The sequence below is a fragment of the Streptomyces sp. NBC_00691 genome (assembly GCF_036226665.1).
Taxonomy (GTDB): domain Bacteria; phylum Actinomycetota; class Actinomycetes; order Streptomycetales; family Streptomycetaceae; genus Streptomyces.
In genome coordinates, this window is record NZ_CP109007.1 from 1962501 (window position 1) to 2016950 (window position 54450).

Genomic DNA, 54450 nt, shown 5'->3' on the forward strand with positions numbered 1-54450 from the left:
CGCGGCAGAAGCTGCCCTTCTACCAGGAGATCGAGTTCTTCGCGCCGCAGCAGTACCGGGGTCTGAACCAGGTCGAGGTCAGCTTCGTCGCGGACGACCGCGAGATGGACGTCGTCCTGGAGATGGACAAGAAGCCGGGTCTGTTCGGTGAGGGCAGCGACTCGTTCCGTGCGTTCAAGGTGGGTCTGCACGACTTCCACACCACCGACTGGGCGGCTTACCTGAACCAGTGGCTCGCCGAGGTCGGCGGCCGTCGCAACTGGCTCTAGGCTCGGGCCCGTAAAGGCTGCTGAGGCAGTACGGGCGATACGGAGGTTCGACGTGTCCGAGGGCAAGAGGGCGCCGCTCCCGCATGACTTCCATCCGCCGGTGCCGGCGTTCACCGTGGTGAGCGACGACATCGCGCCGGGCGGGGTCCTGAAGGACGCGCAGGTGTACGCGGCGGGGAACACCTCGCCGCAGCTGCGCTGGGAGGGGTTCCCGGCGGAGACGAAGAGCTTCGCCGTCACCTGCTTCGACCCGGACGCCCCGACGGGCAGCGGGTTCTGGCACTGGGTGCTGTTCGACATCCCGGTGTCGGTGACCGAGCTGCCCGCCGGTGCCGGGTCGGGGTCGTTCGAGGGGTTGCCGGCCGGGGCCGTGCACGTCCGGAACGACTACGGTTCGAAGGACTTCGGCGGCGCCGCTCCCCCGGCGGGCGAAGAGCACCGCTACGTGTTCACGGTGTACGCGGTGGACAGCGAGAAGCTCGGTCCGGACGCCGACGTGTCGCCCGCGGTGGTCGGGTTCAACCTGCGGTTCCACACACTGGGACGTGCCCAGTTGGTCGGTGCGTACGCGGCTCCCGCGGCGGTCTGATCGTTCGTTTGTTGTTTGCCCGCTTCTGGTCTTGGAGAGATCAGAAGCGGGCATCTTTTGTTGCGCGGGAAATATTGCGTTGTCCGACCCCGGCCGGCCCGGCCATCGTTGATCCAGGCCCCACCGCCCCGCTCCGGGGCCGGGCCTGCACACGGGAGGTGGGCACAATGCGGGACACGCTGGTACTCAACGCGAGCTTCGAGCCGCTGTCGACGGTCTCTCTCAACCGTGCGGTGGTGCTTGTCCTGACGGACAAGGCCGTCGTCGAGCACGCCCATCCCGATCTGCGGGTCCGAGGTGCGGCCGTCGATCTTCCGGTGCCGCGGGTGATCAGGCTCTGCCGCTACGTCCGGGTGCCGTTCCGAAGACAGGCGCCGTGGTCGAGAAGGGGGGTGCTGGTCCGGGACCAGCACCGGTGCGCGTACTGCGGGAGGCGGGCGACGACCGTCGACCACGTGGTGCCGCGTGCCCAGGGGGGTGGGGACAACTGGCTGAACACGGTCGCCTCCTGCGCCGAGGACAACCACCGCAAGGCGGCGAGGACTCCGGAGCAGGCGGGGATGCCGCTGCTGTTCCAGCCGTTCGAGCCGACGCCGGCGGACGCGATGCTGCTGGCGATGCGGGCGAGCGAGCGGTCGGAGCTCCCGGAGTGGCTGGTGAAGGCCGCCGCGTAACCCTGTCTCGTACGGAAGGGCCCGCCTCCCCCGGTGTGGGGAGGCGGGCCCTTCCGTCGTTCCGGCCGACGCGGTTAACGGAGCGTCAGCTGGAGGATGGCGACGACGCCCACGGCGATGATCACTCCGCGCAGGACGGTGGGCGGCAGCTTGCGGCCGACCTTGGCGCCGATCTGGCCGCCGATGGTGGAGCCGACGGCGATGAGCAGGACGGCCGTCCAGTCGAACTCGGCGACGAAGAGGAAGAAGACGGCGGCGACGCCGTTGACGAGGGCGCCGAGGATGTTCTTGACGGCGTTGATCCGCTGCAGGGTGTCGTGGAGCAGCAGGCCCATCAGCGAGAGGTAGAGCACGCCCTGGGCGGCGCCGAAGTATCCGCCGTACATGCTGGCGAAGAGGAGGCCGACGAGGAGGGCGGGGCCGCCGTCGGGGTGGGCCTCGGTGCCCGTCTGTTCGCGGCGGCGCTTGACGGCGGCGGCGATACGGGGCTGGAGGAGGACCAGGACGAGCGCGAGGCCGATGAGGACCGGGACGATCGCGTCGAAGGCGTCGGACGGGAGCGCGAGGAGCAGCATCGCTCCGATGAGGCCGCCGACGAGGGCGGCGGTGCCGAGGCGGATGACGCGGTGCTTCTGGCCCTTGAGTTCGGCCCGGTAGCCGATGGCCCCGCTGATGGAACCGGGGACGAGGCCGAGGGCGTTGGAGACGTTCGCGGTGATCGGGGGGAGTCCGGTCGCGAGAAGGACCGGGAACGTGATGAGCGTTCCCGATCCGACGATGGTGTTGATGGTGCCGGCGCCGATGCCTGCGGCGAAGACCGCCAGGGCTTCCCAGATGGACAACGCCATCTCCTTACATGGTCAGTGAGTCGCCTCCCCGCCCTGACGTCGCCGGGGTCGAGGGGCTCGCACCGATCATGCACGAGGATTACGTGTACGTGTCAGTCAACCGGCGGTTCGTCTCGCCTTTCGGTCCCCGCGGCCTTGGTGTTGAAGCCGGGGACGCTGCCGTCCTTGTTTCCGAAGGCGCCCGAGAGGCCCTTGAGGGCGTCGCCGATCTCGCTGGGCACGATCCAGAGCTTGTTGGCGTCGCCCTCGGCGATCTTCGGGAGCATCTGGAGGTACTGGTACGAGAGCAGCTTCTGGTCCGGGTCGCCGGCGTGGATGGCCTCGAAGACCGTACGGACGGCCTGGGCCTCGCCCTCGGCGCGCAGGGCGGCGGCCTTGGACTCACCCTCGGCGCGCAGGATCGCCGACTGCTTCTCGCCCTCCGCGGTGAGGATGGCGGACTGGCGGGTGCCCTCGGCGGTGAGGATCGCGGCGCGCTTGTCGCGCTCGGCGCGCATCTGCTTCTCCATCGAGTCCTGGATGGAGGTCGGCGGCTCGATCGCCTTGAGCTCGACGCGGTTGACGCGGATGCCCCACTTGCCGGTGGCCTCGTCGAGGACGCCGCGGAGGGCCGCGTTGATCTCCTCGCGGGAGGTCAGGGTCCGCTCCAGGTCCATGCCGCCGATGATGTTGCGCAGGGTGGTGACGGTGAGCTGCTCGATCGCCTGGATGTAGCTGGCGACCTCGTAGGTCGCGGCCCTCGCGTCGGTCACCTGGTAGTAGATGACCGTGTCGATGTTGACGACGAGGTTGTCCTGGGTGATCACCGGCTGCGGCGGGAACGGGACGACCTGCTCGCGCAGGTCGATCCGGTTGCGGATCGAGTCGATGAACGGGACGACGATGTTCAGCCCGGCGTTGAGCGTGCGGGTGTAGCGGCCGAAGCGCTCCACGATCGCCGCGCTCGCCTGCGGAATGACCTGGATCGTCTTGATCAGGGCGATGAAGACGAGCACCACCAGAATGATCAGGACGATGATGACTGCTGACATCGTGTTCCCCGTGCCCTTCGCTGCCGGTCGACTGCCGGGTGGCCTTCGATGATCGAGTTTCGCAGATGACGGAATGTCATGGGCGAGGTTCGGTCACATGACGACGGCGGTGGCCCCGTCGATGTCCACGACGTCGACCTGCTCGCCCGGTTCGAAGGTCTGATCGGAGTCGAGCGCCCGCGCGGACCAGATCTCGCCCGCGAGTTTGATGCGGCCTCCGCCGCCGGCGTCGACCCGTTCCAGGACCACGGCCTGACGCCCCTTCAGGGCGTCGATGCCGGAGGCGTGTTGGGGTCTGTCGTTGCGGTGGCGGGCGGCGATGGGGCGCACCACCGCGATCAGCGCCACCGAGACGACGACGAAGACGAGCACCTGGGCGACGACGTCGAAGCCGAGCGCGGCGGTCACCGCCCCCGCGACCGCTCCGACGGAGAACATGCCGAATTCGGGCATCGCGGTCAGGACCAGCGGAATGCCGAGCCCCACCGCGCCGATCAGCCACCAGACCCATGCGTCGATGTCCACATGGTCATGGTAGGGCGGTGGGGTCCTCCGGGACAGGGCGCGGGCGGCTGTGCGGGACGCCGGCGCTTCGTCCGCTACTTCAGGGGCAGGCCGTGGGCGGTCCAGCGGTCGCCGACGCGCTCGACGACGAGCGGCAGGCCGAAGCAGTGCGAGAGGTTGCGCGAGGTCAGTTCCATCTCCACCGGACCGGCGGCGAGGACCTTGCCCTGACGGATCATCAGGACGTGGGTGAAGCCCGGCGCGATCTCCTCGACGTGGTGGGTCACCATGATCATGGAGGGGGCGTACGGGTCGCGGGCCAGGCGGCCGAGACGGCGGACGAGGTCCTCGCGGCCGCCGAGGTCGAGGCCGGCGGCGGGCTCGTCGAGGAGGAGGAGCTCGGGGTCGGTCATCATCGCGCGGGCGATCAGGGTGCGCTTGCGCTCGCCCTCGGAGAGGGTCCCGAACTTCCGGTCCAGGTAGTCGTTCATGCCGAGGCGGTCGAGGAAGGCCTTGGCGCGCTGCTCGTCGACCGGGTCGTAGTCCTCGTGCCAGGTGGCGGTCATGCCGTACGCGGCGGTGAGGACGGTCTGCAGGACGGTCTGGCGCTTGGGGAGCTTCTCCGCCATGGCGATGCCGGCCATGCCGATGCGGGGACGGAGCTCGAACACGTCGGTGCCGACGCCGCCGAGCCGCTCGCCCAGGATGTGGGTGGTGCCCTTGGTGGGGAAGAGGTAGCTGGAGGCGATGTTCAGAAGGGTGGTCTTGCCGGCGCCGTTGGGTCCGAGGATCACCCAGCGCTCGCCCTCCTTGACCGACCAGGAGACCTCGTCCACCAGAGCCCGTCCGTCGCGGACCACGGATACGTCCACCAGCTCCAGTACATCGCTCATGAGCGCGTTGTCTCCCCTTGCGGTCGAGTCGTGTCGTCGCCTTGCGCCGGTGGGCGCGGCGTCCAGGGGAAAACCTACGTTATCGACGGAGCGGGCCGGTCCCTAGGGCTTCCTTTGAGTCCCCCGGTGCGCCCAGGGCTCCCCCTAGTCTTGGGGGATGCTTTCGGAACCACGCTCAGGACGCCTGGCCGCCTGGGGCAATGCCCTGCTGGCCGGGGCGGTGTCGCCGGACGAGGCGGCGCTGGCCATTGTCGGGGAGGACGCGGTGCACCGCGTGGAGGGGCTGCCGGGTGAGGCGCGGCCGGTGGGGCTGACGCTGGCGCTCGGCCGGCTGCGGCGGCTCGGGGTGACCGGGTGGCGGGTGGCGCTGCCCGCGCCGGGGCATCCGCTGGGGCTGAGCGGGCCGCCGGATTTCAACGCGCGCGCCTTGGAGGCGGAGGAGGCGGTGGTGGGCCACGGAGCGCCGTACGGTCTCGTGCCGGAGGTCTCGGAGGCGGGGCCGGTGGGCGACGTCCATGTGGAGGTGGTCTGGCGCTGTCTCGCGGTGCGGGAGGCGCCGCCGGCGGACGTTCCGTCGCTCGGTGAGGCCGAGCGGGAGCTGGCGGAGGCCCTGCGGGACGCGACGGCGGTCCTGACCCGGCTGGACGTGGCGGCCTCGGGCCCGGCGGCGGACGCGGCGCGGGAGGCGTACCGGGCGCGGGCGGAGGTGGGCCGGGAGGTCCTCGCCCCGGGCTACCCGGCGCGGGCGGTGCGGGTCCTGGAGCTGGCGCAGCGGGTGGGTCTGCTGGTGGACCTGGCGTACGACCACGGGCACGGGGGTGCGGTGAGCGCCTCGGAGATGGCGGCGCGGGGGGAGGCGCTGCGGCCGGTGGAGCGGGTGGCCCGACGGGCCCAGGTCGCCGCGTACAACGCGTACGTGGAGGAACGGGAGCGGGACCGGGGCTTCTGATGTCCTCGGCGCGGGGTCGGCCGGATCGGCTCGGCTCGGCTCGGGCGACGGCGGACGGGGGCTGGTGCGGCTGTCGGACGACGAGAACCGGCCCCCGGGATCTTCCCGGGGGCCGGTGGGTTCGTGCGGCGGTCAGCCGTTGAGGGCGTGGTTGCCGAAGGCCGGGTTGAGCAGGCCGATCACGTTGACCGTGTTGCCGGAGACGTTCACGGGGACGTGGACCGGGACCTGCACCAGGTTGCCGGAGGCGACACCCGGCGAGTTGAGGGCCGCGCCCGTGGCCTCGGCGCCGTGGGCGGAGGCGACACCCGCACCGGCGGCGACGATGCCCCCGGCGACCATGGTGAGGGCAGCGGCCTTCTTGAGGTTCTTCACTTGGTACATCCTCCTGGTCATCGCCGCGGCCGATCGGCCGCGGCACGTCATGGAGAACGCGGCGCGCCCCGCGAGGTTGCGCCGAACGGGGGACATACACACGACGGTATGAAGGACAGAACGGTCGTGCGCCCGGCGCACAGGGGGCGCGCGACCGGGGTGCGGGTCAGTCGGTGAGACCGTTCCGGACCGCCCAGAGGGCCGCCTGGGTACGGTCCGCGAGGTCGAGCTTCATGAGGATGTTCGACACGTGCGTCTTGACCGTCTTCTCGGAGAGGACGAGCGCGCGGGCGATCTCGCGGTTGGACCGGCCGTCCGCGATCAGGCCGAGGACCTCGCGCTCCCGCTCCGTGAGGGCCGAGCCGCGCCCCGTGCCCCCGTGGGAGTCGTCCTGGGTGAGGAGCGCACCCGCGACCTCGGGCTGGAGCAGGATGTGCCCGGCGTGGACGGAGCGGATCGCGCCGGCCAGCGCGTCGGGGTCGATGTCCTTGTAGACGTATCCGGAGGCGCCGGCGCGGAGCGCGGGGACCACCGTCCGCTGCTCGGTGAAGCTGGTGACGACGAGCACCTTCGCGGGGTTGTCGAGCTCACGGAGCCGCTTGAGGGCCTCGATGCCGTCCGTCCCCGGCATCTTCACGTCCATGAGGACCACGTCGGGGCGGAGCTCCTCGGCCCGCGCGACGCCCTCGGCGCCGTCGGAGGCCTCCCCCACCACCTCTATGTCGTCCTGCACCTCCAGAAAGGTCCGCAGGCCTCTGCGGACGACCTGGTGGTCGTCGACCAGCAGGACACGGATCTGCTTGTCAGCCACCGGGAACCTCCATCTCGATCGTGGTGCCCTCGCCGGGGGCCGAGGTCACGGTGAGCGATCCGCCGACGCCGCCCGCCCGGTCCCGCATGGAGACCAGGCCGAGGTGGCGCCCCGCAGTGCGGACCGTACGCGGGTCGAAGCCCTTGCCGTCGTCGGTGACGGTGAGCCGCGCGCCCTGGCCCGCGCGGGCGAGGGAGACGGTGACGAGCGCCGCGTCCGAGTGCCTCAGGGCGTTGTGCAGGGCCTCCTGGGCGACCCTGAGCACCGCTTCCTCCTGTGCGGCGGGCAGCGCGCGCGTCCCGGGGCTCTCGAAGGTGACCCGGGCGGCGTGGGCCCGGTCCAGGACCTGGATGTGGGTACGGAGGGTGTGGACGAGGCCGTCCTCGTCGAGGGCGGCGGGGCGGAGCTCGACGACGGCGGCACGCAGCTCGTCGGCGGCCTCGGCGGCGAGCAGGGCGACCTGCTGCAGCTCTCCCTTGGCACGGGCGGGGTCGCGGTCGACGAGCGCGGCTGCGGCCTGGGCGGTCAGCCGGAGCGAGAAGAGCTTCTGGCTGACCGCGTCGTGCAGCTCGTGGGCGAGGCGGGAGCGCTCCTCGGCGATGGTGAGTTCGCGGCTGCGCTCGTAGAGACGGGCGTTGGTGAGGGCGATGGCCGCGTGCTGGGCCAGGATCCCGAGGAGTTCCTCGTCCTCGGCGGTGAAGCCGCAGCCGCCGTTCTCCTTCGGGCAGCGCTTGTTCGCGAGGAAGAGGGCTCCGAGGATCTCGTCGCCGTCCCTGACGGGGAGGCCGAGGAAGTCGGACATCTCGGGGTGCGCGGCGGGCCAGCCCCCGAAGCGGGGGTCCTGGCGGACGTCGGCGAGCCGCTCGGGCTCGGCCTTGTGGAGCATCGCGGCGAGGATGCCGTGCTGGCGGGGCAGCGGGCCGATGGCCTTCCACTGCTCGTCGCTGACGCCGTCGACGACGAACTGGGCGAAGCCGCCGTGGTCGTCGGGGACGCCCAGGGCCGCGTACTCCGCGTCGAGCAGCTCGCGGGCGGAGGCGACGATCGTCTTGAGGACGTCGCGGACCTCCAGGTGGCGGCTCATGGCCAGGAGGGCGGTGCTCACGGCGGCCAGGCCGGAGCTCGGTCGATGGCTCATGTGTTCACCGTACCGGCGGGCCGTGACGGTCCGTATCCGTCCGGAGACCGCGGCGGAGGGGGACCGGGGACCTAGGTCGTAGTGCCCCCGGGCCCTGTCCTCCTTCAGGAGGAGGGGACTTACTGTGCGCATTGCTCAGGCAACGGCTGGTCAGTTCGTTACGTGCCCGATGTGAGCCCGCGCATAGGACCCAGGTCACTTACGAAGTCCCCTAGTGGACCCCCAGAGGGGTGGTCAGGGTGGGGTGAGCCCGACATAAGGGCGCTTCTGTGGTCCGTGCACGGGCCCCTGATCCACTACCCGGGATCGTACGTCACACCTTTGCCAGGGCATTTTGCGGCCGCTAAGAATTGCCCCCGTCGCCGCCGAGCTGGCGAGACACCGCCCCGGTGGAGCGACCCCCCAGCGATTCGAAGAGGTAGTCCGTTATGTCTGCGAACACCCCTGGCCACAATCGTGGTCTGAAGAAGACCCACAAGGCCACGATCGCCGGCGTCGCCGCCCTGGGCGCCGCGGCGCTCACGCTCTCGCTCATCCCCGGCAACGGCTCGACCGAGACCGAGCCCCAGGCTCTCTCGGGCACGCAGCAGGTGGCCTGGTCGTACAACGCGAACAGCCCGCAGGCGAAGGCCCTGGCCGCCAGCGTGACCGAGCAGCACACCACCGTCGGCCTCAAGGCCAAGCAGGAGGCCGCGGCGAAGGCCAAGGCCGCCGCCCAGGCGAAGGCCACCGCCGCCGCCAAGGCGAAGGCGGACGCGCAGGCCAAGGCCGCCGCGAAGGCGAAGGCGGCCGCCAAGGCGAAGGCCGCGGCGAAGGCGAAGGCCGACGCGAAGAAGCGTGCCGCGGCGAAGACGGCCGCGAGCCGTTCCGTCGCCCGTACCCCCGTCTTCGCGAACAACCTCGACGGCTGGATCCGCGAGGCGCTGTTCATCATGGACAAGCACAACATTCCGGGCAGCTACCACGGCCTGCACAAGAACATCATGCGCGAGTCCAGCGGCAACCCGCGGGCCATCAACAACTGGGACATCAACGCCATCAACGGCATCCCGTCCAAGGGTCTGCTCCAGGTCATCTACCCGACCTTCAAGACCTACCACGTGCCCGGCACCGCGTTCGACCAGTACGACCCGGTCGCCAACATCGTCGCCGCCGCCAACTACGCGGCCGACCGCTACGGCTCGATCGACAACGTCAACAGCGCGTACTGATCGCACTCGGTCCGCTGTCGCACGCCGAAGGGCGGCACCCCCGCACTGGGGTGCCGCCCTTCGGCGTCGTCGCTCAGTCGGTCACTTGCGCATGACCTCGGGCTCGTGGCGGCGCAGCAGCCGCGCCACGGCGACACAGCAGACGGCGGCCATGAAGAGCTGGATCCCGAGGTCGAGGCTCCACTGGCCGACCGTGTGCTCCCACAGCGGGTCGGTGTCGGTGGGGTTCTTCGGGTCCCACGGCGGCATGAGGCGGCCGAGGTCGAGGGTGGTGCCGGCGCCGGCGATGCCCCAGCGGGAGGGCATGAGCCAGGCGAACTGCTCCAGGCCGGGCGAGCTGTACACCTGGAAGAGGATGCCGGTGAAGACGACCTGGATGATCGCGAACATGACCAGCAGCGGCATGGTCTTCTCGGCGGTCTTCACCAGGGCGGAGATGACCAGGCCGAACATCATCGAGGTGAGGCCGAGGGCGATCACCTGGACGCACAGCTCGGCGGCCGGCGGCATGAACAGGCCCTCGGCGGGCAGCTCGCGGGTCGAGAAGCCGATGGCGCAGATGATGACGCCCTGGAAGGCCGTGATCAGGCCGAGCACGATGACCTTGGACATCAGGTACGCCGAGCGGGACAGGCCGGTGGCCCGCTCCCGTTCGTAGATGACCCGTTCCTTGATCAGCTCTCGTACGGAGTTGGCGGCGCCGCTGAAGCACATGCCGACCGCGAGGATCAGCATGATCGTGCCGGCGTCGCCGTTGAAGCGGGACGGCGGCTTCGGCGAGCCGAGGCCGAAGTCCGCCGGGATGACCACCGAGACCGCGCCGAGGACGGCGGGCAGGATGACCATCAGGCCCAGGAAGCCCTTGTCGGAGGCGATCACGGAGACGTAGCGGCGGATCAGCGTCCACAGCTGGGAGCCCCAGCCCTGCGGCTTCGGCGGGCGGGTCATCGAGTGCTGCGGCATCTGGACCGGCTGCGCGGCGACGGCGTCGATGTCCGCGGCGTACAGCTGGTAGTGCTGCGAGCCCTTCCAGCGGCCCGCCCAGTCGTAGTCGCGGTAGTTCTCGAAGGCGGAGAAGACGTCGGCCCAGGTCGAGTAGCCGAAGAAGTTCAGCGCCTCGTCCGGCGGGCCGAAGTACGCCACGGAGCCACCGGGGGCCATGACGAGCAGCTTGTCGCAGAGGCCCAGCTCGGCCACCGAGTGGGTGACGACGAGGACCGTGCGGCCGTCGTCTGCCAGGCCGCGGAGCAGCTGCATGACATCGCGGTCCATGCCCGGGTCGAGGCCGGAGGTCGGCTCGTCCAGGAAGATCAGCGACGGCTTGGTGAGGAGCTCCAGGGCGACGGACACGCGCTTGCGCTGACCACCGGAGAGGGAGGTGACCTTCTTCTCCTTGTGGATGTCGAGCTTGAGCTCGCGCAGCACCTCGCCGATGCGGGCCTCGCGCTCGGACTCGGCGGTGTCGCCGGGGAAGCGGAGCTTGGCGGCGTAACGCAGCGCCTTCTGGACGGTCAGCTCCTTGTGCAGGATGTCGTCCTGCGGGACCAGACCGATGCGCTGGCGCAGCTCGGCGAACTGCTTGTAGAGGCTTCGGTTGTCGTAGAGAACGTCGCCCTCGTTGGCCGGGCGGTAGCCGGTCAGCGCCTTGAGCAGCGTGGACTTTCCGGAGCCGGACGGGCCGATGACACCGATCAGCGACTTCTCCGGGACGCCGAAGGAGACGTCCTTGAGGATCTGCTTGCCGCCGTCGACCGTGACCGTGAGGTGGCGGGCCGAGAAGGAGACGGAGCCGGTGTCGACGAACTCCTCGAGCTGGCCGCCGACGAGCCGGAACGTCGAGTGGCCGACGCCGACGATGTCCTGGGGGCCGAGGAGGGCGGAGCCGCCCTTGGTGATCGGCTGACCGTTGACGTACGTGCCGTTGTGCGAGCCGAGGTCGCGGATCTCGAAGCGGCCGTCGGGCGTCGCGTGGAACTCGGCGTGGTGCCGAGAGACCTGGAGGTCGGAGACGACCAGTTCGTTCTCGAGGGCACGGCCGATGCGCATGACGTGGCCGAGGGCCAGCTGGTGGAACGTGGTGGGGCTGCGGTCGGCGTAGGCCGCCGAGGGCCCGGAGGCGGGACCGCCGTGGCCGGGCACCTTCTGCGCCAACTGCTCGACGGGGCCGCCCTGGCCCTGCTGGTGCGGGACCTGCTGGCGGGCGGCCTGCGGATGCACGGGCGGCGGGCCCTGCTGCTGCCAGTTCTGCGGCGGCACCTGGTGCTGGCCCTGCTGCGGCGGGGCCTGATGCGTGATCCACTCGGCCTGGGCGGCCTGCTCCGCCGCCTGGTGGGCGGGGACCTGGTGGGCCGGGGCCTGGGCCGCGGCCGGCTGCTGGTGGGCCGGGGCCTGCTGGTGGGCCGGGGCGCCGGCGGCGAGATTCAGCCGGGGGCCGTCGGTGGCGTTGCCGAGGTGGACGGCCGAGCCGGGGCCGATCTCCACCTGGTGGATCCGTTGCCCCTGCAGGAACGTGCCGTTGGTCGAGCCGTGGTCCTCGATGACCCAACTCCGGCCGCCCCAGCTGATGGTGGCGTGGCGCCACGAGACCCTGGCGTCGTCGATGACCAGGTCACCCTGCGGGTCGCGGCCCAGGGTGTACGACCTGGACGGATCGAGCGTCCAGGTCCTTCCGTTCAATTCCAGTACGAGTTCTGGCACTCCATGCCCCACTACTTGTCCCCCGATGTACCCCCGTCGCGGGGAGTCCAGGGATGCGAATCATCCTGGGGAACTATTTCAGGCCCGGTCCCCTCTCCGAAAGTCGGGCCGCGTGAAGACCCGGCGCAGGCTCTCCGGGAACGCCCCCGGGGGCAAGGGTGCGACCGCCCGGGTGTCCGCTGGGCGGGACGGGGGGTCGAGTGGCACACGGTGCCCGATACGGTGGAAGCACCATGAGCGCATCGCAGACCTCAGACGTTCCCACCCTTCTCGTCAAGATCTTCGGGAAGGACCGTCCCGGGATCACCGCGGGACTCTTCGACACCCTCGCCGCCTACTCCGTCGACGTCGTGGACATCGAGCAGGTCGTCTCCCGCGGCCGCCTCGTCCTGTGCGCGCTCGTCACCGAGCCGACCGTCGCCTCGCAGGGCGAGCTCCGTGCGACCGTGCACAGCTGGGCCGAGTCGCTGAAACTCCAGGCCGAGATCATCTCGGGTACGGGCGACAACCGTCCCCGAGGTGAGGGGCGCTCGCACGTCACCGTGCTGGGCAACCCGCTGACGGCGGAGCAGACGGCGGCCATAGCGGCCAGGATCGCGGAGGCCGGCGGCAACATCGACCGTGTCTTCCGGCTGGCGAAGTACCCGGTCACGGCCGTCGAGTTCGCCGTCTCCGGCTGTGAGACCGAACCGTTGCGGACCGCCCTCGCCACCCAGGCGCACAGCATCGGGGTCGATGTGGCCGTGGTCTCCGCCGGGCTGCACCGGCGGGCCCAGCGGCTCGTCGTCATGGACGTCGACTCGACGCTGATCCAGGACGAGGTGATCGAGCTCTTCGCGGCGCACGCCGGGTGCGAGGACAAGGTCGCCGAGGTGACGGCCGCGGCGATGCGCGGTGAGCTGGACTTCGAGCAGTCGCTGCACGCGCGCGTGGAGCTGCTCGCCGGGCTCGACGCCTCGGTGGTCGACAAGGTCCGTGCCGAGGTGCGGATGACGCCCGGGGCCCGGACCCTGATCCGTACGCTCAAGCGGCTCGGCTATCAGGTGGGGGTCGTCTCGGGCGGGTTCACGCAGGTCACGGACGATCTGAAGGAGCGGCTCGGGCTCGACTTCGCCTCGGCCAACACCCTGGAGATCGTGGACGGCAAGCTGACCGGGCGGGTGACCGGTGAGATCGTGGACCGGGCGGGCAAGGCGCGGCTGTTGCGCCGGTTCGCGGCGGAGGCCGGTGTGCCGCTGGCGCAGACCGTGGCGATCGGCGACGGGGCGAACGACCTGGACATGCTGAACGCGGCCGGTCTCGGTGTGGCATTCAACGCGAAGCCGGTGGTGCGCGAGGCCGCGCACACGGCGGTGAACGTGCCGTTCCTGGACACCGTGCTGTACCTGCTGGGGATCACCCGCGAAGAGGTCGAGGCCGCGGACGGCGGCGAGGAGGACCTGCAGCACTGAGCCGCGGGTGACCCGTGCGGGAGAGGGCCCGGCCGTCGGATGACGGCCGGGCCCTCTCCCGTACGGATACGGCGGAGGCTCACGGGTCCGGCCGTGGGCCCACGGGTCCGGCGGGGGGCTCACCGGTCAGGCACACGGGTCCCGCCCGGCCCACCTGCCAGGCGTACGGGTCCCGCCCGGCCCACCGGTCAGTCGTGCGGGGTCCAGAAGTCGACGAGGCGGCCGGTGCCGTGCTCCAGGGACTTCCACGAGCCGGTGAAGGTGAGGACGGCGAAGGCGGAGGTCGGGAAGCCGCTGCGGTTCATCCGGGGCAGCGCGTCGCCCTCGGACCCGCCCGCGAGAGCGTCGGCGAGGGTGTGCATGCCGGGGTTGTGGCCGATGACCAGGAGGTCGGACACGTCCTCCGAGGTCTCGTTGAGCAGGGCGATGAGCTCGCCGAGCGAGGCCTCGTACAGCCGCTCCTCGTACACGGTCTTCGGGCGCTCGGGAAGGGCCTGCACGGCCAGCTTCCAGGTCTCGCGGGTCCTGGTGGCGGTGGAGCAGAGGGCCAGGTCGAAGGCGATGCCGGTCTCGGCGAGCCGGCGGCCGGCGACGGGGGCGTCCGCGCGGCCTCGCTCGGCGAGGGGGCGCTCGTGGTCGGACTCCTGGTTCCAGTCCGCCTTCGCGTGTCGGAGCAGCACGATCCTGCGGGGTGTGTCGACGCTCATGGTCCTCAGCTTCGCACGAAACGGCTCCCGCCGACTCAGAGAGAGAGCGTTTGCTGGACCCGCTCCAGGAACCCTCCGACCCCCGGGTCACCGGCCGCCGCGTGGGCCTCACCGGGCCCGCTCATCAGCAGCAGAAGGGCGACGAACGCGATCGCCGGGAGGGCGAGGGCCCACCAGGGCAGCCGGGTGTCGGCACCGGACGCCCCGGGCCGGACGCGGGTGGACGTATGGGCCGACATGACCGCCTCCGTGGGTGAGAGCTCCGCTTTCCCTGTTGTCTCCAACCTAGGGATCGCGGGCCCCTCGGCCCATCCGGTGATCCACCCACTTGACCCTGAGTCCCGCCCCCTAGGGGATGCGGGGGTTACCCCCACCCCCGGACCGGAGGGCGTGTGTCACGGGGAGGCGATCGAGGCGATGACGCCGATGACGACCGTGATGCCGATCATCGCGCCGAAGACGATGAGGAGCTTCTTCTGGCCGTTCGGGGGGTTGGGTTCGAGAACTGGCATGGCGACAGTCTCGCATCTCAGGATTCGTCCTCGAACGTCCGGTCCCTGCCCGCCAGGGTTCCGACGATCATCTGCGGCACCATGAGCCCGCCCATCAGGGCGATCGGCAGTCCCCAGCCGCCACTGTGCTGGTAGAGCACGCCGACGAGGAGCGGACCGGGGATGGAGATGAGGTAGCCGACGCTCTGCGCGAAGGCGGAGAGCCGGACGACTCCGGCACCGGTGCGCGAGCGCATGCCGATCATCGTGAGGGCGAGCGGGAAGGAGCAGTTGGAGACGCCGAGGAGCACGGCCCAGGCCCAGGCGCCCGCGGCGGGGGCGAGGAAGAGGCCGGTGTAGCCGGCGAGGCCGCAGAGGCCGAGGGCGACGACGATCGGGCCCTGGTTCCTCATCCGGGTGGCGAGCCGGGGGATCACGAAGGCGAGCGGGACGCCCATGACCATGGTGACGGCGAGGAGTACGCCCGCGGTGGAGGCGGGGACGCCGGCGTCGCGGAAGATCTGCGGCATCCAGCCCATGGTGATGTAGGCGCCGGTGGCCTGGAGGCCGAAGTAGCAACCGAGGGACCAGGCGGTGCGGCTGCGGGTGATGCGCGGGGCGGCGGTCTCCGCCGCGGCGGCGGCGGTCGTCCTGGCCGCCCGGGTGGCGCGGTCCCGGTCGCGGACGAGCGGGATCCAGGGCAGGACGGCGAGCGCGGCGATGGCCGCCCAGACGCCGAGGCCGATGCGCCAGTCGCCGCCGAGGGCGGCGGTCATGGGGACGGTCGCGGCCGCGGCGATGGAGGTGCCGAGGGCGAGGGCCATGGAGTAGAGGCCGGTCATGCTGCCGATGCGGTCGGGGAAGTACCGCTTGACGATGACCGGCATCAGGACGTTGCTGACGGCGATGCCCATGAGGGCGAGGGCGCTGGCGGCGAGGAAGCCGACGGTGCCTCCGGCGAAGGGGCGCAGGATCAGGCCGGTGAAGATCGCGGCCATGCCCGCGCAGACGACGGCGGCGGGGCCGAAGCGGCGGGCGAGGCGCGGGGCCGTGATGCCGAAGACGGCGAAGCAGAGCGGGGGGACGGAGGTGAGGACGCCGGCGACGGTGCCGCTCATGTGGAGGTCCGCGGTGACCTCTTCGAGGAGGGCGCCGAGGCTGGTGATGGCGGGGCGCAGGTTCAGCGCGGCCAGGACGAGTCCGACGGTGACGAGGCCGAGGGTCCAGCGCCGCGTCCGCTCCTGTGCGGGAGAATCGCCGGCGACGGCGGCTCCGGGCGGGGTCGTGGTGGCCGGAACAGTGGCCGTGGCCGGTCGTGCGGTGGGGTCGAGGGTCTTCGGCTCGTCAGGCATGAGGCCATCATAGAATCATGGGATGATTGGTTGTCCAATCTCGAACGACTTGGGCGACTCGAACGAATGGGAAGGTGCTCCATGGCCCTCGGCCACCCCCGGCGCGCAGGCCTCTCCGATCAGGTGATCGCCGAGCTGCGGAACCAGATCACCTCCGGCGAGTGGCCGGTGGGTTCACGCATCCCGACCGAACCCGAGCTGGTCGAGCAGCTGGGCGTGGCCCGCAACACCGTGCGCGAGGCGGTACGGGCCCTCGCGCACAACGGGCTTCTCGACATCCGCCAGGGCTCCGGCACGTACGTCATCGCCACCAGCGAGCTGGCGGGCGTCATGCACCGCCGCTTCGCCGGCTCCGACCCCCGGCACGTCGCCGAGCTGCGCTCGACCCTTGAGTCCGCCGCGGCCCGGCTCGCGGCCGCGCGGCGCAGCGAGCGGGACCTGAAGCAGCTCGACGCGCTGCTCGTACGACGGGAGGAGGCGTGGGAGTCCGGCGAGGCGGAGCGGTTCGTGAGCGCCGACGCGACCTTCCACCACGCGGTCGTCGCCGCCTCGGGCAACGAGGTGCTCACCGAGCTCTACGCGGACCTGGGCGATCTGCTGCGGGAGTGGCTGCGCGACGACGTCGGGCAGGAGCTGCGGCCGGAGAACTGGATGGACCACGGGCGCCTGGTGGACGCGATCCGGGAGGGCGACGCCGAGCGGGCCGGCGCGGAGGCGGCCGGCTACCCCTACATCTGCCTCAGGAGCCCCGTACCGGAGTCGGGTCGGGAGCCTGGTCCGCCGGCTGGTGAGTGATCCAGGCCGACCGGACCTCCTTCCAGCAGCGGCCGGTCAGCTCGCCGTAGTCGGCGGGGCCGACCTCCACGGGGGCGCTGTCGGAGTCGATGTCCCACCAGCGCTCGCACTCGACGTGGAGCCGGACCCGGTCGGTGCCGGGGTACGGGTTCTGGCAGTGGGCGGTGACGGTCGAGCCCTGGACCACGGTGCGGCAGGAGGCGCCGAAGTTCTCCGGCTCCCCGGCCGGGGTGGCGGCCGGGAGCTCCTCGGCCGGGGCGGGCGCGGCCCGTACCTCGGCGGCGACGGCGATCCCGGTGAGCAGTACGGCGACGGAGACGAAGGCGCCGAACCCGTGACGTATCGCGCGCATGCCCGTACCTCCTCCCCGTCAGCAGCAGAAGCATCACGCTCTGCCCCAGTCTGGAGGGGTTCGCTCTACTTTTCGAGTCGGGCAGGGGTTGCGGAACGGCGAGGGCCGTGTGTCCGCCCCCTCCGGGGCGGACACACGGCCCTGTCGCTCCGACGAGCAGCGGTTACGCGCCGATGGCGTGCAGGCCGCCGTCCACGTGGACGATCTCGCCCGTGGTCTTCGGGAACCAGTCCGAGAGCAGCGCGACGACGCCGCGGCCGGCCGGCTCCGGGTCCGAGAGCTCCCACGACAGCGGGGAGCGGCTGTCCCAGACGGCCGCCAGCTCGCCGAAGCCGGGGATCGACTTCGCGGCCATCGAACCGATCGGGCCCGCCGAGATCAGGTTGCAGCGGATGTTCTGCTTGCCCAGGTCACGCGCCATGTAGCGGCTGGTGGCCTCCAGAGCGGCCTTGGCCGGGCCCATCCAGTCGTACTGCGGCCAGGCGAACTTCGCGTCGAAGGTGAGACCGACGACCGAGCCGCCCTCGCTCATCAGCGGCAGCAGCGCCATCGTCAGCGACTTCAGGGAGAAGGCGGAGACGTGCATGGCGGTGGCCACGGACTCGAACGGGGTGTTGAGGAAGTTGCCGCCGAGCGCGTCCTGCGGCGCGAAGCCGATGGAGTGGACGATGCCGTCGAGGCGGTCGCCCAGGTGCTCGCGGACCTGGCCCTCCAGGCGGGCGAGGTGCTCGTCGTTCGAGACGTCGAGCTCCAGGACCTTGACCTTGTCGGGGTGGGGCAGCTTCTTGGCGATGCGCTCGGTCAGCGTCGGCCGCGGCCAGGCGGTGAGGATGATCTCCGCGCCCTGCTCCTGGGCCAGCTTCGCGGTGTGGAAGGCGATGGAGGACTCCATCAGCACACCGGTGATGAGGATGCGCTTGCCCTCGAGAATTCCGCTCATGGTGATCAGTGACCCATGCCCAATCCGCCGTCAACCGGGATGACGGCTCCAGTGATGTACGAGGCGTCGTCGGAGGCGAGGAACTTGACCGCGGCGGCGATCTCCTCCGGCTGGGCGTAGCGGCCCAGCGGCACCTGGGACACGATGCCCGCGCGCTGCTCGTCGGTGAGCACCGCGGTCATGTCGGTGTCGACGAAACCAGGCGCGACGACGTTGAAGGTGATGTTGCGGGAGCCCAGCTCGCGCGCGAGGGAACGGGCGAAGCCCACCAGGCCGGCCTTGGAGGCGGCGTAGTTGGCCTGGCCCGCGGAGCCCAGCAGGCCGACGACCGACGAGATCAGGACGACGCGGCCCTTCTTGGCTCGCAGCATCCCGCGGTTGGAACGCTTGACGACCCGGAAGGTGCCGGTGAGATTGGTGTCGACGACGGAGGTGAAGTCCTCCTCGGACATGCGCATGAGGAGCTGGTCCTTCGTCACGCCGGCGTTGGCCACGAGGACCTCCACCGGACCGTGCTTCTCCTCGATCTCCTTGTACGCCTGCTCCACCTGCTCGCCGTCGGTGATGTCGCACCTGACGGCCAGGCAGCCGAGTTCGGTGAGAGCCGCCGGCGGCTCGCCGGAGCGGTACGTGATCGCGACCTTGTCGCCGGACTCGGCGAACGCGCGGGCGATGGCGAGGCCGATGCCCCGGTTTCCTCCGGTGACGAGAACCGAGCGGCTCAACGGATCACCCTTTCGATAGCGGTCTGGTAGCCGAAAACCTATCGGTATCGCCCCCGACATGAGGAATCGACCTCCGACAGTGGCGCCCGGGTGTCTATGTCGGGTCCCTACAGCTCAGGTCGCCCGGCGTCGACAATGCGCCGACTCCGCGGGCCGTCCCGTGATTGACTTCCGGGGCAGATCAACGACAGCTCCACCACAGCCTTCCGATCACCGAGAGCGAGGCCGCTCGTGGTCCACCAGATCGACCCTTCGTTCGTCGCGCTGCCCCTGCGGGCGCTCGCCGACGCGGCGCTCGCCCGAGCGCGCGCGCTCGGTGCCGAGCACGCGGACTTCCGCCTGGAACGGGTGCGCAGCGCCTCGTGGCGGCTGCGCGACGCCAAACCGTCCGGCTCCTCGGACACCACGGACCTCGGATACGCGGTGCGGGTCGTGCACGGCGGGGCCTGGGGCTTCGCCTCCGGGGTCGACCTGACCATGGACGCGGCCGCGAAGGTCGCCTCGCAGGCGGTCGCCATGGCGAAGCTGTCCGCCAAGGTGATCGCGGCGGCCGGCTCCGACGAACGCGTGGAGCTCGCGGCGGAGCCGGTGCACGAGGAACGCACCTGGGTCTCCTCGTACGAGATCGACCCCTTCTCCATCCCCGGGGAGGAGAAGAGCGCGCTGCTCGCCGACTGGAGTTCCCGGCTGCTGCGGGCGGAGGGCGTGGCGCATGTGGACGCCTCGCTGCTCACCGTCCACGAGAACAAGTTCTACGCGGACACGGCCGGCACCGTGACCACCCAGCAGCGCGTCCGGCTGCACCCGCAGCTCACGGCGGTCGCCGTCGACGAGACGACCGGTGAGTTCGACTCGATGCGGACGATCGCGCCGCCGGTCGGGCGGGGCTGGGAGTACCTGACGGGCACCGGCTGGGACTGGGACAAGGAGCTGGACGAGATTCCGGCGCTGCTCGCCGAGAAGATGCGGGCGCCGAGCGTCGAGGCGGGCCGGTACGACCTGGTCGTCGACCCGTCGAACCTCTGGCTGACCATCCACGAGTCGATCGGGCACGCCACCGAGCTGGACCGGGCGCTCGGCTACGAGGCGGCGTACGCGGGAACCTCCTTCGCGACCTTCGACCAGCTGGGCAAGCTGGCGTACGGCTCCTCGATCATGAACGTGACGGGTGACCGGACCGCCGAGCACGGTCTCGCGACCGTCGGGTTCGACGACGAGGGCGTCGAGGCGCAGAGCTGGGACCTGGTGAAGGACGGCACGCTCGTCGGCTATCAGCTGGACCGGCGGATCGCGAAGCTCACCGGCCTCGGCCGGTCGAACGGCTGCGCCTTCGCCGACTCCCCCGCGCACGTGCCGGTGCAGCGCATGGCGAACGTCTCGCTCCAGCCGGACCCGGGCGGTCTGTCGACCGAGGACCTGATCGGGGGCGTGGAGCGCGGCATCTACGTGGTCGGCGACCGGTCCTGGTCGATCGACATGCAGCGCTACAACTTCCAGTTCACCGGGCAGCGCTTCTTCCGCATCGAGAACGGGCGGCTGGCCGGCCAGCTGCGGGACGTGGCCTACCAGGCGACGACCACCGACTTCTGGGGCTCGATGGAGCAGGTCGGCGGCCCGCAGACGTACGTCCTCGGCGGCGCCTTCAACTGCGGCAAGGCCCAGCCGGGCCAGGTCGCCGCGGTCTCCCACGGCTGCCCCTCCGCCCTCTTCCGGGGCGTCAACATCCTTAATACGACGCAGGAGGCCGGGCGATGAGCCGCGTCAGCAAGCCGTACGAGATCGTCGAGCGGGCTCTCGAGCTGTCCCGTGCCGACGGATGTGTCGTCATCGCCGACGAGGAGTCCTCGGCCAATCTGCGCTGGGCGGGCAACGCGCTCACCACCAACGGCGTGACCCGCGGCCGTACGCTCACCGTGATCGCGACCGTCGACGGCGCACAGGGCACCGCGTCCGGTGTCGTGTCCCGGTCCGCCGTGACCGTCGACGACCTGGAGCCCCTGGTGCGGGCCGCCGAGGCCGCCGCGCGGGCCGCCGGGCCCGCCGAGGACGCCCAGCCGCCGGTGACGGACGTGTCCTCGTCGCCCGACTTCACGGACGCGCCCGCGGAGACCACCTCCGCCGTGTTCGCCGACTTCGCGCCGGCGCTCGGTGAGGCCTTCGCGCGCGCCCGGGCCGGTGGCCGTGAGCTCTACGGCTTCGCCAACCACGAGCTGACCTCCACCTACCTGGGGACGTCCACGGGCCTGCGGCTCCGTCACGACCAGCCCAACGGCACCCTGGAGCTGAACGCCAAGTCGCCCGACCGCTCGCGCTCCGCCTGGGCCGGACGCTCGACGCGGGACTTCAAGGACGTCGACCCGGCCGCGCTCGACGCCGAGCTGGCGACCCGCCTCGGCTGGGCGGAGCGCCGGATCGAGCTGCCCGCCGGCCGGTACGAGACGCTGCTGCCGCCGACGGCCGTGGCCGACCTGCTGATCTACCAGCTGTGGTCCTCCACGGCCCGGGACGCGGTCGAGGGCCGCACGGTCTTCTCGAAGCCCGGCGGCGGCACCCGGCTCGGCGAGACCCTCTCGCCGCTGCCGCTGACGCTCCGCAGCGACCCGAACGAACCGGGCCTGGAGTCCGCGCCGTTCGTCATCGCCCACTCGTCGGGCGACGACTCCTCGGTCTTCGACAACGGTCTGCCGATCGCGCCGACGGACTGGGTGCGCGACGGGAAGCTGGAGCGCCTGATCACCACCCGGCACACGGCGGAACTCACTGGCCTGCCGGTGGCTCCCGGAGCGGGGAACCTGATCCTGGACGGCGGCGGCGAGCGCTCCCTGGAGGAGATGGTGGCCTCGACGGAGCGCGGTCTGCTCCTCACCTGCCTCTGGTACATCCGCGAGGTCGACCCGGCGACGCTGCTGCTCACCGGGCTGACCCGGGACGGCGTCTACCTCGTCGAGAACGGCGAGGTGGTCGGCGAGGTGAACAACTTCCGGTTCAACGAGTCGCCGGTGGACCTGCTGTCGCGGGCCTCCGAGGCGGGGCGGACGGAGAAGACGCTGCCGCGCGAGTGGAGCGACTGGTTCACCCGGGCCGCGATGCCCGCCCTGCGGATCCCCGACTTCAACATGAGCTCGGTCAGCAAGGGGGTCTGACCCACCTAGACTGGCCTCGGCATCACCGCAATCAATCAAGGAGACGGACGACCGTGACGGACATCGTCGACGAGCTGAAGTGGCGTGGGCTCTTCGCCCAGTCCACTGATGAGGACGCACTGCGCAAGGCTCTCGCGGACGGTCCGGTCACCTTCTATTGCGGTTTCGACCCGACCGCGGCCAGTCTCCACGTCGGCCACCTGGTCCAGGTCCTCACCGTCCGCCGGCTCCAGCGGGCCGGGCACCGGCCGCTGGCGCTGGTCGGCGGGGCCACCGGGCAGATCGGTGACCCGCGGCCGACGGCCGAGCGCACCCTGAACGACCCCGAGACGGTCGCGAACTGGGTGAACCGGCTGCGGACGCAGATCGAGCCGTTCCTCTCCTTCGAGGGGGAGAACGCCGCGGTCATGGTGAACAACCTGGACTGGACCGCCGGCATGTCGGCGATCGAGTTCCTGCGGGACATCGGCAAGCACTTCCGGGTCAACAAGATGCTGACCAAGGACTCCGTCGCCCGGCGCCTGGAGTCCGAGCAGGGCATCAGCTACACCGAGTTCAGCTACCAGCTGCTGCAGGCCATGGACTTCCTGGAGCTGTACCGCCGCTACGGCTGCACGCTCCAGCAGGGCGGTTCGGACCAGTGGGGCAACCTGGTGGCCGGCCTCGACCTGATCCACCGCCTGGAGCCGGGGGTCGAGGCGCACGCGCTCGCGACCCCGCTGATGGTCAAGGCGGACGGCACCAAGTTCGGCAAGACCGAGAGCGGCGCCGTCTGGCTGGACCCGGAGATGACCACGCCGTACGCGTTCTACCAGTTCTGGCTGAACGTGGACGACCGGGACATCTCGACGTACATGCGGATCCTGTCCTTCCGGTCCCGCGAGGAGCTGGAGGAGCTGGAGCGGCAGACCGCCGAGCGTCCGCAGGCCCGCGCCGCGCAGCGCGCGCTGGCCGAGGAGCTGACCGCTCTGGTGCACGGCGCGGACCAGTGCGCGGCCGTCATCAACGCCTCCAAGGCGCTGTTCGGCCAGGGCGACCTGGCCGAGCTGGACGAGGCGACGCTGGCCGCCGCGCTGTCCGAGCTGCCGCACGCGCGGGTGACCGAGCTGGGTCAGGTCGTCGACCTGTTCACCGAGGTCGGTCTCGCCCCGAGCAAGTCGGGAGCACGCCGCACGGTGAAGGAGGGCGGGGCGTACGTGAACAACGTGAAGGTCACCGCCGAGGACGCCGAGGCGTCCGCGGACGAGCTGCTGCACGGCCGCTGGCTGGTGCTGCGGCGCGGCAAGAAGAACCTGGCGGCGATCGAGTTCACCGGCGCGTGATCCCGTAGCGCCCTCGGTACATGGCGGGAGGCCCGGTACGGCACGAGATGTGCCGTTCCGGGCCTCCTTGTTCCCGTGGCGCTAGGCCCGCTGCTTGTTGCCCCTGATCGAGGCCCACAGCATGTCGCCCACCCCCACGACGAGGACGGCGCCGATCAGCTGGAGCAGGTGGCGGGTCCAGTCGATCCCCTTGGTGTCGTTGACTCCCATCCAGGTCGCGACGGCGTTGCCGAGCACGCTGCCGAGAATGCCGAAAACGGTCGTCAGCCAGAGCGGGATCTGCTGCTTCCCGGGCAGGATCGCCTTCGCGATCAGACCCAGGACGAATCCCACGATGATCGCCCACAACCAACTCATCGTCGCCTCCTTGTACGCAACTGCGCCCAGTCTCGGCCCACCGGCCACACGGCGCATGTCGGACAGAGCCATACGTGCCCCGGCCTCGTCGGGGCGCAGGGGCGGGCGTACGGTGGAGAGAGGTCCGGGCCGGGGAGGGTCCGGCGCGACCGGTGGATGGTGGACGGCGATGCCGAAGCGTGGTGAGAGCGAGGTCTTCCGGATCACGGGGGCCCGGCAGGGGCTCGCGGACGACGTCCGGGGGCGCCAGCGGCGCTACGTCATCTCGATGACGGTCAGGACCCTGTCGGTGATCGCGGCCGCGGTGCTGTGGAACGTCGAGCGGCACGTGGCGATCGTGGCGCTCGCCCTGGGCATCCTGCTCCCCTATATCGCGGTGGTCATCGCGAACGCGGGACGCGAGACGGCTCCGTCCCTTCCCTCCACCTTCGTACCGGCTCCGGTGCGGCCCGCGATCGGTGCCGCGGAGGCCTCCGCGGACGGGGACACGGAGCGACCGTACGGCCGGAATTGATCACGGACAGTGGCCGGAAAGCTCAAGAAAAGCTCAGATCAATCATGAAGTTCCAGTGCACCACACCCCATGTGCCGTGACATACTGCCTACGCGCTCCGCATCCCCCGTCGGAGCGACGGACCGATGCCGGGCAGCTCCCCCCGTGGCTGCTCGGCATCGCCCTTGCTGGACAATGATCAGGTGAGCGAAGAGAAGCCGATCTGTTCCGCCAAGGGCTGCCGCGCCGACGCCGTCTGGGTGCTCGCGTGGAACAACCCCAAGCTGCACACGCCCGAGCGCCGCAAGACCTGGCTCGCGTGCGAGGAGCACCGGGAGCACTTGTCCCAGTTCCTGGGCGTACGGGGGTTCCTCAAGGACGTCGTGCCGCTGGCCGACTGGGAGTCCGCCGGGGACTGAGGCCTGCCCGCCCGGCGGTCTCCCCTTGCCGCGAAGGGCCGCGTCCCAGGGAGGTCCGAGGCCCTTCCGCTCAGCCGCCGATCGCCGACATCGGGCGGTCGGGCTGCAGGAACTCCGGGTCGTCGAGGCCGGAGCCGGCCTTCTTGCCCCACATCGCCTTCCGCCAGAGCTCCGCGACCTCCGCGTCGGAGGCGTCCGAGCGGAGCGTGGCCCGCAGATCGGTCTCCTCGGTGGCGAACAGACAGGTCCGCACCTGGCCGTCGGCGGTGAGCCGGGTGCGGTCGCAGGCCCGGCAGAACGGGCGGGTGACGGAGGCGATGACGCCGACCGTGTGCGGTCCGCCGTCGACGACCCAGCGCTCGGCGGGGGCCGAGCCCCGCTCGTCGGCGCCTTCCGGCGTCAGGGTGAAGCGGGTGCGCAGGGACCCCAGGATGTCCCCGGCGGTGATCATGCCGTCGCGCTTCCAGCCGTGCTGGGCGTCCAGCGGCATCTGCTCGATGAAGCGGAGCTCGTAACCCTCCGCGACCGCCCAGGCGAGCAGGTCCGGGGCCTCGTCGGCGTTGAGTCCGGGCATCAGGACGGCGTTGACCTTGACCGGGGTGAGGCCGGCGTCGCGGGCGGCGGCCATGCCGTCGAGGACGTCCTGGTGCCGGTCGCGCCGGGTGAGGGTCTTGAAGACCTCGGGGCGCAGGGTGTCCAGGGAGACGTTGACGCGGTCGAGACCGGCGGCCTTCAGAGCGGCGGCCGTGCGCTTCAGCCCGATGCCGTTGGTGGTGAGGGACATCCGGGGGCGCGGCTCCAGGGCCGCGCAGCGCTCGACGATGCCGACGAGACCGGGGCGGAGCAGGGGTTCGCCGCCGGTGAAGCGCACCTCGGTGACGCCGAGGTCGGTGACGGCGATGCGGATCAGCCGGACGATCTCGTCGTCGGTGAGCAGATCCGGCTTCGCGAGCCACTGGAGACCCTCTTCCGGCATGCAGTACGTGCAGCGGAGATTGCAGCGGTCGGTGAGCGATACGCGCAGGTCGGTGGCCACCCGGCCATAGGTGTCGATGAGCACTGTGGGCCCCCTCCCCGTCGTTGTGGTTGCTTGTGGTTCGAGCCTACGTGAGCCGACGGCCCACGAGCAGGGCAGATTGTCACGAGGACCGACGCGGCCGCGTCGTAGAACTCTACGACGCGGCCGCCCGGAGGTCGCGGACCGTATACGGCCGACTCCGCTCCGGTCAGTGCTTGACCGCGGCGGCGACCCCGACGCCGGTGAGGGACTTGACCTCCAGCTCCGCGTACTTGCCGGCGTCCGGCTCCTCCTTGGAGAAGAGCGAGCCGAGCCAGCCGAGGAGGAAGCCCAGCGGGATCGAGACGAGGCCGGGGTTCTCCAGCGGGAACCAGTGGAAGTCCACGCCCTTGAACATCGAGGCCGGGCCGCCGGAGACGACCGGGGAGAAGAGGACGAGCACGACGGAGGAGATCAGTCCGCCGTAGATCGACCAGAGGGCGCCCTGGGTGGTGAACCGCTTCCAGAACAGCGAGTACAGGATCGTCGGCAGGTTGGCCGAGGCGGCGACCGCGAAGGCGAGGGCGACAAGACCGGCGACGTTGAGGTCGCGGGCGAGGGCGCCGAGCGCGATCGAGACGATGCCGATGAGGACGGTGGACCAGCGGGCGGCCCGCATCTCCTCCTTCTCGGTGGCCTTCCCGCGCTTGATCACGTTCGCGTAGATGTCGTGCGCGAAGGACGAGGACGAGGCCAGGGTCAGACCGGCGACGACGGCGAGGATGGTGGCGAAGGCGACGGCCGAGATCACGGCGAGCAGGATCGCGCCGCCGGTGGAGCCCGCGCCGCCGCCGACCTCCAGGGCGGTGAGCGGGGCCGCCGTGTTGCCGGCCTTGTTGGACGCCTTGATGGTGTCGCCGCTGAGCAGGGCGGCGGCGCCGAAGCCGAGGACGATCGTCATCAGGTAGAAGCCGCCGATGATGCCGATGGCCCAGTTGACCGACTTACGCGCGGCCTTGGCGGTCGGCACCGTGTAGAAGCGGATCAGGATGTGCGGCAGACCCGCGGTGCCGAGGACGAGGGCGATGCCGAGGGAGAGGAAGTCCAGCTTCGAGAGGGCGCTCACGCCGTACTTGAGGCCGGGCTCCAGGAAGGCGTCGCCCTTGCCGCTGTTGGTGGCGGCGGCGCCGAGCAGCTGCGAGAGGTTGAAGTCGAACTTCAGCAGGATGAGGAAGGTGATGAGGAGGGTGCCCGCGATGAGCAGGACGGCCTTGACCATCTGCACCCAGGTGGTGCCCTTCATGCCGCCGATCGTCACGTAGACGATCATCAGGACGCCGACGAGGGCGACGATCGCGACCTTGCCGCCGTCGCTGGTGATGCCGAGCAACAGCGAGACGAGCACGCCCGCGCCGGCCATCTGGGCGAGCAGGTAGAAGATCGACACGACGATGGTGGAGGTGCCGGCGGCGGTGCGGACGGGCCGCTGGCGCATCCGGTAGGCGAGGACGTCGCCCATAGTGAACCGGCCGGAGTTGCGCAGCGGCTCGGCGACCAGGAGCAGGGCGACGAGCCAGGCGACCAGGAAGCCGATCGAGTACAGGAAGCCGTCGTAGCCGTAGAGGGCGATGGCGCCGCTGATGCCGAGGAAGGACGCGGCGGACATGTAGTCGCCGGAGATCGCGAGGCCGTTCTGGAAGCCGGTGAACTGGCCGCCGCCGGCGTAGAAGTCGGCGGCGCTGCGGGTCTGGCGGCCGGCCCAGACGGTGATGACCAGGGTCGCGACGACGAAGGCGCCGAAGAGGGCGATGATCAGCGGTCGGTGCTCGCTGGTGGCGTTGCCCGCCGCCAGCAGGACGGGGGTGCTCATGCGTCGCCCTCCATGCGCTCTCTGATGGCGTCGGACTGGGGGTCGAGCCGGTTCGCCGCGTGCCGCGAGTAGAGCCAGGCGATGAGGAAGGTGGTGGCGAACTGGCCGAGGCCGAGGACGAGGGCCACGTTGATGTTGCCGAAGACCTTGGTCCCCATGAAGCCGCCCGCGTAGTTGGAGAGCAGCACGTACAGCAGGTACCAGGCGATGAAGGCCAGGGTGAGCGGGAAGGCGAAGGAGCGGTACGTACGGCGCAGTTCGCCGAACTCCGGGCCCTGCTGCACCTCGACGAACTGTTCCGTGGTGGGCTGGGCGGGACCGGCGGCGGTCTCCGTCCCGTCTCTGGGCGGCGGCGGTGCTTCGGTAGCCACGGAATCTCCTCGTGACGCGGGGGCGGACGGCATGGTCAAGGGGGCCTCACCGGGGGTGCGGAAGCGGGGCTCCGGCTGGAGCCCCTCCCCTGACCAACGGCACGGAGCGGAACGGGAAGTGGTTCACCCAGGAGATTTCTTCGGTCAGATCTTCATGAAGTCTTCTCAACTCATTGATGGGCATGGAAGATCAGCGATAGCTTCACTCGTCATGCACCTGCCTGCGCGTAAACCCGCGCGCGGGCAGTACATACGGATGATGTGGAGAACCCATGGCTCATCTGGGATCGAGGCGCGGCCGAGCTCTCGCTCTGCCTGTTGGTCTCGCGCTCACGGCCTCGCTCGGCTTCCTTCCCTCCGGCGCTGCCTCCGCCGCGGAACTGAGCGACGCACCGGCGACCGCCACCGTGGCGACGAACGGGCCGAAGCTGTCGTACGTCGTCAACGTCGGCGCGGGCCGCTGGACCGCCGCCTCGGTGAAGAAGTCGATCGCCCGCGCCGGTGGCGAGGTGGTCATCTCGTACGACCAGATAGGCGTGATAGTCGTCCACTCGCAGAACCCCGAGTTCGCGAAGACGATCCGCAAGGCCTACGGCGTGGTGTCGGCCGGTTCGACCCGTACCGCCCCGCTCACCGTGCAGACCGACAACTCCGTCGGTGGCGGCACGCAGGCGCTGTCCGAGGCCGAGGCCAAGGCCGCCGCCGCCCGTGCGACGGACGAGCAGGACGCCCTTGAGCCCCTGCAGTGGGACCTCCCGGCGATCAAGGCCGACAAGGCGCACAAGCGGACCCTCGGCAGCAAGCGGGTCACCGTCGGTGTCATCGACACGGGTGTCGACGACACCCACCCCGACCTGGCGCCGAACTTCAACGCCAAGGCCTCCGCGAACTGCGTCTCCGGCAAGCCGGACACCACTCCCGGCTCGTGGCGTCCGAACCCGGGCGAGAGCGACCACGGCACCCACGTCGCCGGTACGATCGCCGCCGCCAAGAACGGCATCGGCATCACCGGTGTCGCGCCGGGCGTGAAGGTCTCCGGCATCAAGGTGTCGACCCCGGACGGCTTCTTCTACACGGAGGCCGTGGTCTGCGGCTTCGTGTGGGCGGCCGAGCACGGTGTCGACATCACGAACAACAGCTACTACACCGACCCGTGGATGTTCGCGTGCAAGAACGACGCGGACCAGAAGGCCCTCATCGAGGCGGTCACCCGCGCGACCCGCTACGCGGAGCACAAGGGAACGGTCAACGTCGCGGCGGCCGGCAACTCGAAGTTCGACCTGGCGGCCGACTCGATCGTCGACAACAGCAGCCCGAACGACACCACCCCCGGCGACCGGGTCATCGACCCGAAGAAGTGCGTCGACTACCCGGCCATGCTGCCGGGTGTCGTCACGGTCTCCGCGACCGGCGCCAAGAACCTGAAGGCCTCGTACTCCAACTACGGTCTCGGTGTCATCGACATCGCCGCCCCCGGTGGCGACCGCACCGCTTACCAGACGCCCGAGGCCCCCGCGGTCAACGGCCTCATCCTGTCGACCACGGTCAACGGGGGCTACAACTACAAGGGCGGCACGTCGATGGCGTCGCCGCACGCGGCGGGTGTCCTGGCGCTCATCAAGTCGACGCACCCCCACGCGAGCCCGGCGGCGCTCAAGGCGATGCTGTACGCGCAGGCCGACAAGTTCGCCTGCACCAACCCGTACGACATCGAGGGCGACGGCGTGATCGACGCCGTCTGCGAGGGTGGCAAGAACAAGAACGGCTTCTACGGGGCCGGTCTGATCGACGCGCTGGACGCTGTCCGCCGCTAGTCGGTCCGTGAGTGAGCGAGGGCCTCGGTGTGGTGAGCCACACCGGGGCCCTTCGCATGGCACCGAGTGCCATAGTGCGGTCCATGGACACCACGGTGCGTACCGGTACGGAGTTGTTGTGGTCGGCCCTCGGCGGGGATCCCGCCCTGGTGGACCGGGTGGAGTACGGCGGGCCGGCGGGGCTGCTGGCCGCGCGGCTTCCGGTGATGGAGCTGGCGCGGGCGACGGTCGCGGTCTGCTCGCTCGCGGCGGTGGAGCACGCGGGACTTCCCGGTGCGGTACGGGTCGACGACGGGGCCGTCGCCACCGCGTTCGTGAGCGAGCGTCATCTGCGGGTCGACGGGCGGGCGCCGGTGAGCTTCGCGCCGCTCTCGCGGTTCTGGCGGGCGGCCGACGGCTGGGTCCGTACCCACGCCAACTATCCGCACCACAAGGCGGCGTTGCTCAGCGCCCTCGACGTACGGGACGACTCGGTGGAGGCCGTCGCCGCCGCCGTCGGCGGCCGGAGGGCGATCGAGGTCGAGACGGCCGTGTACGCGGCCGGAGGGCTGGCCGTCGCCCTGCGGACGCCCGCGGAGTGGGCGGCGCACGAGCAGGGCCGGGAGGTGGCCGCCAGGCCGCCGCTGACCCGGGAGCGGCTCGACGAGGCGCCGCCCCGGCGCCGCGACGGCGGCCCGCTGCGGGTCCTCGACCTGACCCGGGTGATCGCCGGGCCGGTCGCGACCAGGACGCTCGCGCTGCTCGGCGCGGACGTGCTGCGGATCGACCCGCCGGGCCGTCCCGAACTGCCGGACCAGCACGCGGACACGGACATCGGCAAGCGGACCGCCGCGCTCGATCTGGACCGCCCCTCGGACCGCCGTACCTTCGGGGAGCTCCTGGCCGCGGCCGATGTGCTGGTCACGGGCTACCGGCCGGGCGCGCTCGACCGCTTCGACCTGCACCGCCCGGGGCTCGTCACCGCGCGGCTCTCGGCCTGGGGCGACTACGGGCCCTGGGCCGGGCGGCGTGGTTTCGACAGCCTGGTCCAGGTGGCGACCGGGATCGCGGCCACCGAGGGCACGGCGGAGCAGCCGGGCGCGCTGCCGGCGCAGGCCCTGGACCACGGGAGCGGCTTTCTGCTCGCGGCGGCGGTCCTGCGGTCGCTGACCGAGCAGGACCGGGACGGCGGCACGCGGCTCGTCCGGCTCGCCCTCGCCCAGACGGGGCACTGGCTGACACACGGGCTGCCGGGGTACGAGCCCGAGCGGTACCTCGCCGCGTCGGAGGGCCCGCTCGGGCGGCTGCGGCACGCGCTGTCGCCCGTCGCGTACGAGGGCGGCCCGACGGGCTGGACGCGCCCGCCCGGCATCGCGGGCGCCGACGCCCCGGTCTGGACGACGGACGCGTCCGGGGCGCCTGCGGCCCCGTCCCGGCCTACGGCTTGACGAGGACCTTGAGCGCGGTGCGCTCGTCCATCGCCCGGTAGCCGCCGGGGACGCCGTCGAGGTCGACGGTCAGGTCGAAGACCGGCGACGGGTCGATGGTGCCGTTAAGGACGTCCGGGAGCAGCTCCGGGATGTACGCGCGCACGGGGGCGACGCCGCCGCGCAGCGCGATGTTCCGGTCGAACATGACGGACAGGTCGAGTCCGGTGCCGCTGCCGTGCGGGACGCCGACGTAGCCGATCGAGCCGCCGTCGCGGGCGATGGCGACGGCGGTCCGCATGGACTGCTCGGTGCCGACGGCCTCGATGACGGCGTGGGCGCCCTGGCCGCCGGTGAGCTCGCGGACGGCGGCCTCGGCGGCCTCGCCGCGCTCGGCGACCACGTCGGTGGCACCGAAGAGGCGGGCGATGTCGGTACGGGCGGTGTGCCGGCCGAGCGCGATGATCCGCTCGGCGCCGAGGCGCTTGGCGGCGAGGACCCCGCAGAGGCCGACGGCGCCGTCGCCGACCACGGCGACCGTGGAGCCCTTGCGGACGCCGGCGCCCAGGGCGGCGTGGTGGCCGGTGCCCAGGACGTCGGAGAGCGCGAGGAGCGCGGTCAGCAGGCGGTCGTCCGAGGCCGCGTCGGCGGGGAGCTTGACGAGGGTGCCGTCGGCGAAGGGGACACGGACGGCCTCGCCCTGGCCGCCGTCGGAGCCGACCGAGCCCCAGAACCCGCCGCTCGGGCAGGAGGTCTGGAGGCCCTCGACGCAGTGGTCGCAGGTGCCGTCGGACCAGACGAAGGGGGCGACGACGAGGTCTCCGGCGGTGAAGCCGGTGACGTCGGAGCCCGCGGCCTCGACGATGCCGAGGAACTCGTGGCCGATGCGCTGGCCGGGCTGCCGGGCGGACTCGCCGCGGTAGGCCCACAGGTCGCTGCCGCAGACGCAGGCGCGCAGGACGCGGACGACGACGTCGGTGGGATCCTGCACCACCGGGTCGGGCACGTCCTCCACGCGCATGTCGAACGGGGCGTGGATGGTGGTGGCGCGCATGAGGGGCGGTCCTTGCTTTCAGACGGTTGTACGACGTTCACCGTACATCGCGCGGAGCGCTCCCGCCGTCAGCAGGTACTGCGCCGCGATGTAGGTCAGCATGACCCAGAAGTCGGACGCGGGCAGCCGGGGCCACTCGGCGACGCCGGTGGCGATCAGGGTGTCGGACAGCAGGAAGAGGGCGCCGCCCAGCCCTGCGAGGAGACCGAGCGAGCTCGCGCGGTACGCCATGGCGGTCAGCAGCAGGGAGTAGGCGGCGACCGGGACGCGGAGGCCGGCGGGGAGGTCGGGCCAGAGGAGCAGGACGGTGCCGACGAGGGCGGCCGCGTACAGGGCGCCGAGCGCGGGGGACGTACGCCGGCGGCCGAAGAGGACCAGGTAGCAGACATGGCCGGCGGCGAAGGAGCCCATGCCGAGGAGGAAGGCCCCGTCGGCGTCGGAGAGCAGGAAGAGATCGCCGGCCCAGCCGAGGAGCAGCGCGGCGGTCAGCGGCCCGGGGGCGCCCCGGGTGACGGCGTACGCGGCGAGCAGGGGCATCAGGAGCGGCTTGGCGATCTGGTGGCCCAGCTCGGCGCCGGCGAGCAGGGAGAGCAGGTCGAGGGCGGCCGCGAGCCCGAAGGCGGCGAGGAGTGCGCGGGACAGCCCGGGCGGGGCGGCCTTCACGCGGCGGCCTCGGGCGCGACGGGGCCGGGCTGCCGGGTGTCCGCGGGTCCGGGTGCGGGTGCCGGCGCTGATGCCGAGGCGGGTGCGGGTGCCGGTGCGGACGCGGGCTGCCAGCCCGGGCCGCGGAAGACCCGGCCGGCCCGCTCGCGCCAGCCGTGGGCGGCGCGGAGGTCGCGGGCGATGGCCGTGTACTCGTGGGTGGCGACGCGCAGCGGGTTGTAGGTCTCGATGTTCTTGGTGAGGCCGTAGACGGGCCGCTCGGTCTCGCCGACCCAGGAGCCGAACATCCGGTCCCAGAGGATGAGGATCCCCCCGAAGTTCCGGTCCAGGTAGCCGCCCTGCGAGGCGTGGTGGACGCGGTGGTGGGAGGGGGTGTTGAGAACGTACTCGAAGGGCCGGGGCAGCTTGTCGATCCGCTCGGTGTGGATCCAGAACTGGTAGACGAGGTTCACCGAGGAGCAGAAGGCGAGCGCGGCCGGGTGGACGCCGAGCGCGATCATCGGCAGGTAGAACGGCCAGGAGGTGAAACCGGTCCAGGGCTGACGCAGGGCGGTGGAGAGGTTGAACCCGCGGCTGCTGTGGTGCACGACGTGGCTGGCCCACAGGAGCCGGATGACGTGGTGCCCGCGGTGCTGCCAGTAGTAGAAGAAGTCCTGGGCGAGCAGCATCAGCGGGATCGTCCACCAGAGGACGGGAACGCGGAGCGGCGTGAGCTCGTGGACGGCGGCGTAGACCGCGACGATCGGAATCTTCCACACGAGGTCGACGAAGAGGCTCCCGAGCCCCATGCCGATGCTGGTGGCGGCGTCCTTGGCCTCGTACCCGACGGCGTCGTCGTCGGGGCGGAGGCGGTAGCTGACCATCTCGACGACGGTGAGCAGGACGAAGGCCGGTATGGACCAGAGCACGACATCGGGCAGGTTCGGCATGCCGATGACGGTAGGGGCGGGGGCCGGGGTCCGGATAGACGTGATTACCGACAAGTATGGGAGACGACTTGTCAGCAGCCGTTGGCACCTTCCGACAGGACCTAGACGCCCGTCGCTCCCAGCAACGAGCCCGCGCCGTAGGTGACCGCCATCGCCAGGGCGCCGCCCGCCACGTTGCGGAGGATCGCGCGGCCCGCGGGTGCCTCGCCCAGGCGGGCGCTCCACCAGCCGGTGAGGGCCAGGGCCGCGAGGACGGAGACGACCGTGACCCAGAGGCGGGCCGAGGCCGGGGGAAGGACGATCGCGAGGAGCGGGAGCAGGGCGCCGACGGTGAAGGCGAGGAAGCTCGCGGCCGCGGCGTGCCAGGGGATCGTGAGCCGGTCCGGGTCGATGCCCAGCTCCACGCGCGCGTGGGCGCGCAGGGCGTCGCGGGCGGTGAGCTGCTCGGCGGCCTCGCGGGCCACGTCGGAGGAGAGGCCGCGGGCGGCCAGGAGGCCGGTGAGTTCGGCGAGCTCGGCCTCCGGGTCCTCGCGCAGTTCCCGTCTCTCCTGGGCGAGGGCGGCCTTCTCGGAGTCGCGCTGGGTGGAGACCGAGACGTACTCCCCCGCCGCCATCGACATCGATCCGGCCAGGAGTCCCGCGAGGCCCGCGGTGAGCAGGGCGGCCTGGGACTCGGTGGCGCCGGCGACGCCGACGACGAGGCCCGCGGTGGAGACGACTCCGTCGTTGGCTCCGAGCACGGCCGCCCGGAGCCAGTTGAGACGGGAGCCGAGGCCTCCGCCGTGGGCCTCGTGCGCGGGGGTGTCGGTCTCCTCGGTTGCGTCGGTCACGTCAGGAGCGTCGCACCCGGCGGGTCACCAGACGCGGACCGACCCGCCCGGGGCGAAGGCCGGGCTGGTGGCGCCGGCGGGGACCTCCTTCAGGGGTTCGGCGATCTCCTCGACGCGCGGGCCGTGCACGGCGGCGAGGGGGTCGAGCAGCCGGAGGTCGAAGCCGTAGACGCGGGCCGCGTTGCCGCCGACCATCGCCGCGACCTCGTCCGCCGACAGTCCCGCGTAGGCGATCCGGAGACCTTCGCGGGAGTACGGGGTGGTGCCCTCGTCATGGGGGTAGTCGCTGCCCCACATGATCTTGTCGAGGCCGATCCGGTCGCGCAGCGGCACCTCGTGGGGGCGCATGAAGCTCGCGCCGACGAAGCAGTTGTCGCGCCACACGGTGCTGGGGCCCTTGCCCATGGCCTCGGCGAGGCCCGCGCCGAACTTCGACTCCGCCGTGGAGGCCTTCGTCGCCGCCGCCACCAGGCGGCCGTGGTAGTAGTCCAGCATGTCGAGCACGCCCGGGATCCAGCCCGAGCCCTGCTCGGTCAGGACCAGCTTGAGCCCGGGGTGGCGCCGGAAGGCGCCGCCGAAGACCAGGTGCCACAGCGCCCGGTGGGAGAACCAGGTCGTCTCCACCATGAAGACCGCGCGCGCGGCCGGTTCGTCGCCCAGCGGCGGGGACGCGGAGCCGCCGTGGTGGTTGACGGGGACGTCCAGCTCGGCGCAGACCGCCCAGATCGGGTCGTACGCCTCCGAGTACAGCTCGGGCACCGGCGAGCCGGGCGGCACGCCGGGCAGCAGGATGCCGCCGGTGAGTCCCGCCTCGCGGACGCGGCGGATCTCGGCGACCGCCGCGTCGACGTCGTTGAGGAGGATCTGCGCCACGCCGGCCCTGCGCCCCGGCGCGGCCGCGCAGAAGTCGGCCAGCCACCGGTTGTGCGCCTGGAGTCCGGCCCAGCGCAGCTCGTACTCGGCCGGGCCGGGCGGCTGGGCCATCAGGGAGGCCTTGGGGAAGAACGGCGGGACGGTGTTGGGGAAGACGACCTCGGCGACGATGCCGTCCGCCTCCAGCTCGCGCAGCCGGCGGTCGGAGTTCCAGTTGCGGTCGGCGGTGTCGGCGAGCAGGTCCTCGTACGGGTTGACGTAGGAGGCCGCCCAGGCGTCGAAGGCCTCGTGGTGCCGCCGCTCCAGGTACGGCTTGTAGTCGAGGAGGTCGGCGCCCGCGTGGCAGTCCGCCGAGATGACGGTGTAGCGGTCCATCAGCTCACCCCCAGGACGGGGAAGTCGTGGTCCGTCAGCCAGTGCCGGCCGACCTCGCGCGAGCGGGCCCAGGAGGCCTCCACGGCCGTCTGGTCGGCGGGCTGGCCGAGGTCCGCGGGGGTCGGGCCGATGCGGCGGGCGATCGGATCCAGCTTCTGGACGTCGAATCCGAAGACCTCGGCCGCCGCGAGGCCCAGCATCCGGCGGGTCTCCGGCACCGGGATGTCGTGGAAGGTCTTCCGGAGCCACGCGCGCGTGTCCGGCCAGGTTCCCTCCGGGTGCGGGAAGTCCGAGCCCCACAGGATGTTGTCGACGCCGATCTCGTACCGCTGGGCGAGTTCGCGCCGCTTGGTGTTGGTGGCGCAGATGAAGACCTGCCGGTCCAGGTACTCGCTCGGGGGCCGTCTCAGCTCCGCGAACGGGGACAGCTTCTTGCCGCCGTGCGCGCCGAGGTAGAGCCGGTCCATGAACCAGAGCAGGTTCGGCAGCCACCAGCAGCCGGACTCGGCGACCCCGAACCGAAGCCCGGGGTGCCGCTCGAAGACGCCCGACCAGAGCAGGAACCACAGCGGCCTGGCCGGCCACCAGGTGACCTCGGAGACGTAGATGCCGAGGTGGTCGCCGTACTCCTCGCGCGGCGCCGCCCCCGAGTGCGTGACCAGCGGCATCCCCGTCTCGGCGGCGGCCGCCCAGACCGGGTCGTAGCGCCGGTCGTGGTACGGCTCCTTGTCCACCCACATGGAGGGGATCATGAGCGCCCCGAGCCCGGACTCCTTGGCGCGGTGGATCTCGGCGACGACCTTGGCGGGCTCGGCCGTGATCGGCAGCAGCGCCACCCCGCAGTGCCGCTCGGGATTCTGTCCGACGAACTCGGCGAGCCAGCGGTTGTGCGCCTGCGCGCCCGCCATGCCGAGCTCCGGGTCCTGGTCGCCGGAGAGGCCGAGGCCGACGCCGAAGGGCGCGGCGGTCTGGCTGTCGACGGCGTCCGCGTCGGGGAAGACGACCTCGGCGGCCACCCCGTCGCCGTCGAGTTCCTTGAGGCGCTGCCCGGCGTCCCAGCCGCCGCGCAGCCCTTCCTCGTTGTCGCTGAACCACTTGTTCGCGAAGGCCTCGTTGCGGACCCCGAGCCGCGTCATGGCCTCCCGGCGGGCCTCGCGTCCGGCGAGGAAGTCGTCGAACGCGCCGTGGAAGCGGGAGTCGAGGTAGAGCCGGTACCTCTCGGTGGGCAGCCCGGCGTGGCAGTCGGAGGAGATGATCAGATACGGGTCGTTCGGATCGGCCATCGGGGCCCCCTCAGTCGAGGATGAAGTTCTCCAGGTACGACGGGTCGGAGCGGTCGAGCATGGAGCGCGAGCGCGCCGTGATCTGCCGGTCGCTGTGCTCGCTCTCGGGCAGCATCCAGAAGCGGTCGGCGCGGATGCCGTCGACGACGTGCTCGGCGACCTCCTCCACCGGGGTGAAGGCGACCTCGTGGCCGGCCTGCCTCATGGCGGCCTCCCACTGGTCGAGGCTGCGGTACGGGGTCCTGCGCGGGCGCTCCTTGGCGTACCGCTCGGGCCGGTTGCGGTGCGACTCCCAGAGGCCGGTGCGGAGCATGTGCGGCCCGGGGAAGAGCACGGAGGCGCTCACGCGCGCGTGCTCGGCCCTGAGGTGGGCGTAGAGCGATTCGGTCATGGTGACGACGGCCGCCTTGGTGACCGCGTACACGGAGGCGGTGGGGAGCGGGGCGATGCCGCCGTCGCCGGAGGAGGTGTTGACGACATGGCCGGGTTCGCCGCCCGCGAGCATCCGGGGGACGAAGGCCTGGATGCCGTGGAAGACGCCCCAGACGTTGACGGAGAAGGCCCACTTCCAGTCGTTGGGCTCGTGCTCCCACATCCGGCCCTCGGCGCCGGAGCCGACGCCCGCGTTGTTGCAGAGGACGTGGACGGCGCCGAAGGTGTCGTACGCGGCCTCCGCGAACGCCCGTACCGCGTCGGGGTCGGAGACGTCGACCGTCCGGGCGAGGACCTGCGCCCCGCCGTCCGTCAGTTCGCCGGCGGCCTCGGCGAGGGCGCCCTCCTCGACGTCGCCGAGGACGACGGCCAGGCCCTCGGCGGCGAAGCGGCGGGCCATCGCGAGGCCGATGCCGCTGGCCGCGCCGGTGACGACGGCGACCTGTCCCGGGCGCAGCTCCATCAGATGCTCCCCTCGGGCGGGCCGTCGAGGATCTGCTGCGGGTCGTCGTACCGCTGGTGGATGTACGGCAGGAGGGCCTGCGCGGAGACGCGCTCGGCGACCGTGCCCTTCTGGTCGGTGGTCTTCTCGCCGATGGTGATCTCGACGAGCCGGCGGACGGGGAGGTCGGCGACCGGGTCGTACATGGACTCGCGCAGCACCACGTCGCCGGTGACGCGCTCCAGCTTCCGGACCTTCTCGTTGCGGACGCAGTGGACGAGGACGGGTTCGGCGTCGAAGCCCGTACCGTCCACGCCCGGCAGGAACTTGAAGTAGAAGTCGGTCTTCTCGACCGGCTCCGGGAGCGGCAGGGGCCCGGAGACCGCGCCGCGCACCTCGACGAAGTCGATGCCGTGCCGGCCGAGCGCCGCGCGGACGACGAGCCCGTCGCGCTCGACGACGACCTCGCCGAGTTTCTTCGGTTCGCCGAAGACCTCGCGGCCGCCGACGAGGGCCCGCTCGTGGGTCATCGGCATCACCAGCGGGTACCAGCCCTCGCGGTCGCCGTGGGCGGCGGCGACGGCGACGGAGCCGGCGCCGAGGGGATAGCCGGGCAGGTCGACCTGGGAGATGTTGGCCCGCACGAGGGGCCGCTCGGTGGGTTTCAGCGGGGGCGGCAGGACGGCCGCCACCACGTCCGGATCGGTCTCCCAGACGGCGACCACTCCGGTGGACCAGATGTCGGGGAGCTTCGCGCTCTTCGTGCGGGCCGCCGTGATCTCGGCGTCCGTGCGCGCCCCGTACCGTACTCGTGCCATGACGTACCACCCTTCTGGGGGTCGGGTCTGTAACAGAGTTACACCGGCGGCGATGAAGGGTAAAGACCCGTGCACGCGACAGAGTTGGGGGAACGGATGGCGCGCGCCGCACTCAGCCGCGAGGAAGTCCTGGAGACCGCCGCCGCCCTGGTGCGCCGGCACGGTCCGGACGCCCTCACCATGCGCAGGCTCGCGGCCGAGCTGGGCACGGCGGTCACCTCGATCTACTGGCACGTCGGCAACCGCGAGTCCCTGCTCGACGCCCTGGTCGAGCGGACGGTCGCGGATCTCGACACGATCCGCCCGCGCGGCGCGACCCCCGCCGACCGCCTGGTCTCGGTCGCCCGCGCGCTGCGCCGCGCCCTGCGCGAGCGCCCCCACCTGGTCGCGATGGTCCACGAACGGGGCCTGACGGAACGCATGTTCCTGCCGGCCCAGCGCGCTCTGGTCCATGAGGCGCACGCCGCGGGACTGCGCGGGGCGCACGCGGCGCGGGCCGTCCGCGCGGTGCAGTTCCAGGTCGTCGGCTATGTCCTGGTGGAGCGCAACCGGGAGCGCGCCCCGGCGCAGTCGCCGGCGGAGGAGGAGCTGTGGAGCGGCGAGGACGCCGAGTCCGACGAGGCCCTCGCCCGTGCGCTCGCCGCCCCGATCGACACCGAGCGGCTGTTCGTCGACTCGGTGCGGGCCCTGGTGGAGGGACTCCTCGCCGGGGCTCCCGGGGCCGCCGGGGAGACCGGGGACGGAGTTGTCGGCCGCGGGCCGTATTCTCAGTGACCGTGCTTGACGACCGTACGACAGCAGCGACGTGGCCGGCCGCCTACCCGCAGGGGTACGCGGTCGTCGACGTGGAGACCACCGGACTCGCCCGCGACGACCGGATAGTGTCGGCTGCCGTCTACCGGCTGGACGCCCAGGGGAACGTCGAGGACCACTGGTACACGCTCGTCAACCCCGAGCGCGATCCGGGACCCGTCTGGATCCACGGGCTCACCACCGACGTCCTGGAGGGCGCTCCGCTCTTCCCGGAGATCGCGGCGGAGTTCGCGGCCCGGCTGGACGGGCGGGTGCTCGTCGCGCACAACGCGATGTTCGACTGGCAGATGATCGCCCGGGAGTACGCGCGCGCGGAGTCGGCCGCGCCGGTGCGGCAGCGGCTGTGCACGATCGCGCTCGCCAAGGAGCTGTCGCTGCCGCTGCCGAACCACAAGCTGGAGTCGCTCGCCGCGCACTTCGGCGTGGTGCAGCAGCGCGCGCACAACGCGCTGGACGACGCGCGCGTGCTCGCGGAGGCGTTCCGGCCGAGCCTGCACGCGGCCGCCGAGCGCAACGTACGGCTGCCGCTGCTGGAGTGCCGGCCGCTGACCGAGTGGGCCGCGTCACCCGCGCAGCAGCCGCGGATCGGCCACCAGGCCGGGTACGGCTCCTCGTACCGGGCGGGCAGCTGGCGTCCCTCGCGGAAGCGGCCGCCGTGCCCGTACCCCAACCCCGGCCGGTACGAGACGGACAAACCGCTCAAGCAGGGCATGCGGGTGGCGTTCTCCGGGGACACCTCCGTCGACCGCGAGCTGCTGGAGGACCGCACGGTCGACGCCGGGCTCCATGTGGCGGGGAGCGTCTCCCGGCTCACGAGCCTCCTGGTCACCAACGACCCGGACTCCGCCACCTCCAAGACCGTCAAGGCCAAGTCCTTCGGCACGCCGGTCGTGGACGAGGCGGCGTACACCCAGTTGCTGCGGGACGTGGCCCCGGCAGACGGGTGACACCCCCGGCCCGGCGGGCGTGCCGAGCTGCGCACGCCCCGCCGGGAGCCTCACCCTGTGGCGCATGGCACGTTGTGAGGTCTGCGGAAACGATTACGGCATGTCCTTCGAGGTACACGCGCAGGGCGCGATCCATGTCTTCGACTGCTTCGCCTGCGCCATCCACCGCATGGCGCCCATCTGCGAGCACTGCCGGGTCCAGATCATCGGGCAGGGCGTCGAGGTCGACGGCAGCTGGTACTGCGGCGGCCACTGCGCCCGCGCGGAGGGAAAGGTGGGCATCGTCGACAGGGTGTGAGGGATCCGGGGCCGGGAACGGCAGGGTCCGCGGAAACGATCCCGGGCCCGTCACGCACGAGCCGCCCCCCGTGCGTACACCCCATGGACCGAGTTGTACGGTCATGGGGTGTACCGCTTCTTGTTGTCCCGGCAGTGGGTGATCCTCACCCTCATCGCCCTCGTCCTCGTCCCGACGATGATCGAGCTGGGCTTCTGGCAGTTCCACCGGCACGAGCGCCGGGTCGCCCAGAACGCCCTGATCGCGGACAGCATCGCGGCGAAGCCGCTCCCGGTCGAGGAGCTCACCTCCCCCGGCCACACGGTCCCGCGCTCCGACTACTGGCGGCCCGTCACCGCCACCGGCACCTTCGACACCACCCACGAGGTGGTCGTCCGCCGCCGCACCTCCTCCGACGAGCGGGTCGGCGTACACATCCTGAGCCCGCTGGTCCTCCGCGACGGTCGGATCGTCCTGGTCAACCGCGGCTGGGTCCCGGCCGCCGCCGACCAGCACTCCTACCCGCCGGTGCCGCCCGCCCCCAAGGGCGAGGTGACCATCACCGGCCGGCTCAAGGCCGACGAGACGACCGGCGCCAGCGGCATCAAGGACCTCAAGGGCCTGCCGGACCGTCAGGTCATGCTGATCAACAGCGGGCAGCAGGCGGAGCTGATCGGTCGCGAGGTCCTCGGCGGCTATCTGGAGCAGACCGGGCCCGAGCCCGCCGGGGACACCCCCGAGCTGATCCCCGAGCCCGACCACACGTCGATCGGCTCCCACATGGCGTACGCCGTGCAGTGGTGGCTGTTCACGGCCGGGGTACCCGTCGGCTGGGTGATCCTGGTCCGCCGCGAGAAGCGCGACCGTGCCGCCGCCGCCTCCGGCACCACGGGGAACGACACCCCGGGAACCCCCGAACGGGACCCCGAGGCGATCCAGGCCACTCCGTCCGTCTGATTGACAGGCGCCACTTCCGGGAACAGCCCAAAGCGTGACGCAACGTATCGACGACTACGCCCTCATCGGCGATCTCCAGACCGCCGCGCTCGTCGGCCGCGACGGGTCGGTCGACTGGCTGTGTCTGCCCCGCTTCGACTCGGCCGCCTGCTTCGCCGCGATCCTCGGCGACGAGGACAACGGCCACTGGCGGATCGCCCCCAAGGGCGCCACGACCTGCTCCTCGCGCAGATACGCCGAGGACTCCCTGGTCCTGGAGACCTACTGGGAGACCCGCACGGGCACGGTCAAGGTCGTCGACTTCATGCCGCAGCGGGACAGGGCCCCCGATCTGATGCGGATCGTCGAGGGCGTCAGCGGCACCGTCGAGATGGACGCCGTCCTGCGGCTCCGCTTCGACTACGGCTCGGTCGTGCCCTGGATGCGCCGCGCGGACGGCCACCGGGTCGCCGTCGCCGGGCCCGACGCGGTCTGGCTGCGCAGCGAGCCGCCGGTGAAGACCTGGGGCCAGCAGTTCTCCACCTGTTCCTCCTTCACCGTCGGCGCCGGCGAGAAGGTCGCCTTCGTGATGACCTGGCACCCCTCGCACGAGCCGCGTCCCGATCTCATCGACCCCCACACGGCCCTGGAGCAGTCCCTGGCGGACTGGCGGGAGTGGTCGGGCCGCTGCACCTACCGGGGGCCGTACCGGGAGGCGGTGCTGCGCTCGCTGATCACCCTCAAGGCCCTCACGTACGCCCCGACCGGCGGGATCATGGCCGCGCCCACCACCTCCCTGCCGGAGGAGGTCGGCGGCGTGCGGAACTGGGACTACCGCGCCTGCTGGCTCCGCGACTCCTCCCTCACCCTCGGCGCGCTGCTCGCCGCCGGATACGTCGACGAGGCGGGCGCCTGGCGGGACTGGCTGCTCCGCTCGGTCGCCGGCGACCCGGCCGACCTGCAGATCATGTACGGGCCCGCCGGGGAGCGCCGGCTCCCCGAGACCACCCTGCCGTGGCTGCGCGGCTACGCCGACTCGGCGCCGGTACGGACCGGGAACGCGGCCGTGGACCAGTTCCAGCTCGATGTGTACGGCGAGGTCATGGACTCGCTCCACCGCGCGCGTGAGGCCGGGATCCCCGCGGAGCGGCACGCCTGGAACCTGCAGCTGAGCCTGCTCGGCTTCCTGGAGTCGACCTGGCGCGAGCCCGACGAGGGACTGTGGGAGGTGCGCGGCCCCCGTCGGCACTTCACCCACTCGAAGGTGATGGCCTGGGTGGCCGCCGACCGGGCGGTGCGGACCCTGGAGGCGGACCCCTCGCTGCCGGGGGACGCGGCGCGGTGGCGGGCGATGCGGGACGAGATCCACGCGCAGGTGTGCGCCCGGTCCTACGACCCCGTGCGGAACACCTTCACCCAGTCGTACGGCTCCCAGGAGCTGGACGCCGCGACCCTGCTCATCCCCCAGGTCGGCTTCCTGCCGCCGGACGACCCCCGGGTGGTGGGCACGGTGGACGCCGTACAGGCGGAGCTGACGCACGGCGGCTACGTACGCCGCTACAGCACCGGCGCGGAGGCGGTGGACGGTCTCCCGGGCGAGGAGGGCACCTTCCTGGTCTGCTCCTTCTGGCTCGCGGACGCGCTCCGGCTCTGCGGCCGGCGCGAGGAGGCCCGCGCGCTCTTCGAACGGCTCGTGGCCCTGTGCAACGACGTGGGCCTCCTGGCGGAGGAGTACGACCCGGTGACGGACCGCCAGCTGGGCAACTTCCCGCAGGCCTTCAGCCACATCGGCCTGGTGGGCACGGCGCTCGCACTGGCAGCCGAGGATCAGGACCCGGCAGGATAGGGCCCATGGATCTTGGGATGAAGGACCGTGTGTACGTGGTGACCGGGGCGACGCGGGGGCTCGGCCGGGCCTCCGCGGAGGCGCTGCTCGCCGAGGGGGCCAAGGTGCTCGTCACCGGCCGCGACGAGAAGACCGTCGCCGAGGCCGTGGCCGAGCTGGGGCCGGGTGCGGCGGGCATCGCAGCCGACAACACCGACCCGGAGACCCCGGCGCGGCTCGTCGCCGAGGCGCGGGCGCGGTTCGGCGGCTTCGACGGCATCCTCATCAGCGTCGGCGGTCCGGCGCCCGGCTTCGCGGCCGACAACAGCGACGAGGACTGGGCCACCGCGTTCGACACCGTCTTCCTCGGGGCCGTACGACTGGCCCGCGCGGCCGCCGAGACGCTCGGCGAGGGCGGCGTCATCGGCTTCGTCCTGTCCGGCTCGGTCCACGAGCCGATCCCCGGTCTGACCATCTCCAACGGTCTGCGCCCGGGGCTCGCGGGCTTCGCGAAGTCCCTCGCCAACGACCTCGGCCCGAGCGGGGTGCGCGTCATCGGCCTGCTGCCCAGCCGGATCGACACGGACCGGGTGCGGTTCCTGGACTCGCTCTCGGGCGACGCGGACGCGACCCGCGCGGCCAACGAGGCCGCCATCCCGCTGCGCCGCTACGGGACCCCGGAGGAGTTCGGGCGGACGGCGGCGTTCCTGCTGTCGCCGGCCGCCTCGTACCTCACGGGTCTGATGCTCCCGGTGGACGGCGGGGCGCGCGCCGGGTTCTGAACCTCAGGCGACCCTGCGGGCCCGGTGCTTCACCGCCCGCAGGCGTGCCTCGGTGGGCAGCGCGGGCAGGCCGGTGGAGGTCCGCGCGTGGGCCAGGGCCCGGGTGCTGAGCGTGGTCAGGGCGGCCCCCGGGGAGGCGTGCGGCTCCAGGAGGAGCGCGACGCGGGTCCGGGGGGCGGCCCGGCGGCCGGTGAGGGAGACCCGGGCCTTGGCCACCCCGTCCTGGGCCGTGGCGTCCGCCTCCAGGACGCCCTCCAGGGCCCGGCCGCGCAGCACCGCGACCTCGCCGTCGCCGCTGTCGACGACGACCTCGGCGAGCCGGGCACGGCGGAACTGGACGAGGAGCCACCACAGCGCGAGCAGGACGACGATGCCGAGGACCGCGATGACCACCGGCCACCACCAGCCCTCGTCGCGCCAGCGCTGCCGGTCGGCGGCGGACAGCAGCACGTCCGAGGGGCCCGACCAGGGCCACCAGGACGGGACGGACAGATCGAGGGCGGCGGCGAGGACTCCCCCTCCGCCGACGACGAGCAGCAGCCCGGCGAGGCCGAGCAGGACGCGGTTGACGCGCCGGAGGACGACCGTCACCGGGGCACCTCTTCGTGGTTCATGGCTCACGCCTTCCTGGGCGGCCGGGCCACCCGTACGGTCAGCGCGGGCGGGTGGGCGAGTCCCAGCTCTTCGATGCCGGCGGCGAGGGCCGTCTCCACGTCGGCACTGACCTCGTCGAGCGCCCGGAAGTGCGAGAGGGCCCTGACCGCCACCTTGGAGCGACCCATCCGGACCCGGACGGACTGCACGCCGGAGACCTCCATGGCCCGGTCCCGCAGGGCCAGGGCCGCGGCCTCCCGGTCGAGTCCGGCCCGTACGTCCGCGTGTTCGCGGCGCATCGGGAGGACGGCGCGCAGGCCGGGGGTCAGGGCGAGGATCAGCAGCCAGAGGCCGAGGACGACCGCGACGGCCGCGCCGACGACGACCCAGGTGTCGTCGAGCGGCCGGGTCGCGAGTCCGTCGGCGAGTTCGCGCCGCCAGGCCATGGCCTGGCGGTCGGACCGGACGGCCGCCACGTCGTAGAGCAGGAGCCCGGCCCCGCCGAGGACGAGCGCCGCGAGAACCGCGGCCGGGATGCGGCGGACCGCCCAGAAGCGGCGGACCCGGCGCGCCGGGACGGCGTCGGTGGGGACGGGGACGTCGTCGGAGGGGGAACCGGGGGCCGCGTCGGGACGCGGGTCGGTGTCGCCGCGGGCCCGGGTCGGCTCGTCGCCGGGGGCGGGCCCGTGCGCGGGAGGCTGTTCGGGAGGTGTCGTCATGAGAGGCGGCCCCTCGGGGTGGAACGGCGGGTGAGCGGGGAGTGGAGGCGTTCCACCTGGACGGTGACCTCGTGGACCTCGATGCCCACGAGCTGCTCCACGCGTGCGCGTACCCGTCCCCGGACGGCGCCGCACCGGGCCCCGATGTCGGTGGGGTAGTCGAGGTCGAGGCTCACCGCGACCCGGGCGACGTCCCGGTGGACGACGACCGAGGCGTGCGGTCCGGAGCCGCCCTCGGGGACGGTGCCCACGGCCTCCCTGGCCGCCTGGGCGGCGATCTTCGCCACGACCCGGTCGGCGATCGAGGTGGCGCCCCGGTCACGCACCGGGTCCGGGGAGGCCAGGTCGGTTGCCACCCCGGGTCACCGCCGCCGGTCGCCGCGGTCGCGGCCCCGGAAGAGGTCGCCGGGTTCGAGGTCGCCGTCGAGGAAGCGGCCCGCCACGAAGCCGATCGCTCCCAAGGCCGCGACCAGCACAAACGCTCCGAAGCCGCCGAAGTATCCGGCGAAGCCGAGAGCCATGCCGGCCACCAGGCCGACCACCGCCATGCTCATTCCTGACCCCTTTCCGAGTCCTCCTGAGCCCCTGTGCCCAACCGTCGGGGCTACTGGAGCCGTGACTCCGGCTCGTCTTCCTCTTCGTCCGGCAGCTTCACGTCGCTGACCGCGATGTTGACCTCGACGACCTCGAGGCCGGTCATGCGCTCCACGGCCGCGATGACGTTCTCCCGGACGTCGCCGGTGACGTCGGCGATGGAGACGCCGTAGTCGACGACGATCTCCAGGTCGAGCGCGGTCTGCACCTCGCCGACCTCGGCCTTCACCCCGCGGGTGACGTTCGACTTGGCGCCGCCCCCGCCGGGCACCCGGTCGCGTACGGCGCCGAAGGTGCGGGAGATGCCGCTGCCCATGGCGTGGACGCCCTCGACGTCACGGGCGGCGAGTCCGGCGATCTTCTCGACGACTCCGTCCGCGATGGTGGTCCGGCCCCGGGTGGCGGGCGCGCCGCCGCCCCGCTTGGTGACCGAGGTCCGGCGCGGTTCGTCACCGCCGGACTCGGTGGAATACGTACTGTCCGTCATTACCTTTCGCCCCTTCTAGGATATTTCGGGGTTCTTCGCCCACATTAAGGGCGCTTACCCGGTCTCGCCCCGGGAATACGGCAGGCTGGGGTAATGACGACAGGTGAGGGTTGGACGGCGGCGGTGCGGGACCGCCTCGCTCCGGGCAGGCTGCTGCCCCTCGGAGCGGCGGAGGGGGCCTGGATCACCGAGCGGGCGGTGCGCGAGGTACTCGGCCGGGCCGCCTCGGCCGTACGGGGTGTGGTGCCCGGCAGACTGCGGATCGGACCGGCGGACGCGGCCGACGATCCGGAATCGGGTGCCGTGATCGTCACGGCCTCGTTCGGCGCCGTCGCCCGGCGCCCGCTGCCGGAGCTCGTCGGGGAACTGCGGGCGGCGCTGCTCACCGCCGCCGAGGACGGGCTCGGGCTGGTGGTCGGCGCGGTGGACCTCAGGGTGGCGGAGCTGCTCGACACGGCGCCGGAGCCGGACGCCGGAGCCGCTCCCCCGCCCGGGCCGACCTCGCCCGCGACGGACGACCCCGTGGCGCTCGCGGCGCTCGGCGTGACGGGAGTCGCGGCGATGACGGACACACTGGGGCCGCCGGTGCGTCGCACGCCCGACGAGGTGCGGGTGGAGGTGGCCGTGACGGCCGGGGCCCGCCCCCTGGACGTGGCGCGCGCGCTGCGCGCGACGGTGACCGCGCTCGCCCCGGAGGGCGCCGCGGTCACGGTCGTGGTGTCGGACCTGCGCTAGGGCCTGTCGTCAAAATCCCGTCGTCGCCCGGAGGGCGGCCCCGCGGCGTCTGGTGCGTGCTCTCGGTGTGCCGGGAGGAAGCCCTCGTACTGGACGTACTCGGGCTTTCGCCCGGTGCGGCGAGAGTGCGTGCCAGGCGTCGCGGGGCAGACGGGAGTTTGACGACAGGCCCTAGGGCAGGCGGCGGGCGCGGGCAGGCGTCAGTCGCCGAGGCCCGCGAGGTCGCGCAGGCGGCGGGCCTGGGCGGCGCGCTCCGCGACGCGCTGCTCCTCGTACGAGCGGCCGGAGACGCCCTGGAGGAGCGCCTTGGTCTCGGTGACCGCGTCGCGCGGCGCCGCGAGCAGGGCGGCGCCGAGGTCCCGTACCGCCGCGTCGAGCTCGTCGGCGGGGACGGACAGGTTGGCGAGACCGATGCGCTCGGCCTCCTCCGCGTGGACGAAGCGGCCGGTGGCGCAGATCTCCAGCGCGCGAGCGTAGCCGACGAGCGAGACGAGCGGGTGCGTCCCGGTCAGGTCCGGGACGAGACCCAGGCTGGTCTCGCGCATGGCGAACTGCACGTCCTCGGCGACGACCCGCAGGTCGCAGGCGAGAGCGAGCTGGAAGCCCGCGCCGATGGCGTGTCCCTGGACGGCCGCGATCGACACGAGGTCGCTGCGGCGCCACCAGGTGAACGCCTCCTGGTACTCGGCGATGACCGCGTCGAGGTCCGCGTCGGAACCACGCGCGAGATCGAGGAAGGACGGCTCTCCGTCGAAGCCCTCGGGCGTGAACGCCTGCCGGTCGAGTCCGGCGGAGAAGGACTGTCCCTCACCGCGCAGAACGACGACCCGCACGCTGCCGGGCAACGACCGGCCGGCTTCTGTCAACGCCCGCCACAGAGCGGGAGACTGAGCGTTGCGCTTCGCCGGATTGGTCAGGGTCACCGTGGCAACGGCGTCCTCGACGGTGAGCCGTACACCGTCCTTGTCGAATACGAGCTCAGAGTCGTCGAGCGTAGTCATGGGGCGCCTCCGGTTACGGTGCAGCACACTGCATGCGAAATGCTAAGTGACTGCACAGTAACCACCTGGCCGGCGCGATGGCCGACCGGGTGGCCACCGCGAGATCCGGTGGCCCGGTCGAGGCGTCCTTGTGTCAGGCCGAGGCGGCTTTCTTGCCCCGGGTCGCTCCGCCGCGTCCACGCAGCGTGACTCCGGACTCACTGAGCATCCGATGGACGAATCCGTAGGAGCGGCCCGTTTCCTCGGCCAGCGCCCGGATACTCGCACCGGAGTCGTACTTCTTCTTCAGGTCTGCCGCGAGCTTGTCGCGCGCGGCGCCGGTCACCCGGCTGCCCTTCTTCAGAGTCTCGGCCACCCGTGCCTCCTCATGGGAAGTGCGCTCTGGACTTCTCATGATCACCCCTCCCGTCCGTCCTGGCCACCCATTCGACAAGGTCCATGCCGCCGGGTTTGTGGACGAGCGCGCGATCGTCACGACCGGAAGGTCAGATTCCGCTGGGTCTGAATCCGGGCTCCGGGGCGCCCGGTGCGGGAATCAGCAGGTCAGCGAGACAGGGGGACACACGTACGGCGCGGGTCTGCCGGAAGGATTCGGCAGAGCACCGCGCCGGGGTGTACGAGACGCCCTCACTCAGATGAAGGATCACCCGTGGGCCGAATGATCCAGCCGGGCATGATCACCCGGCTCTCTCCGGGTCAGGCGAGCGCGACCAGGTCCGCGTAGTCCGGGCCCCACAGGTCCTCGACGCCGTCCGGGAGCAGGATGATCCGCTCCGGCTCCAGCGCGTCGACCGCGCCCTCGTCGTGGGTGACGAGGACGACGGCGCCCTTGTAGGTCCGCAGGGCCCCGAGGATCTCCTCGCGGCTGGCCGGGTCCAGGTTGTTGGTGGGCTCGTCGAGGAGCAGCACGTTCGCCGAGGAGACGACCAGGGTGGCCAGGGCCAGACGGGTCTTCTCGCCGCCGGAGAGCACTCCGGCAGGCTTGTCGACGTCGTCGCCGGAGAAGAGGAAGGAGCCGAGCGTCTTGCGGACCTGGACGAGGTCGAGGTCGGGCGCGGCCGAGCGCATGTTCTCCAGGACGCTGCGCTCGGGGTCGAGCGTCTCGTGCTCCTGGGCGTAGTAGCCGAGCTTGAGACCGTGGCCCGGGGTCACCTCGCCGGTGTCGGGCCTCTCGGCGCCGGCGAGCAGCCGGAGCAGCGTGGTCTTGCCCGCGCCGTTGAGGCCGAGGATGACGACGCGCGAGCCCTTGTCGATCGCGAGATCCACATCGGTGAAGATTTCGAGCGAACCGTAGGACTTGGAGAGCCCCTCGGCCGTCAGCGGGGTCTTGCCGCAGGGCGCGGGGTCGGGGAAGCGGAGCTTGGCGACCTTGTCGGAGGCGCGCACCGCCTCCAGGCCGGAGAGCAGGCGCTCGGCCCGCTTGGCCATGTTCTGCGCGGCCACGGTCTTGGTGGCCTTGGCGCGCATCTTGTCGGCCTGCGAGTTGAGGGCCGCGGCCTTCTTCTCGGCGTTCTGGCGCTCGCGCTTGCGGCGCTTCTCGTCGGCCTCGCGCTGCTGCTGGTAGAGCTTCCAGCCCATGTTGTAGACGTCGATGGTGGAGCGGTTGGCGTCCAGGTAGAAGACCTTGTTGACCACGGTCTCGACGAGGTCGACGTCGTGGGAGATCACGATGAAGCCGCCGCGGTAGCTCTTCAGGTAGTCGCGCAGCCAGACGATGGAGTCGGCGTCGAGGTGGTTGGTCGGCTCGTCGAGGAGGAGCGTGTCGGCGTCCGAGAAGAGGATCCGGGCGAGCTCGACCCGACGGCGCTGACCGCCGGAGAGGGTGTGCAGCGGCTGACCGAGGACCCGGTCGGGCAGACCCAGCGCGGCGGCGATGGTGGAGGCCTCGGCCTCGGCCGCGTACCCGCCCTTGGTCAGGAACTCGGTCTCCTGGCGCTCGTACTGCCGCATCGCCTTCTCGCGGGTGGCGCCGGCGCCGGTGGCGATGCGCTCCTCGTTCATCCGCATCTTCTTGAGGAGGACGTCGAGGCCGCGGGCGGAGAGGATGCGGTCGCGGGCCAGGACGTCGAGGTCGCCGGTGCGCGGGTCCTGCGGGAGGTAGCCGACCTCGCCGGAGCGGGCGATCTGGCCGGCGGCGGGGACACCCTCGCCCGCGAGGCACTTGGTGAGGGTGGTCTTGCCCGCGCCGTTGCGGCCGACGAGGCCGATGCGGTCGCCCTTGGCGACGCGGAAGGAAGCGGACTCGATGAGGACTCGGGCGCCGGCGCGCAGCTCGATGCCGGAAGCGGTGATCACGGACAGACTCCAGGGCGATGGGAAACGGCGGAAGGACGACTGAGGGAGGGCTTCGACGCCGCTAATGCACGGGGAGAATGGCCATACGGCCAGTCTAACGGGCCCCTGCAACTGCTTTTCGGCCATGAGGCGCCCCGGGGTGCGATCGGAGCTTTCTCACATAACCTCCCCTGTCTGAACAAAAGGGGCGAGTACGTGGAGATCGATCGATACTCGGCGCAGGGCGGCGGCCTCTGCCGCGGCTGTGACGCGGAGGGTGGTGGACCGTGCAGTTCGACGACGACGCCGATCTGGACACCTCGGAGGTCAAGGACGTCCGGAGCAGCCGCATCCCGGGCGGGAAGGCGACCGTCGGCGGCGGCATCATCGGCTTCATCGCCCTGATCCTGGGCCTGTTCCTCGGGGTGGGGCCGGACCAGCTCGGGCTCTCCTCGGGCGGTGACGAGCCGGTGGCCAGCTCCTCCGGAGCCGGGCAGGTGGCACAGACCTGCAAGAAGGGCTCGGACGCCAACACCCGCGAGGACTGCCGGATCGTCGCCGTCGTCAACAGCGTCCAGGACTTCTGGCGCGGCGAGTACGCCCGCCGGGGCGGCACCTACGGGAGCGCCGACACCGTGATGTTCAGCCAGCGGGTCCCGACCGCCTGCGGTTCCGCGACCTCGGCCGTGGGTCCCTTCTACTGCCCCGGCGACCGGCAGGTCTATCTGGACCTCGGCTTCTTCGACGAGCTGCGCACCAAGTTCGGGTCGAGCGGCGGACCGTTCGCCCAGGCGTACGTGGTGGCGCACGAGTACGGCCACCACATCCAGAACCTGATGGGGACCCTGAGCCGTGCCCAGGACGGGCGGACCGGCGCGAACTCCAACGCCGTGCGGGTCGAGCTCCAGGCCGACTGCTACGCGGGGGTGTGGGCCCGGCACGCCACGACCACGCCCGACGACCGCACGGGCCGGCCGCTGCTCACGCGGCTGACGGACGAGGACATCAGGGACGGCCTGGACGCGGCGGCCGCGGTGGGCGACGACCGGATCCAGGAGAGGTTCCAGGGCCGGGTGACCCCGGAGAACTGGACCCACGGCTCCGCCGCCCAGCGCCAGCAGTGGTTCTACGAGGGCTACCGGACGGGCGACATGGCGCGGTGCAACACCTTCCGCTGATCGCCCGGGGGGACTGCCAGACTGAGACCCGGGTCACATTCGACCGGATCGAGAGGAAGTGATCGGGATGGCTGAGGCTCCCCACATCTGTCCGACGCTGACGTACGAGGACGCGAAGGCGGCGATCAGCCTGCTCACGGACGGCTTCGGCTTCCGTGCGAACGCCGTGTACGAGACCGAGGACGGACGAGTGGCGCACGCCGAGCTGTCGTACGGGAACGGCATGGTGATGCTGGGCAGCAAGGGCACCGGCAGCGAGTTCGACAAGCTGATGACCGACGCCGGTCCGGTCGGGGTGTTCGTGCACGTGGACGACGTCGACGAGCACCACGCGCGGGCGGTGGCCCACGGCGTCGAGATCGTCATGCCGCCCAGGGACCAGGAGTACGGCTCGCGGGACTACATGGCGCGGGACGGCGAGGGCAACATCTGGAGCTTCGGGACGTACAGCCCCGGCGCCGCGGAGTAGCCGGGCGCCGGGGAGGTCTCCCTGCGGGATCCCCGGGCGGGGGAACCCGTCACGCTCCGCCGGTGTGGACCTGGAACGCGGCCCGGCGGACGGCCTTGGCCAGGGCCGGGTCCGGGTGGGCGGCGGCGAGGGCGACCAGCACCTGCACCGTACGGGGGTGGCCGACGGCCCTGATCTCGTCGAGGAGCGCCGGGACGGTGCCCTGCACGGCGGAGTCGAGGTGCCGGACGAGCAGCTCGCTCTCTCCGTGGTCGGCGACGGCCGCAGCCGTGTCGACCCAGAGCCAGGTGGACTCCTCGCGGGTGAGGACCTCCTGGGCGTCGTCGGGGTCGGCACCCTCGTACTCGGCGAGCCAGAGCAGCGCGTACGGCCGCAGGGAGGGTTCGGCGACGGTGGCCCGCACCTCGGCCTCGGCGGGGGCGCCGACGACCCGGAGCGCCTCGAAGGCGAGCCCGCGCAGCAGCGCGTCCTCGCCGCGGGCGACGGTGAGGAGTTCGCTCACCGCGCTGGAGAGGGTGCGGGCCGCGAGCCAGGCGCGGTACTCGGCGCGGGCGGGGCCGGGGGTGAGCCGGGCGCAGCCGCGGAGCATGTCCTCGGCGGACTGCTCGATGTTCCCCGCGGGGCTCTGCGCGGCGACGCAGATCTGCTCCAGCTTGACCCAGACCGCCCAGTTGCCGAGCGGGGTAAGGGTGGCGTGACGCCCCTCCGCACCGGGGGCCAGGGTGAGCGCGCCGACGGCCGCCAGGCCTTCGAGCGCCCAGTCGAGCAGGGCCGGGAGGCCGTCGGTGCTGTCGGGCCCGTCCGTGCCGTTCCCGGCGGGCGCCTCGGTGGTCCCGGCGGCGGCCTGTTCGGCCCCCGGGACCTCGCAGCGCTCCTCGCGCAGCTCCGCGACGCGCTGGCCGAGCAGGTCGAGCAGGGCGGGGACGAGCACCGGGCCCTGGGAGAGCTGGAGCAGCGACAGGACCTGCGGGAGGGCTTCCACGACCTCGGCGACGGCGCTCGGCGCGACGCCCTCGGCGGCCGGGTGCACCAGGGACCAGGCGTCGAAGAGGGCGACCCAGCCGCGCAGGACGGCGGAGTCGTCACGGTCCCAGGCGTGCAGCCGCCAGCCGGGGCGGGCGGTGTCGCCGTGGAGCTCGACGAGGCCGGCGAGCCGGGCGCGGTCCCAGCCGGCCCGGATCTGGCCGGGCGTCAGGTTCAGTGCGGCGGCGGCCCGTTCCTGGGCGGGAGCGGCTCCGGGGCCGCTGCGGGGTGCCGCCGTGGCGCCGCGCTCGACGGCCGCCCAGCGGGCGATCCGTACGGCGTCGGCGAGGACGTGCCGGGCCTGGCGGGCGAGCTCCGCACGGGGCGGAGTGCCCTCGGGCGGCCGCGGCGCCGGCCGGGTGCGCCGGGTCGTCACGGCCCGTCGGGCGGTGGCCAGCGCCCGCGGGCGGACGAGTCGGAGTCTGGAGTTGCGCGCCAATGGTTCATCGGGCTTTCGAGACGTCACGGGGGCAGTCTTCCCGCTGACGGCCCGAAAGCCCAATCGGAATCGGCCGTGCCGTCCCCCGACGGCCTCCTTCGTGGCACTGTCGGGGCGCCGTCGGGGTGCCGTCCGGGCGGTGTCGGGGCGCCGTCCGGGCCTAGAGGAGCGGGGTGAGGAAGCGGCGCAGCGCCTCCTCGTAGCGGACCGGGTCGGCGTTCCACATCGCCGCGTGCGGGGCGTGCCGGACGGTCTGGAGGGTGACCAGGTCGGGGCGGCGGGCGGCGAGTTCGACGGACCGTTCCCAGGGGGCGAGGGTGTCGTCGGGGCCGTGGAAGAGGAGTACGGGGACGCGCAGCGCGCCCGGCTCGGAGACGTCCTCCAGGAGGTCGCCGTGCTGTCCGGTCCTGCCCTGGGCCGCGCGGACCGCGAGCGGGAGCAGGGGGGCGGGGACATGGTGGGCCGCCGCGAGGTTGCGGAGGGTGGCCTCCCAGTCCAGGACGGGCGAGTCGAGGACGAGGCCGCCGATCCGGTCGCGCACCCCGGACTCGGCGGCGGCGCGCAGGGCCATCGAGGCCCCGGTCCCCCAGCCGTGCAGCACGACCTTCGACGCACCCCGGTGGACGGCGTAGCGGATGGCGGCGTCGACGTCGCGCCACTCGGA

At 71.9% G+C, this 54450-nt stretch carries 60 protein-coding genes (2 of these 60 running past the window's edge); 23 read left to right on the forward strand and 37 right to left on the reverse strand.

Features of this window, described 5'->3' with window-relative positions; genetic code table 11:
• The 3 genes from OG392_RS08775 to OG392_RS08785 all read left to right on the forward strand — a co-directional run.
• Positions 1–269, forward strand: partial view of a sporulation protein gene (locus OG392_RS08775; RefSeq protein WP_266890311.1) — the final stretch only. It extends 514 nt beyond the left edge of the window; only the last 269 of its 783 coding nucleotides appear in the window; its start codon lies off the left edge, out of view; its stop codon occupies positions 267–269.
• Positions 270–321: 52 nt separating this feature from the next.
• The gene (locus OG392_RS08780; RefSeq protein WP_329277298.1) at positions 322–858 is read left to right on the forward strand and encodes a YbhB/YbcL family Raf kinase inhibitor-like protein; all 537 of its coding nucleotides are present in this window, start codon (positions 322–324) and stop codon (positions 856–858) included.
• A 167-nt stretch (positions 859–1025) separates the two neighbouring features.
• Positions 1026–1532 carry an HNH endonuclease gene (locus tag OG392_RS08785; RefSeq protein ID WP_329277300.1) on the forward strand — a complete coding sequence of 169 codons (507 nt, stop codon included), beginning with the start codon at positions 1026–1028 and terminating at the stop codon, positions 1530–1532.
• Between the two features lie 74 nt (positions 1533–1606).
• On the opposite strand, the gene OG392_RS08790 is transcribed toward OG392_RS08785, so the two are convergent.
• The 4 genes from OG392_RS08790 to OG392_RS08805 all read right to left on the reverse strand — a co-directional run bounded on the left by OG392_RS08790 (position 1607) and on the right by OG392_RS08805 (position 4808).
• Positions 1607–2380 (reverse strand): sulfite exporter TauE/SafE family protein, encoded by a 774-nt coding sequence (locus OG392_RS08790; protein WP_329277302.1) that lies wholly within the window; start codon positions 2378–2380, stop codon positions 1607–1609.
• A 92-nt stretch (positions 2381–2472) separates the two neighbouring features.
• Positions 2473–3411 (reverse strand): SPFH domain-containing protein, encoded by a 939-nt coding sequence (locus tag OG392_RS08795; RefSeq protein WP_015032638.1) that lies wholly within the window; start codon positions 3409–3411, stop codon positions 2473–2475.
• Positions 3412–3504: 93 nt separating this feature from the next.
• Positions 3505–3936 (reverse strand): NfeD family protein, encoded by a 432-nt coding sequence (locus tag OG392_RS08800; protein ID WP_329277307.1) that lies wholly within the window; start codon positions 3934–3936, stop codon positions 3505–3507.
• Between the two features lie 74 nt (positions 3937–4010).
• Positions 4011–4808 carry an ABC transporter ATP-binding protein gene (locus OG392_RS08805; RefSeq protein WP_329277309.1) on the reverse strand — a complete coding sequence of 266 codons (798 nt, stop codon included), beginning with the start codon at positions 4806–4808 and terminating at the stop codon, positions 4011–4013.
• Positions 4809–4965: 157 nt separating this feature from the next.
• On the opposite strand from OG392_RS08805, the gene OG392_RS08810 reads away from it, so the two are divergent.
• Entirely contained in the window at positions 4966–5757 is a 792-nt protein-coding gene (locus tag OG392_RS08810) for a hypothetical protein (protein ID WP_329277311.1), read from the forward strand.
• A 132-nt stretch (positions 5758–5889) separates the two neighbouring features.
• Here the strand turns inward: OG392_RS08810 and OG392_RS08815 are convergent, their stop codons facing one another.
• The 3 genes from OG392_RS08815 to OG392_RS08825 form a co-directional block, all read right to left on the reverse strand.
• Positions 5890–6132, reverse strand: a complete 243-nt coding sequence (locus tag OG392_RS08815) for a chaplin (protein WP_329277313.1) — start codon at positions 6130–6132, stop codon at positions 5890–5892.
• A 166-nt stretch (positions 6133–6298) separates the two neighbouring features.
• Positions 6299–6943 (reverse strand): response regulator transcription factor, encoded by a 645-nt coding sequence (locus tag OG392_RS08820; RefSeq protein ID WP_329277315.1) that lies wholly within the window; start codon positions 6941–6943, stop codon positions 6299–6301.
• Positions 6936–8081, reverse strand: coding sequence for a GAF domain-containing sensor histidine kinase (locus tag OG392_RS08825; RefSeq protein ID WP_329277316.1), 1146 nt, complete (start codon positions 8079–8081; stop codon positions 6936–6938). The genes OG392_RS08820 and OG392_RS08825 overlap by 8 nt, the downstream gene beginning before the upstream one ends.
• A gap of 428 nt (positions 8082–8509) precedes the next feature.
• On the opposite strand from OG392_RS08825, the gene OG392_RS08830 reads away from it, so the two are divergent.
• Positions 8510–9292 carry a transglycosylase SLT domain-containing protein gene (locus tag OG392_RS08830; protein WP_329277318.1) on the forward strand — a complete coding sequence of 261 codons (783 nt, stop codon included), beginning with the start codon at positions 8510–8512 and terminating at the stop codon, positions 9290–9292.
• Between the two features lie 81 nt (positions 9293–9373).
• Here OG392_RS08830 and OG392_RS08835 read toward each other — a convergent pair whose 3' ends face one another.
• Entirely contained in the window at positions 9374–12001 is a 2628-nt protein-coding gene (locus tag OG392_RS08835) for an FHA domain-containing protein (RefSeq protein WP_329277320.1), read from the reverse strand.
• A gap of 221 nt (positions 12002–12222) precedes the next feature.
• Between OG392_RS08835 and serB the strand changes: the two genes are divergently transcribed.
• Complete coding sequence (gene serB, locus OG392_RS08840; RefSeq protein ID WP_329277322.1) at positions 12223–13440, forward strand: phosphoserine phosphatase SerB; 1218 nt, start codon at positions 12223–12225, stop codon at positions 13438–13440.
• A gap of 188 nt (positions 13441–13628) precedes the next feature.
• On the opposite strand, the gene OG392_RS08845 is transcribed toward serB, so the two are convergent.
• The 4 genes from OG392_RS08845 to OG392_RS08860 form a co-directional block, all read right to left on the reverse strand.
• Positions 13629–14147: a SixA phosphatase family protein gene (locus tag OG392_RS08845; protein ID WP_329277324.1), complete on the reverse strand. Its 519-nt coding sequence runs from the start codon at positions 14145–14147 to the stop codon at positions 13629–13631.
• Positions 14148–14182: 35 nt separating this feature from the next.
• Positions 14183–14386 carry a hypothetical protein gene (locus tag OG392_RS08850; protein ID WP_329277326.1) on the reverse strand — a complete coding sequence of 68 codons (204 nt, stop codon included), beginning with the start codon at positions 14384–14386 and terminating at the stop codon, positions 14183–14185.
• 156 nt (positions 14387–14542) lie between these two features.
• Positions 14543–14659 carry an SGM_5486 family transporter-associated protein gene (locus tag OG392_RS08855; protein ID WP_329277328.1) on the reverse strand — a complete coding sequence of 39 codons (117 nt, stop codon included), beginning with the start codon at positions 14657–14659 and terminating at the stop codon, positions 14543–14545.
• Between the two features lie 17 nt (positions 14660–14676).
• The gene (locus OG392_RS08860; RefSeq protein WP_329277330.1) at positions 14677–15990 is read right to left on the reverse strand and encodes a CynX/NimT family MFS transporter; all 1314 of its coding nucleotides are present in this window, start codon (positions 15988–15990) and stop codon (positions 14677–14679) included.
• An 81-nt stretch (positions 15991–16071) separates the two neighbouring features.
• On the opposite strand from OG392_RS08860, the gene OG392_RS08865 reads away from it, so the two are divergent.
• Positions 16072–16785, forward strand: coding sequence for a FadR/GntR family transcriptional regulator (locus OG392_RS08865; protein WP_329277332.1), 714 nt, complete (start codon positions 16072–16074; stop codon positions 16783–16785).
• On the opposite strand, the gene OG392_RS08870 is transcribed toward OG392_RS08865, so the two are convergent.
• From OG392_RS08870 to fabG, 3 genes are all read right to left on the reverse strand, one after another.
• Complete coding sequence (locus OG392_RS08870) at positions 16730–17137, reverse strand: hypothetical protein (protein ID WP_329277334.1); 408 nt, start codon at positions 17135–17137, stop codon at positions 16730–16732. The genes OG392_RS08865 and OG392_RS08870 overlap by 56 nt on opposite strands.
• 163 nt (positions 17138–17300) lie before the next feature.
• Complete coding sequence (gene fabI / locus OG392_RS08875) at positions 17301–18077, reverse strand: enoyl-ACP reductase FabI (protein ID WP_329277336.1); 777 nt, start codon at positions 18075–18077, stop codon at positions 17301–17303.
• A gap of 5 nt (positions 18078–18082) precedes the next feature.
• Entirely contained in the window at positions 18083–18802 is a 720-nt protein-coding gene (gene fabG, locus OG392_RS08880; protein ID WP_187624109.1) for a 3-oxoacyl-[acyl-carrier-protein] reductase, read from the reverse strand.
• 231 nt (positions 18803–19033) lie between these two features.
• Here fabG and OG392_RS08885 point away from each other — a divergent pair, with 231 nt between their 5' ends.
• Genes OG392_RS08885 through tyrS form a run of 3 tightly spaced genes read left to right on the forward strand, consistent with a single transcriptional unit; the run spans position 19034 to position 23267 of the window.
• Positions 19034–20557 carry a TldD/PmbA family protein gene (locus OG392_RS08885; protein ID WP_329277340.1) on the forward strand — a complete coding sequence of 508 codons (1524 nt, stop codon included), beginning with the start codon at positions 19034–19036 and terminating at the stop codon, positions 20555–20557.
• A complete protein-coding gene (locus tag OG392_RS08890) occupies positions 20554–21945 on the forward strand; it encodes a metallopeptidase TldD-related protein (protein ID WP_329277342.1) in 1392 nt (463 codons plus the stop codon). The genes OG392_RS08885 and OG392_RS08890 overlap by 4 nt, the downstream gene beginning before the upstream one ends.
• Before the next feature lie 53 nt (positions 21946–21998).
• Positions 21999–23267, forward strand: a complete 1269-nt coding sequence (tyrS, locus tag OG392_RS08895) for a tyrosine--tRNA ligase (RefSeq protein ID WP_329277344.1) — start codon at positions 21999–22001, stop codon at positions 23265–23267.
• Positions 23268–23348: 81 nt separating this feature from the next.
• Here the strand turns inward: tyrS and OG392_RS08900 are convergent, their stop codons facing one another.
• Positions 23349–23624, reverse strand: coding sequence for a GlsB/YeaQ/YmgE family stress response membrane protein (locus OG392_RS08900; RefSeq protein WP_329277346.1), 276 nt, complete (start codon positions 23622–23624; stop codon positions 23349–23351).
• A gap of 169 nt (positions 23625–23793) precedes the next feature.
• Between OG392_RS08900 and OG392_RS08905 the strand changes: the two genes are divergently transcribed.
• Positions 23794–24138 carry a DUF3099 domain-containing protein gene (locus tag OG392_RS08905; RefSeq protein WP_329277348.1) on the forward strand — a complete coding sequence of 115 codons (345 nt, stop codon included), beginning with the start codon at positions 23794–23796 and terminating at the stop codon, positions 24136–24138.
• A 182-nt stretch (positions 24139–24320) separates the two neighbouring features.
• Positions 24321–24536, forward strand: coding sequence for a hypothetical protein (locus OG392_RS08910; protein WP_329277350.1), 216 nt, complete (start codon positions 24321–24323; stop codon positions 24534–24536).
• Positions 24537–24606: 70 nt separating this feature from the next.
• On the opposite strand, the gene moaA is transcribed toward OG392_RS08910, so the two are convergent.
• The 3 genes from moaA to OG392_RS08925 all read right to left on the reverse strand — a co-directional run bounded on the left by moaA (position 24607) and on the right by OG392_RS08925 (position 27774).
• Positions 24607–25596, reverse strand: a complete 990-nt coding sequence (gene moaA / locus OG392_RS08915) for a GTP 3',8-cyclase MoaA (protein ID WP_329277352.1) — start codon at positions 25594–25596, stop codon at positions 24607–24609.
• Positions 25597–25762: 166 nt separating this feature from the next.
• Complete coding sequence (locus OG392_RS08920; protein WP_329277354.1) at positions 25763–27403, reverse strand: solute symporter family protein; 1641 nt, start codon at positions 27401–27403, stop codon at positions 25763–25765.
• A complete protein-coding gene (locus tag OG392_RS08925) occupies positions 27400–27774 on the reverse strand; it encodes a DUF485 domain-containing protein (protein WP_329277356.1) in 375 nt (124 codons plus the stop codon). Before OG392_RS08925 ends, OG392_RS08920 begins: the two co-directional genes overlap by 4 nt.
• 272 nt (positions 27775–28046) lie before the next feature.
• Between OG392_RS08925 and OG392_RS08930 the strand changes: the two genes are divergently transcribed.
• Complete coding sequence (locus tag OG392_RS08930; RefSeq protein WP_329277358.1) at positions 28047–29588, forward strand: S8 family peptidase; 1542 nt, start codon at positions 28047–28049, stop codon at positions 29586–29588.
• Positions 29589–29671: 83 nt separating this feature from the next.
• Positions 29672–31015: a CoA transferase gene (locus OG392_RS08935; protein ID WP_329277360.1), complete on the forward strand. Its 1344-nt coding sequence runs from the start codon at positions 29672–29674 to the stop codon at positions 31013–31015.
• Here OG392_RS08935 and OG392_RS08940 read toward each other — a convergent pair.
• The 8 genes from OG392_RS08940 to OG392_RS08975 form a co-directional block, all read right to left on the reverse strand.
• A complete protein-coding gene (locus OG392_RS08940) occupies positions 31005–32048 on the reverse strand; it encodes a zinc-dependent alcohol dehydrogenase family protein (protein ID WP_329277362.1) in 1044 nt (347 codons plus the stop codon). The genes OG392_RS08935 and OG392_RS08940 overlap by 11 nt on opposite strands.
• Positions 32049–32066: 18 nt before the next feature.
• A complete protein-coding gene (locus OG392_RS08945; RefSeq protein ID WP_329277364.1) occupies positions 32067–32711 on the reverse strand; it encodes a lysoplasmalogenase in 645 nt (214 codons plus the stop codon).
• Entirely contained in the window at positions 32708–33640 is a 933-nt protein-coding gene (locus OG392_RS08950; RefSeq protein WP_329277366.1) for a sterol desaturase family protein, read from the reverse strand. Before OG392_RS08950 ends, OG392_RS08945 begins: the two co-directional genes overlap by 4 nt.
• Positions 33641–33741: 101 nt before the next feature.
• Positions 33742–34470, reverse strand: coding sequence for a VIT1/CCC1 transporter family protein (locus OG392_RS08955; protein ID WP_329277368.1), 729 nt, complete (start codon positions 34468–34470; stop codon positions 33742–33744).
• A 24-nt stretch (positions 34471–34494) separates the two neighbouring features.
• Positions 34495–35718, reverse strand: a complete 1224-nt coding sequence (locus OG392_RS08960) for an amidohydrolase family protein (protein WP_329277370.1) — start codon at positions 35716–35718, stop codon at positions 34495–34497.
• Positions 35718–37001, reverse strand: coding sequence for an amidohydrolase family protein (locus tag OG392_RS08965; protein ID WP_329277372.1), 1284 nt, complete (start codon positions 36999–37001; stop codon positions 35718–35720). The genes OG392_RS08960 and OG392_RS08965 overlap by 1 nt, the downstream gene beginning before the upstream one ends.
• A 10-nt stretch (positions 37002–37011) precedes the next feature.
• Complete coding sequence (locus OG392_RS08970; RefSeq protein ID WP_329277374.1) at positions 37012–37896, reverse strand: SDR family NAD(P)-dependent oxidoreductase; 885 nt, start codon at positions 37894–37896, stop codon at positions 37012–37014.
• A complete protein-coding gene (locus OG392_RS08975) occupies positions 37896–38693 on the reverse strand; it encodes an acetoacetate decarboxylase family protein (RefSeq protein WP_329277376.1) in 798 nt (265 codons plus the stop codon). Before OG392_RS08975 ends, OG392_RS08970 begins: the two co-directional genes overlap by 1 nt.
• A gap of 96 nt (positions 38694–38789) precedes the next feature.
• On the opposite strand from OG392_RS08975, the gene OG392_RS08980 reads away from it, so the two are divergent.
• The 6 genes from OG392_RS08980 to OG392_RS09005 all read left to right on the forward strand — a co-directional run bounded on the left by OG392_RS08980 (position 38790) and on the right by OG392_RS09005 (position 44273).
• A complete protein-coding gene (locus OG392_RS08980; protein ID WP_329287147.1) occupies positions 38790–39467 on the forward strand; it encodes a TetR/AcrR family transcriptional regulator in 678 nt (225 codons plus the stop codon).
• Positions 39464–40453: a DEDDh family exonuclease gene (locus OG392_RS08985; protein WP_329277378.1), complete on the forward strand. Its 990-nt coding sequence runs from the start codon at positions 39464–39466 to the stop codon at positions 40451–40453. Before OG392_RS08980 ends, OG392_RS08985 begins: the two co-directional genes overlap by 4 nt.
• Before the next feature lie 64 nt (positions 40454–40517).
• Complete coding sequence (locus OG392_RS08990; RefSeq protein WP_015032679.1) at positions 40518–40751, forward strand: hypothetical protein; 234 nt, start codon at positions 40518–40520, stop codon at positions 40749–40751.
• Between the two features lie 108 nt (positions 40752–40859).
• Positions 40860–41687, forward strand: a complete 828-nt coding sequence (locus tag OG392_RS08995; RefSeq protein WP_329277380.1) for an SURF1 family cytochrome oxidase biogenesis protein — start codon at positions 40860–40862, stop codon at positions 41685–41687.
• A gap of 34 nt (positions 41688–41721) precedes the next feature.
• A complete protein-coding gene (locus tag OG392_RS09000; protein ID WP_329277382.1) occupies positions 41722–43512 on the forward strand; it encodes a glycoside hydrolase family 15 protein in 1791 nt (596 codons plus the stop codon).
• A gap of 5 nt (positions 43513–43517) precedes the next feature.
• Complete coding sequence (locus tag OG392_RS09005) at positions 43518–44273, forward strand: SDR family oxidoreductase (protein WP_329277384.1); 756 nt, start codon at positions 43518–43520, stop codon at positions 44271–44273.
• 3 nt (positions 44274–44276) lie between these two features.
• On the opposite strand, the gene amaP is transcribed toward OG392_RS09005, so the two are convergent.
• Genes amaP through OG392_RS09030 form a run of 5 tightly spaced genes read right to left on the reverse strand, consistent with a single transcriptional unit; the run spans position 44277 to position 46667 of the window.
• Entirely contained in the window at positions 44277–44864 is a 588-nt protein-coding gene (amaP, locus tag OG392_RS09010; protein WP_329277386.1) for an alkaline shock response membrane anchor protein AmaP, read from the reverse strand.
• 26 nt (positions 44865–44890) lie between these two features.
• Positions 44891–45586, reverse strand: coding sequence for a DUF6286 domain-containing protein (locus tag OG392_RS09015; protein ID WP_329277388.1), 696 nt, complete (start codon positions 45584–45586; stop codon positions 44891–44893).
• Entirely contained in the window at positions 45583–45942 is a 360-nt protein-coding gene (locus OG392_RS09020) for an Asp23/Gls24 family envelope stress response protein (RefSeq protein ID WP_329277389.1), read from the reverse strand. The genes OG392_RS09015 and OG392_RS09020 overlap by 4 nt, the downstream gene beginning before the upstream one ends.
• Positions 45943–45948: 6 nt before the next feature.
• Positions 45949–46140, reverse strand: coding sequence for a hypothetical protein (locus OG392_RS09025; protein ID WP_055602871.1), 192 nt, complete (start codon positions 46138–46140; stop codon positions 45949–45951).
• A gap of 50 nt (positions 46141–46190) precedes the next feature.
• Positions 46191–46667 carry an Asp23/Gls24 family envelope stress response protein gene (locus tag OG392_RS09030; RefSeq protein ID WP_329277393.1) on the reverse strand — a complete coding sequence of 159 codons (477 nt, stop codon included), beginning with the start codon at positions 46665–46667 and terminating at the stop codon, positions 46191–46193.
• Between the two features lie 93 nt (positions 46668–46760).
• On the opposite strand from OG392_RS09030, the gene OG392_RS09035 reads away from it, so the two are divergent.
• Positions 46761–47402, forward strand: a complete 642-nt coding sequence (locus tag OG392_RS09035) for a hypothetical protein (protein WP_329277395.1) — start codon at positions 46761–46763, stop codon at positions 47400–47402.
• Positions 47403–47602: 200 nt separating this feature from the next.
• Here OG392_RS09035 and OG392_RS09040 read toward each other — a convergent pair whose 3' ends face one another.
• From OG392_RS09040 to OG392_RS09050, 3 genes are all read right to left on the reverse strand, one after another.
• Positions 47603–48403: an enoyl-CoA hydratase/isomerase family protein gene (locus OG392_RS09040; RefSeq protein WP_030322673.1), complete on the reverse strand. Its 801-nt coding sequence runs from the start codon at positions 48401–48403 to the stop codon at positions 47603–47605.
• 133 nt (positions 48404–48536) lie between these two features.
• Positions 48537–48758, reverse strand: coding sequence for a helix-turn-helix domain-containing protein (locus tag OG392_RS09045; RefSeq protein ID WP_006123601.1), 222 nt, complete (start codon positions 48756–48758; stop codon positions 48537–48539).
• A 341-nt stretch (positions 48759–49099) separates the two neighbouring features.
• Positions 49100–50698: an ABC-F family ATP-binding cassette domain-containing protein gene (locus OG392_RS09050; RefSeq protein WP_329277398.1), complete on the reverse strand. Its 1599-nt coding sequence runs from the start codon at positions 50696–50698 to the stop codon at positions 49100–49102.
• A 266-nt stretch (positions 50699–50964) separates the two neighbouring features.
• On the opposite strand from OG392_RS09050, the gene ypfJ reads away from it, so the two are divergent.
• Both ypfJ and OG392_RS09060 read left to right on the forward strand, forming a co-directional pair.
• A complete protein-coding gene (ypfJ, locus tag OG392_RS09055; protein WP_329277400.1) occupies positions 50965–51855 on the forward strand; it encodes a KPN_02809 family neutral zinc metallopeptidase in 891 nt (296 codons plus the stop codon).
• Between the two features lie 67 nt (positions 51856–51922).
• Complete coding sequence (locus OG392_RS09060) at positions 51923–52324, forward strand: VOC family protein (RefSeq protein WP_329277403.1); 402 nt, start codon at positions 51923–51925, stop codon at positions 52322–52324.
• Positions 52325–52373: 49 nt separating this feature from the next.
• Here OG392_RS09060 and OG392_RS09065 read toward each other — a convergent pair whose 3' ends face one another.
• Complete coding sequence (locus OG392_RS09065; protein ID WP_443054724.1) at positions 52374–53813, reverse strand: hypothetical protein; 1440 nt, start codon at positions 53811–53813, stop codon at positions 52374–52376.
• A 133-nt stretch (positions 53814–53946) separates the two neighbouring features.
• Positions 53947–54450, reverse strand: the final stretch of a protein-coding gene (locus OG392_RS09070) for an alpha/beta hydrolase (protein WP_329277405.1). It continues 624 nt past the right edge of the window; the window shows 504 of its 1128 coding nt (coding positions 625–1128); its start codon lies off the right edge, out of view; its stop codon occupies positions 53947–53949.

Excerpts from the sequence above, each read along its gene's own strand:
- OG392_RS08785 (WP_329277300.1), top strand. The coding sequence starts at position 1,026 with ATGCGGGACACGCTGGTACTCAACGCGAGCTTCGAGCCGCTGTCGACG.
- OG392_RS08790 (WP_329277302.1), bottom strand. The coding sequence starts at position 2,380 with ATGGCGTTGTCCATCTGGGAAGCCCTGGCGGTCTTCGCCGCAGGCATC.
- OG392_RS08795 (WP_015032638.1), bottom strand. The coding sequence starts at position 3,411 with ATGTCAGCAGTCATCATCGTCCTGATCATTCTGGTGGTGCTCGTCTTC.
- OG392_RS08805 (WP_329277309.1), bottom strand. The coding sequence starts at position 4,808 with ATGAGCGATGTACTGGAGCTGGTGGACGTATCCGTGGTCCGCGACGGA.
- OG392_RS08810 (WP_329277311.1), top strand. The coding sequence starts at position 4,966 with ATGCTTTCGGAACCACGCTCAGGACGCCTGGCCGCCTGGGGCAATGCC.
- OG392_RS08825 (WP_329277316.1), bottom strand. The coding sequence starts at position 8,081 with ATGAGCCATCGACCGAGCTCCGGCCTGGCCGCCGTGAGCACCGCCCTC.
- OG392_RS08830 (WP_329277318.1), top strand. The coding sequence starts at position 8,510 with ATGTCTGCGAACACCCCTGGCCACAATCGTGGTCTGAAGAAGACCCAC.
- serB (WP_329277322.1), top strand. The coding sequence starts at position 12,223 with ATGAGCGCATCGCAGACCTCAGACGTTCCCACCCTTCTCGTCAAGATC.
- OG392_RS08845 (WP_329277324.1), bottom strand. The coding sequence starts at position 14,147 with ATGAGCGTCGACACACCCCGCAGGATCGTGCTGCTCCGACACGCGAAG.
- OG392_RS08850 (WP_329277326.1), bottom strand. The coding sequence starts at position 14,386 with ATGTCGGCCCATACGTCCACCCGCGTCCGGCCCGGGGCGTCCGGTGCC.
- OG392_RS08855 (WP_329277328.1), bottom strand. The coding sequence starts at position 14,659 with ATGCCAGTTCTCGAACCCAACCCCCCGAACGGCCAGAAGAAGCTCCTC.
- OG392_RS08860 (WP_329277330.1), bottom strand. The coding sequence starts at position 15,990 with ATGCCTGACGAGCCGAAGACCCTCGACCCCACCGCACGACCGGCCACG.
- OG392_RS08865 (WP_329277332.1), top strand. The coding sequence starts at position 16,072 with ATGGCCCTCGGCCACCCCCGGCGCGCAGGCCTCTCCGATCAGGTGATC.
- OG392_RS08870 (WP_329277334.1), bottom strand. The coding sequence starts at position 17,137 with ATGCGCGCGATACGTCACGGGTTCGGCGCCTTCGTCTCCGTCGCCGTA.
- fabI (WP_329277336.1), bottom strand. The coding sequence starts at position 18,077 with ATGAGCGGAATTCTCGAGGGCAAGCGCATCCTCATCACCGGTGTGCTG.
- OG392_RS08890 (WP_329277342.1), top strand. The coding sequence starts at position 20,554 with ATGAGCCGCGTCAGCAAGCCGTACGAGATCGTCGAGCGGGCTCTCGAG.
- OG392_RS08900 (WP_329277346.1), bottom strand. The coding sequence starts at position 23,624 with ATGAGTTGGTTGTGGGCGATCATCGTGGGATTCGTCCTGGGTCTGATC.
- OG392_RS08905 (WP_329277348.1), top strand. The coding sequence starts at position 23,794 with ATGCCGAAGCGTGGTGAGAGCGAGGTCTTCCGGATCACGGGGGCCCGG.
- OG392_RS08920 (WP_329277354.1), bottom strand. The coding sequence starts at position 27,403 with ATGAGCACCCCCGTCCTGCTGGCGGCGGGCAACGCCACCAGCGAGCAC.
- OG392_RS08930 (WP_329277358.1), top strand. The coding sequence starts at position 28,047 with ATGGCTCATCTGGGATCGAGGCGCGGCCGAGCTCTCGCTCTGCCTGTT.
- OG392_RS08935 (WP_329277360.1), top strand. The coding sequence starts at position 29,672 with ATGGACACCACGGTGCGTACCGGTACGGAGTTGTTGTGGTCGGCCCTC.
- OG392_RS08940 (WP_329277362.1), bottom strand. The coding sequence starts at position 32,048 with ATGCGCGCCACCACCATCCACGCCCCGTTCGACATGCGCGTGGAGGAC.
- OG392_RS08950 (WP_329277366.1), bottom strand. The coding sequence starts at position 33,640 with ATGCCGAACCTGCCCGATGTCGTGCTCTGGTCCATACCGGCCTTCGTC.
- OG392_RS08960 (WP_329277370.1), bottom strand. The coding sequence starts at position 35,718 with ATGGACCGCTACACCGTCATCTCGGCGGACTGCCACGCGGGCGCCGAC.
- OG392_RS08965 (WP_329277372.1), bottom strand. The coding sequence starts at position 37,001 with ATGGCCGATCCGAACGACCCGTATCTGATCATCTCCTCCGACTGCCAC.
- OG392_RS08970 (WP_329277374.1), bottom strand. The coding sequence starts at position 37,896 with ATGGAGCTGCGCCCGGGACAGGTCGCCGTCGTCACCGGCGCGGCCAGC.
- OG392_RS08975 (WP_329277376.1), bottom strand. The coding sequence starts at position 38,693 with ATGGCACGAGTACGGTACGGGGCGCGCACGGACGCCGAGATCACGGCG.
- OG392_RS08980 (WP_329287147.1), top strand. The coding sequence starts at position 38,790 with ATGGCGCGCGCCGCACTCAGCCGCGAGGAAGTCCTGGAGACCGCCGCC.
- OG392_RS08990 (WP_015032679.1), top strand. The coding sequence starts at position 40,518 with ATGGCACGTTGTGAGGTCTGCGGAAACGATTACGGCATGTCCTTCGAG.
- OG392_RS09005 (WP_329277384.1), top strand. The coding sequence starts at position 43,518 with ATGGATCTTGGGATGAAGGACCGTGTGTACGTGGTGACCGGGGCGACG.
- OG392_RS09015 (WP_329277388.1), bottom strand. The coding sequence starts at position 45,586 with ATGACGACACCTCCCGAACAGCCTCCCGCGCACGGGCCCGCCCCCGGC.
- OG392_RS09025 (WP_055602871.1), bottom strand. The coding sequence starts at position 46,140 with ATGAGCATGGCGGTGGTCGGCCTGGTGGCCGGCATGGCTCTCGGCTTC.
- OG392_RS09030 (WP_329277393.1), bottom strand. The coding sequence starts at position 46,667 with ATGACGGACAGTACGTATTCCACCGAGTCCGGCGGTGACGAACCGCGC.
- OG392_RS09035 (WP_329277395.1), top strand. The coding sequence starts at position 46,761 with ATGACGACAGGTGAGGGTTGGACGGCGGCGGTGCGGGACCGCCTCGCT.
- OG392_RS09040 (WP_030322673.1), bottom strand. The coding sequence starts at position 48,403 with ATGACTACGCTCGACGACTCTGAGCTCGTATTCGACAAGGACGGTGTA.
- OG392_RS09060 (WP_329277403.1), top strand. The coding sequence starts at position 51,923 with ATGGCTGAGGCTCCCCACATCTGTCCGACGCTGACGTACGAGGACGCG.